The sequence below is a fragment of the Candidatus Eisenbacteria bacterium genome, from assembly GCA_018831195.1.
In the GTDB taxonomy this organism is placed as follows: Bacteria; Eisenbacteria; RBG-16-71-46; order CAIMUX01; family JAHJDP01; genus JAHJDP01.
On record JAHJDP010000088.1, the window covers coordinates 1 to 46,200 of the forward strand.

At 54.2% G+C, this 46,200-nt stretch carries 36 protein-coding genes; 15 read left to right on the forward strand and 21 right to left on the reverse strand.

Annotation, left to right across the window (positions count from 1 at the left end; all coding sequences use genetic code 11):
- Both KJ970_15670 and KJ970_15675 read left to right on the forward strand, forming a co-directional pair.
- Positions 1 to 454, forward strand: a 454-nt coding sequence (locus KJ970_15670; GenBank protein ID MBU2692361.1) for a hypothetical protein, incomplete at its 5' end; no start/stop codon positions are given.
- The gene (locus tag KJ970_15675) at positions 429 to 1,019 is read left to right on the forward strand and encodes a hypothetical protein (GenBank protein ID MBU2692362.1); all 591 of its coding nucleotides are present in this window, start codon (positions 429 to 431) and stop codon (positions 1,017 to 1,019) included. The genes KJ970_15670 and KJ970_15675, both read left to right, overlap by 26 nt.
- On the opposite strand, the gene KJ970_15680 is transcribed toward KJ970_15675, so the two are convergent.
- Complete coding sequence (locus KJ970_15680; protein MBU2692363.1) at positions 1,000 to 1,719, reverse strand: hypothetical protein; 720 nt, start codon at positions 1,717 to 1,719, stop codon at positions 1,000 to 1,002. The two genes, KJ970_15675 and KJ970_15680, sit on opposite strands and share 20 nt — an antisense overlap.
- Before the next feature lie 257 nt (positions 1,720 to 1,976).
- On the opposite strand from KJ970_15680, the gene KJ970_15685 reads away from it, so the two are divergent.
- On the forward strand, positions 1,977 to 2,171 hold the full coding sequence (locus KJ970_15685; protein MBU2692364.1) for a hypothetical protein: 195 nt from the start codon (positions 1,977 to 1,979) through the stop codon (positions 2,169 to 2,171).
- A gap of 39 nt (positions 2,172 to 2,210) precedes the next feature.
- Here the strand turns inward: KJ970_15685 and KJ970_15690 are convergent, their stop codons facing one another.
- From KJ970_15690 to KJ970_15715, 6 genes are all read right to left on the reverse strand, one after another.
- Positions 2,211 to 4,466, reverse strand: coding sequence for a hypothetical protein (locus KJ970_15690; protein ID MBU2692365.1), 2,256 nt, complete (start codon positions 4,464 to 4,466; stop codon positions 2,211 to 2,213).
- A 142-nt stretch (positions 4,467 to 4,608) separates the two neighbouring features.
- Positions 4,609 to 5,814, reverse strand: a complete 1,206-nt coding sequence (locus tag KJ970_15695) for a PDZ domain-containing protein (GenBank protein ID MBU2692366.1) — start codon at positions 5,812 to 5,814, stop codon at positions 4,609 to 4,611.
- A 77-nt stretch (positions 5,815 to 5,891) separates the two neighbouring features.
- Positions 5,892 to 6,446: a hypothetical protein gene (locus KJ970_15700; protein MBU2692367.1), complete on the reverse strand. Its 555-nt coding sequence runs from the start codon at positions 6,444 to 6,446 to the stop codon at positions 5,892 to 5,894.
- Positions 6,439 to 6,999 (reverse strand): RNA polymerase sigma factor, encoded by a 561-nt coding sequence (locus KJ970_15705; GenBank protein MBU2692368.1) that lies wholly within the window; start codon positions 6,997 to 6,999, stop codon positions 6,439 to 6,441. Before KJ970_15705 ends, KJ970_15700 begins: the two co-directional genes overlap by 8 nt.
- Before the next feature lie 158 nt (positions 7,000 to 7,157).
- Positions 7,158 to 8,210 carry a formylglycine-generating enzyme family protein gene (locus tag KJ970_15710; GenBank protein ID MBU2692369.1) on the reverse strand — a complete coding sequence of 351 codons (1,053 nt, stop codon included), beginning with the start codon at positions 8,208 to 8,210 and terminating at the stop codon, positions 7,158 to 7,160.
- 27 nt (positions 8,211 to 8,237) lie between these two features.
- Positions 8,238 to 8,825: a T9SS type A sorting domain-containing protein gene (locus KJ970_15715; protein ID MBU2692370.1), complete on the reverse strand. Its 588-nt coding sequence runs from the start codon at positions 8,823 to 8,825 to the stop codon at positions 8,238 to 8,240.
- A gap of 383 nt (positions 8,826 to 9,208) precedes the next feature.
- On the opposite strand from KJ970_15715, the gene KJ970_15720 reads away from it, so the two are divergent.
- The 3 genes from KJ970_15720 to KJ970_15730 all read left to right on the forward strand — a co-directional run bounded on the left by KJ970_15720 (position 9,209) and on the right by KJ970_15730 (position 13,775).
- Entirely contained in the window at positions 9,209 to 11,605 is a 2,397-nt protein-coding gene (locus tag KJ970_15720) for a GHKL domain-containing protein (GenBank protein ID MBU2692371.1), read from the forward strand.
- Between the two features lie 6 nt (positions 11,606 to 11,611).
- Positions 11,612 to 13,009: a sigma-54 dependent transcriptional regulator gene (locus KJ970_15725; protein ID MBU2692372.1), complete on the forward strand. Its 1,398-nt coding sequence runs from the start codon at positions 11,612 to 11,614 to the stop codon at positions 13,007 to 13,009.
- 316 nt (positions 13,010 to 13,325) lie between these two features.
- Complete coding sequence (locus KJ970_15730) at positions 13,326 to 13,775, forward strand: hypothetical protein (GenBank protein MBU2692373.1); 450 nt, start codon at positions 13,326 to 13,328, stop codon at positions 13,773 to 13,775.
- On the opposite strand, the gene KJ970_15735 is transcribed toward KJ970_15730, so the two are convergent.
- From KJ970_15735 to KJ970_15745, 3 genes are all read right to left on the reverse strand, one after another.
- A complete protein-coding gene (locus tag KJ970_15735) occupies positions 13,766 to 14,431 on the reverse strand; it encodes a CPBP family intramembrane metalloprotease (GenBank protein ID MBU2692374.1) in 666 nt (221 codons plus the stop codon). The genes KJ970_15730 and KJ970_15735 overlap by 10 nt on opposite strands.
- A 147-nt stretch (positions 14,432 to 14,578) precedes the next feature.
- Positions 14,579 to 15,745, reverse strand: a complete 1,167-nt coding sequence (locus tag KJ970_15740) for an HNH endonuclease (protein ID MBU2692375.1) — start codon at positions 15,743 to 15,745, stop codon at positions 14,579 to 14,581.
- 337 nt (positions 15,746 to 16,082) lie between these two features.
- A complete protein-coding gene (locus tag KJ970_15745) occupies positions 16,083 to 16,472 on the reverse strand; it encodes a hypothetical protein (protein ID MBU2692376.1) in 390 nt (129 codons plus the stop codon).
- Between the two features lie 706 nt (positions 16,473 to 17,178).
- On the opposite strand from KJ970_15745, the gene KJ970_15750 reads away from it, so the two are divergent.
- The 5 genes from KJ970_15750 (at position 17,179) to KJ970_15770 (ending at position 19,205) form a co-directional block, all read left to right on the forward strand.
- Entirely contained in the window at positions 17,179 to 17,445 is a 267-nt protein-coding gene (locus KJ970_15750; GenBank protein ID MBU2692377.1) for a type II toxin-antitoxin system HicA family toxin, read from the forward strand.
- Positions 17,438 to 17,938 (forward strand): type II toxin-antitoxin system HicB family antitoxin, encoded by a 501-nt coding sequence (locus tag KJ970_15755; protein MBU2692378.1) that lies wholly within the window; start codon positions 17,438 to 17,440, stop codon positions 17,936 to 17,938. Before KJ970_15750 ends, KJ970_15755 begins: the two co-directional genes overlap by 8 nt.
- 15 nt (positions 17,939 to 17,953) lie before the next feature.
- Positions 17,954 to 18,361, forward strand: coding sequence for a hypothetical protein (locus KJ970_15760; GenBank protein MBU2692379.1), 408 nt, complete (start codon positions 17,954 to 17,956; stop codon positions 18,359 to 18,361).
- Between the two features lie 288 nt (positions 18,362 to 18,649).
- Entirely contained in the window at positions 18,650 to 18,997 is a 348-nt protein-coding gene (locus tag KJ970_15765) for a hypothetical protein (protein ID MBU2692380.1), read from the forward strand.
- A complete protein-coding gene (locus KJ970_15770; protein MBU2692381.1) occupies positions 18,888 to 19,205 on the forward strand; it encodes an NYN domain-containing protein in 318 nt (105 codons plus the stop codon). Before KJ970_15765 ends, KJ970_15770 begins: the two co-directional genes overlap by 110 nt.
- A gap of 270 nt (positions 19,206 to 19,475) precedes the next feature.
- On the opposite strand, the gene KJ970_15775 is transcribed toward KJ970_15770, so the two are convergent.
- Positions 19,476 to 19,718, reverse strand: a complete 243-nt coding sequence (locus tag KJ970_15775) for a hypothetical protein (protein MBU2692382.1) — start codon at positions 19,716 to 19,718, stop codon at positions 19,476 to 19,478.
- An 87-nt stretch (positions 19,719 to 19,805) separates the two neighbouring features.
- Between KJ970_15775 and KJ970_15780 the strand changes: the two genes are divergently transcribed.
- A complete protein-coding gene (locus KJ970_15780) occupies positions 19,806 to 19,955 on the forward strand; it encodes a hypothetical protein (GenBank protein ID MBU2692383.1) in 150 nt (49 codons plus the stop codon).
- Here KJ970_15780 and KJ970_15785 read toward each other — a convergent pair.
- From KJ970_15785 to KJ970_15830, 10 genes are all read right to left on the reverse strand, one after another.
- The gene (locus KJ970_15785) at positions 19,945 to 20,922 is read right to left on the reverse strand and encodes a hypothetical protein (GenBank protein MBU2692384.1); all 978 of its coding nucleotides are present in this window, start codon (positions 20,920 to 20,922) and stop codon (positions 19,945 to 19,947) included. The two genes, KJ970_15780 and KJ970_15785, sit on opposite strands and share 11 nt — an antisense overlap.
- Positions 20,923 to 20,969: 47 nt before the next feature.
- A complete protein-coding gene (locus tag KJ970_15790; protein MBU2692385.1) occupies positions 20,970 to 21,488 on the reverse strand; it encodes a hypothetical protein in 519 nt (172 codons plus the stop codon).
- Positions 21,489 to 21,499: 11 nt separating this feature from the next.
- On the reverse strand, positions 21,500 to 24,448 hold the full coding sequence (locus tag KJ970_15795) for a DEAD/DEAH box helicase (GenBank protein MBU2692386.1): 2,949 nt from the start codon (positions 24,446 to 24,448) through the stop codon (positions 21,500 to 21,502).
- The gene (locus KJ970_15800; protein ID MBU2692387.1) at positions 24,432 to 25,853 is read right to left on the reverse strand and encodes a hypothetical protein; all 1,422 of its coding nucleotides are present in this window, start codon (positions 25,851 to 25,853) and stop codon (positions 24,432 to 24,434) included. Before KJ970_15800 ends, KJ970_15795 begins: the two co-directional genes overlap by 17 nt.
- Before the next feature lie 12 nt (positions 25,854 to 25,865).
- Positions 25,866 to 26,612: an OmpA family protein gene (locus tag KJ970_15805; protein ID MBU2692388.1), complete on the reverse strand. Its 747-nt coding sequence runs from the start codon at positions 26,610 to 26,612 to the stop codon at positions 25,866 to 25,868.
- A 122-nt stretch (positions 26,613 to 26,734) separates the two neighbouring features.
- Complete coding sequence (zorA, locus tag KJ970_15810) at positions 26,735 to 28,555, reverse strand: anti-phage defense ZorAB system ZorA (protein MBU2692389.1); 1,821 nt, start codon at positions 28,553 to 28,555, stop codon at positions 26,735 to 26,737.
- 38 nt (positions 28,556 to 28,593) lie between these two features.
- Positions 28,594 to 32,643 (reverse strand): SAM-dependent methyltransferase, encoded by a 4,050-nt coding sequence (locus KJ970_15815; GenBank protein ID MBU2692390.1) that lies wholly within the window; start codon positions 32,641 to 32,643, stop codon positions 28,594 to 28,596.
- A 58-nt stretch (positions 32,644 to 32,701) separates the two neighbouring features.
- A complete protein-coding gene (locus tag KJ970_15820) occupies positions 32,702 to 35,581 on the reverse strand; it encodes a DEAD/DEAH box helicase (GenBank protein MBU2692391.1) in 2,880 nt (959 codons plus the stop codon).
- 3 nt (positions 35,582 to 35,584) lie between these two features.
- The gene (locus KJ970_15825; protein MBU2692392.1) at positions 35,585 to 41,590 is read right to left on the reverse strand and encodes a DEAD/DEAH box helicase; all 6,006 of its coding nucleotides are present in this window, start codon (positions 41,588 to 41,590) and stop codon (positions 35,585 to 35,587) included.
- A 1-nt stretch (position 41,591) separates the two neighbouring features.
- Positions 41,592 to 42,275: a hypothetical protein gene (locus KJ970_15830; protein ID MBU2692393.1), complete on the reverse strand. Its 684-nt coding sequence runs from the start codon at positions 42,273 to 42,275 to the stop codon at positions 41,592 to 41,594.
- 182 nt (positions 42,276 to 42,457) lie between these two features.
- Between KJ970_15830 and KJ970_15835 the strand changes: the two genes are divergently transcribed.
- The 3 genes from KJ970_15835 to KJ970_15845 all read left to right on the forward strand — a co-directional run.
- Complete coding sequence (locus KJ970_15835) at positions 42,458 to 44,002, forward strand: sigma 54-interacting transcriptional regulator (protein MBU2692394.1); 1,545 nt, start codon at positions 42,458 to 42,460, stop codon at positions 44,000 to 44,002.
- Positions 44,003 to 44,084: 82 nt separating this feature from the next.
- Entirely contained in the window at positions 44,085 to 45,476 is a 1,392-nt protein-coding gene (locus KJ970_15840; GenBank protein ID MBU2692395.1) for an insulinase family protein, read from the forward strand.
- A gap of 2 nt (positions 45,477 to 45,478) precedes the next feature.
- Positions 45,479 to 46,200 (forward strand): insulinase family protein (locus tag KJ970_15845; GenBank protein ID MBU2692396.1); only part of this gene is annotated, 722 nt, incomplete at its 3' end.

The window sequence follows — 46,200 nt, forward strand, 5'->3', positions numbered from 1 at the left end:
ACTCGATTTGTTCACTCCCGATGATGGAACCTTTGAGTATTCCGTCGTGACGACGAATAAGACACTCAGCCTGCGGCGATTGTGGTACTTCATGGCGGGTCGAGGAGCTCAAGAGAAAACGCTGGCCGAACTCAAGGATGGCATGGCATTCGGGACGATCCCGACCAATCATTATGGCGCGAACAGCGCTTGGCAATGGCTGGTGGTCTTAGCTCATAACCTCTTCCGCGATTTTCAACTTTCATTGAAACAGACATCGGCTCGTCGGAGTTGGAAGAGAACCTTTCTTTACAAGATGGAGTCGATCAAGTCGGCGAGATTTGAGTGGCTCAATGTGGCGGGTAGACTTTTGAATCTGTCGTATGGACGTACTCTCAGACTTCAAGCAATCCCGGCAATCCAAGATCGGTGGGCACAAATGGATCCAAATGTATCAACATTTTTGCCGGATTAGGGTTAACATTCCTGTTTACGCTCCTGTTCCCATCCGCCTCCAGGTTTCGATTCAGAAAATCAAACGCTGGTGGGGAGGAGACAGTTTTGCCGATGCAACCGTGCTCCATCCGGTTCCCGGCCAAGATATTGAGGGGCTGCTCTACGAGGAGAGCGGCATCGCGTGCTGGTTGCAGCTTCCCGGTGAAACTCTGATCCATGAAGATTCCTTGCCGTCGAGGAGAAGGGAGGGCGGACCCATCACCTGTCTGATCGAAACGGGACGGGTGTCGGATTGTTATCTGGCCCTGAAGAATTCCGAAGGGCTGGATATTATCCCGGGCGATTTCTGCATGTATGGGGAAAATCCCCTAATGATTCCGAATCTGCTACCGGGGATCTACTATCTTCGCGTTATGCCCCTCCATCGCCGGCAAACATGGCGCGGGCAATGGTACAAAGGAGCGGATAGTATCGAGAAGGCTACACCTATTCGGGTTGGGAGATCGGATGAACCTGTCCGCATCGTGATTGACCTATCGAAAGGAACGCTGGTCTGCAAACCGCCTACCGGACCAGGGATTTGAGGGCGCCCCAGGTGTCGGGCTTCACCGGCGTCGGCATATCAATAAGGAAAAGACCCATCCCGAGGCTGGCGGTCGGCCCAAAAACAAGACTGGGATCCTGCCAGCCATTCGGCGGTCCATATTCCGGCGCGATATTGGTCCATGGGTTTCCATTCGGTCCATTTGAATCGACTGCAATATAGATCTGTGCGGCTTCGTACATCCAGGGACCCCAAAATCCAATGGTGAACTCATCATGAACGAAGAAGGGCAGTGGGAGATTGTGTTGGCTGATTTCCGGCCACATGGCCGGCGCCTCAATCACAACTTCATATCCAACGGTCAGAACATTCCCGGGTTCCCGGGAGACACCCCCATCCCAGATATAGACATCTATCGGCTGGCCATAGAATCCGCCTGTTTGAGTCAGCCAAAGAACCACGCATTCGATCTGGCCGGAGCCCATATCAAAACCTTCACCGAAAGCGCCATAATAGGGTGGTTGATAGCCGCCATAAGCCCAAATATAGCCATTCTCGAAGCTATCATCGTGATTGTAAATCAAGGTTCCATTACAATCCCGTCCCTGATATGTGGCGAGTGTCGCTGTGGCGGGTCCTAGGATATCAACGGAATCGAAGGGATCGATGGGATCGGCATGCGCGGGAAGATAAAGAGCGATTGAACAAAGCAGTAAAATGAAAATGCCTGAGGTTCTCACTCGCTATTCCCTTTTCCAAACAGGGTCCTTGCTTGGAATTCTTGAGATTTTGAGCCAACTGTCAGGTCAGACCTCTCGCTACGCAGTAGTATACATCCGGCACGGCACTATGACTAAGGATTTATCACCCTTGAATATATGCTAATGTTGGGTATTAGGACTCTGTGTTGAAGAGTGTGAATTAGGACGATCTACGGCAAACAACTCTGCTGAAATCGTGGCGCATGCTTCAACAATGATTACACTGAAAGCTATAATTGACAGGTGTTTTGATACAGATCTTTGACATTAATGGCCGATTGATCCGAACATTGGTAGAGGGATCGATTCCGGCGGGTGAGCACAGTGTGCGTTGGGACGGCCGTGGTGACGGCGGCCAGATGGTGGGTGCAGGTGTTTACTTCTGCACCTCCAAAGCGAAGGCCGGCGGCAATCACGGAAGTTGCTTATGACCAGATAACCGGGTATTGTTAACTTCCGTTTTCAGCCTTCTACTTCAGAAGAAGCACTTTCTTTGAATCCTGAATGTTATGAACTGATACAGGGGCAAGACCTCTCGCCGCCAAATAGTAAACACCAGACGCAACGGAATTGCCCCGAATATCACGGCCATCCCAAACAAACGGGTGAGTCCCGGATGCGCAATCATCAAAGTGCTGGACCAAACGCCCGGAAAGATCATAAATACCGACCTCGACAAGATCCAATCCGTTGGCATCCAGAAGGAAGCGCATCGCTCCACCTGAAGAACCTATTCTGGCGGGTTGGGCGGAGGAAAATATGATACGAATTGATGGACTTGAAATTCGACCGGTATCTATGCCCGGAGCAGGAACATCGCTTGGATCCGGATCCCAGACTTCAAAGAGAACACCACCCTCTTCCGCATCATTGCCTCCAACAAATATTTTGCGCTGCCAGGGATCGGCGGCGCAGCCATTAACCGGCGCCGGCAGCAGGATTTGATCTTCTATGGTGTGATTAGGTCCGATCGCGACCAGCCAGGACCCGGCGGTAACATAGGCGCGCTGGAGCTTTTCATTCACGGTAATGGCTGAAGGATAACCGGGGAGATTGATCGCGGCGACAATATCATGCGTCGCTCCGTCGACGACCCAAACAACATCGCAATTCAATGCGACAACATAAATCAGGTTGCGCATCTCATTGACGGCGATTTGGTTTATTTCACAAAAGCCATGAAGAGTCACACAATCGATGACATGGTGCGTCGTACCGTCCAGAACCCATAGCCAAGCCCACCATGTTGTCACATAAATTCTATTCGTTGTTTCGTTAATGGCAACATCATTGGCCACATACCCCTCGTCAAAGGGCACCGTATCGATAACACGGCCAGAATCGGCATCATAGACCGACATGTCGCAACTGACATTGTTTGTCACATAGACCCGATTGATGTCTTCCCGTATCGCCACACCAAATGGTTCATCTCCGACCGCGATGGCGTCTAAAGGAAGACCCGTAGCCCAATCCATAAGAATCAATTCGTCCTGCTGTTTCACGGCGGCGACCGTTATCCCGTCGGTAAGCCGGGTCGCGATATCGCTGGGAGCATAACCGGGTTCAAGAACCCTGATAAGCGAACCGCTTGCTGGATCGACATGCAGGATTTCATTTCCAAAATGATCGGCGACAAGAACTGTATGATCATTGGAAAGATTATCGTTCAACGGCAATCCTAACGTTACGGAACCGGGATGAACCTGGAAGCGAATTGTCGCCTTCTCCCGGGGTTCGCTTGTATTGAAGACGGTCATGTCATCGCTGTCGATATTGGTCACGAAGACGCGACCCAAAACAGGATCGACGGCTATACCTCCATAGGGGCACAGTCCCACCGAAACCGTTCCCTCCACGGATCCCATTGATGGCAGGATGGAAACATCGTAGCTTTCACTATTCGCTACATAAATCGTGTGGGTCAGCAGATCCACGGCAAGATGCCGCGGTTTCTCTCCGACCGGCTGAGTTGCAATGACGGTATTCGTCGCGCCATTGATAACGGAGATGGCGTTATCATCTCGATCAGCAGTATATATCAGGTTGAGATCCGGATCCGCGGCGATTCCTTCGGGATAAGATCCCACCGGTATCGTCGCAATCACAGCATCGGTCATGGCGTTGATAACACTGACCGTATGATCGCTGAGATTAGCGACATAAACACGATGCGTTGACTCAATGACACAGATATCCCAAGGATAATTTCCGACACTTATCGTTGTCAGCAGGGATCCATCTTCAGCATCCAAAACCCAAACGCGCGCATTCGCCTTATCAACTACATAAAGTTTACTCTGGGCCGCAACGGGGCTGTAAACGCAAAGATCCATCGGTGAGCCGTCGAGAGGGATATGATGAATTTCCTCAAGCAGCTCTGTGTCGACAATCGATACGGAGCCGCCATAATTCGCTATATAGACTTTATCTCCGGCCGGGGCGGCCTCGATTCCGTGCGGAAACAGACCCGTGATGGGCACTCCGGCAATCACCGAATCACTCAGGGCGTCGATCACCATCAGCGCATTCGCGCCATGAATGCAGGCGACATAGATCCGATGATCAGAGGGAGAGGCGGCGACGCCCCAGGGTTCATATCCGCTGTCCGGATCGTTCAACGGTATTTGATTCAGCAGAATCATTTCGGCGCGCAGATTATTCGCCGGCAGAAATCCTGTCGACAAAAACAGGATCGCCAGTAAGTAGGTCAGGTTACGGTGCATGACAGTTGACTCCCAGGATACCATCGCATTTCACTGACAACAGTATAGCATCCAGGGCGGGGATTGTCCAGAATAATGGATTGGAGATCTATCGCATATTGTTCATAAAGATAAAATCGTTTTTTTTGATGCCGCCGTCTCTCTATTTTCCACCCTTCTCTTCATCCGTAAGACGGATTGTCGTATCCCCGACTGTTATGAGGATCTCTTCATCTTCTTCGACCACCGTGACCTCCACATGACTCATTCCCCGGACTTCAATTCCCGTATTCCCCAAAGTCCCCGCATAGCGAAGATGGGTACCATAGAAACTCGGCGGCACAACGACGACGGAGCCCGAATCGTCTCCATTGACTTCAATGCCTGATGAACCGAAGACTCTGGCTCGCGAGGGCATCACCGCGGCAAAACTAGCTGAATAGGTGCCTCCTTCTCTTTGAAATGACCACTTCACGACCTCCCCGGCCTTCAATTGAGAGAAGGCTCGCGCGCCCTCAATCGTATCGAGCCTGAGATCATTGATGTGGGTCAGGACATCCCCCCGTTTCAATCCCGCTTTATCCGCCGGGCTGTCAGGGTCCACCGAATAAATCTCAGGTGGTGATTTAAACCGCCAATCATAGCGTTCCGTTTCTTCATTCCACTTGGAACCCTCTATTTCACAATTGAGACCGATGCCAAGCCAGCCCGAAGGAAAAGCAGCAATAGGAAGCCCTGGAAGATCCGGGATCCTGGGAATATCCGGCAGAGGAGGCATGTCGGGCATGTCAGGCATGTCAGGCATGTCGGGCAATGGCGGAATATCAGGGAGATCCAGCCGCTGAAAATCATGAATCGCACTTCCTGGATAAATCATACTCCAGCTATCATGAAGAGCCTGTATCTCTCCCGGCACATGCGCCGCCGGGACAATCTTTACCAGAAGCTCTTGTCCATCCCGGCGGATGGTTACATTGAGAGGTTCTCCGATGGGAGGATTGGAGAACAACAACCCTCCTTTTTTTGTCGTAATTAAACAATCATCAATGGCGACGAGCACATCGTTTTTCTTTAGAATTCCAAATGAGGGACCCTCGCCGGCCAGCACCTGGATCTTGGGCTCAGATGTAAAGCGGTATATGGCTGCGCCATCAGGATGAAGAGTCATCGTACCATTGAACTCCAGGCTCGTGATGCCAAGGGATCCAATGGCGTGTCTACCGTCGATGATTTCCGGCGCATCTGTGCCGGCATGGGCGGCGTCGAGAGCAAGCGCGGCATGGGCATGGGGGGCCGAGGGCAGGAGCATGACGACCGCCATCACAACTCCCCACCCGCCTTTTCCCCGAGTCGATGAATTCCACTGCATGGTGTGACTCCTTTAACAATTCTCAGAACCATCTCTTGCAGCAAAGCTGCTGACAATTCGCGCAACCACCCTTGCCGTTAAAACCACGCCACTCGATACAGCTCTTTGCCATTTGTATTCCCGGGCCGCCATGATCCCGTGCCATCCATGGCGCGAAGGATATTGCCGGTGACGGGATCATCGGGGAAAAGATTGACCATTTCTTCCGCCGCTGCATAGAGGGTCGTCAACGCAACCTCACGGCCCTGGTTCCTGGTCTCGGAATCTTGATCGCCGGCTTGGTGAATCAATTGCGCCAAGGCGCTGAGATAGGCTGTCCCCGATTTCTGCACTTCCATCGCGAGACGCAGATTATCATGCTCGTGCATCGCCAACATGACCCGTTCGGTTTGTTTCGAGCCGGTCCACTGTCCCATCGCATAGCTACCGATGATGAGAGCCATGACCGCAATCGCCGCTATCGCCATCCACACCGGTGTCAGAGTAACACCGCCCCGGAAACCGCTCCTCAGAAGGCCCCGCGATTTGAGATCCCGCACAACCCGCGCTTCCAGGAGGTCGCTGGGCCGGCGTTCGCGTGGCAAAGATTCAAACGCTATTTTCTCTTCTGGGGTCAGATCGTCGTTAGGCATCTTTTTTCTCCTCGAAGGCCGACAACCGTTGTCGCAAAGTCCGGCGGGCGCTGAATAATTGACTTTTGGATGTCCCGACGGAGATCCCAAGATGAGCAGCGATCTCCGCATGCTTCATCCCTTCGATTTCATATAAAACCAGGATCTGCCGGCATCCGGCTGGTAGTTCCGCAATCGCCCCTTCCAGATCGATCCTCTCGGCAATCATGTCCACCCTGGCCGGGGGATCGGGAGGATCCTCCCACAGCGCCTCGGGGCTCCGGGATCGGCGACGGAAAAGGTCCCGGGTGACATTCAATCCAATCGCCCGCAGCCAGGTTGAGAATGCTGACTCCCAGCGGAATCGCTCCAAGCGCTCACACGCCCTCATCCAGGTCTCCTGAACAACATCCTCGGCATCCGACTCAACGCCCCCCACCAGCCGAAGGACCAACTGGTAGAGCCGGGGTGTATGCCGGTGGTAGAGAAGACGGAAGGCGCTCTCCTCTCGCCGCTCCAGGATGGCTGCCGCCAAACTCCTGTCGCTCTCGTTCTCCGGGGCGTTGTGGGTCATCTCATTCCTTAGTCGCTGGAATGGGGCAAAGGGTTGGGAAATTTGCGCTGAACACCGAGATTATTATCCTACGGCTGGAGGCCGCGTCCAATCCCAACCCCCATTACAGTCTCATGTGCGGATTCGCAGATTGGGGGCTGGGATAGGAGCGTATGAATTTAGTTCGCACTTGTCATGGCAATGCGGAATCCCAGGCGAAAGTTGTTTGTCTGAGGCGCCCAGTGATTCCGATCCGCGCAACGCATTTCCAAGTGTCCGTCATTGTACCACGAGCCCCCTCGGACGACATGTTCCGTCCCCTCGGCAGGTCCGGCTGGATCCACTTCCGGTTCTGTTCCAAGATCGCAGAGGTACCAATCATTACACCATTCCCGTACATTTCCCCCCATATCGGAAAGACCCATTCCGGCTGGGGCATCCGGATAAGCTCCAACCGCCGTGGTCCAGCCTATACACATGGGATCGGGATCGTGGTTGGCATCATCGCATTCTGGAACATCATTGCCCCACGGATACATTCTCTCGTCATTATATTGACAGGCATATTCCATTTCAGCATCTGTCGGCAACCGAAAACCGGCCGCGCTGTAGGGATCTCCTCCATTACATGACCAATCACCGGTATGTTCATAAGCGCGGGGTAGTCCGGCTTTCAAACTTAGCCAATCGCAGAATCTCACAGCGCCGTACCAGGTCACCATTTTGACCGGATGCTCGGGATTAATGCCATGCCCGGCATCCCGAAGAAAGAATTCGCCGGCGGCAAACCCAATTTCACTATCTCCGCCTCCAACATTTAGTAGCGAGACTGTACTGCCATCGAGATTATCCATGACGGAAGACGTTGTTGCAGTTACGTATCCATTGTCATAAGCCCACTGCACCGCTTCCAGATACTCCTGATTCGTGACCTCATGCTGCCCGAGGAAAAAATTCCGGGTCAATGTCACTTCGCGCTGATCAACGCCGCAGGCGGAGACGCCATCGCCCATGGTAAATATGCCGCCGGACACTGCGACCATGCCATCAGGGAGATCCATCGTAAAAGTCAGATTGATAACCTCGGATAATGGAAAACTCTGATCACCACCATCGGTATGAACCACCAAATTGCGGTTGACATCATATTCGGCTGATGATGAGCCGGCCATCATCATTGCTATCAAGCCAAACAGTACAATACCCGCCATTAGATTTGCTTTGTATTTCATTATGCTCTCCTTTGTCGATTCAATGGGTTATTGGCTGATAAGTACCAATCGCCTTGATTCAGTATTTGTAGATGTTTCCAGGCGATAAAAATAAACGCCTGATGAGACCCGCTCACCGCTCTGATCACATCCATCCCATTGCGTCTGATGCACACCTGCTGGTTCTTGACCATGCACCAAGGTTTTGATCTTGCGGCCCGTGACCGAGTAAATACTGAGATCCGTCAAACCATCCTGCGGAATTGAATAGGCGATAGTCGTTGCATTGATAAAGGGATTGGGGCGATTCGCCAGGAGTATGACGCCGGGAAAATCGGGTACGGGGATGTCATGTTCAGGAAGACCCGATGGCATCAGCCACCTCACCCAAATTTCTTGAACAGAACCCAGAGAGCGCTCATTCAGCCAGCCGTCCCATCCGTTGATGGTCATGGCATCACCTGAAAATGTAATATTTTCAATCTCGTCTATGAGGAACTGGTGTGCCGGATGTCCACCGGGCTCAATCACAAGAACCGGCGCATCGGCATTTGCTGCCACTGAAAAAAACAAACCGGCAAGAATGAGAAAACTTGGAAGCATCCATGGCCGGTATGTATGACGTCTCGTTGTCATGTTTCCCTCCCCTTTCGTTATGGCCGGCATCCCGGCCTGTTCCCGAAGGGAGCAGGGCAAGACATGTGCCAGCTCAGAATGACTCAAGCTGGCTCCAAGAAAATGCAGCAATGCTTAGTCAATCGATAGGTTACCTGTTCAGACCCCGGCTATCGGATGGGTCGCCCCGCAGAAAAGCGCAACGTCGATGTTACAAAGGAAACCGAGGTAGAGCGTAATGGCTTGGAACAGATAAGGATAAGACTGCCACATGGCTGCGGCGTCTCCGACCTGACCCCTGTCCAATTCCAGCTTGGTGCTTGTAAGGACCTGTCTCTCGTTGCTAGAATTAGATCCGTGACAGAACATCGAATTCTACTTCAGCGAACGATACAGAGAGAAAAGTGCATCCACGCTCAATTCAAATTCATTGTGGCTATTTCCTGATAATTTGTGCTTTTCTCGGCGCCTACCCGGTATCTGCTGTTGTAGGATCCTTCCGGCTGGAACCTGTTTGGGAATCTAAAATCCCCGCGTCATTTCCTTATTCGATTTGGACCATCGCCGATGTGCAGGGAGATGGGTCGGAGGAAATCACCCTCGCACTTGATAATCACACCCTTCAGACCAGGGCCTTCACAGGCGGCGCCTGGCGGGTTCTGAGCCAAGTGAATCTACGGGCTCCCTGGACATTCACCCCGTATACAACATTCTGTCCCTGTGGCGACCTTGATGGAGATGGGGTGATCGACCTGGCTGTGAGTCAATCCCATGACGATACGACACGGGTCGTCATCATCGGACCCAGGAATCCAATCCAACTACGCCATCACTTTATTCCAGACGCCAATGGGGATGGCATTCATGATTCAAGGATCTATCCCATTCGCGCCATCGATATTCCAGAACTCGGAACGATCGCGCTGATAACAGCCTATGCTTCAGGCAAGGACCTTCAATATCGTGGAGTCATTGCCTACTCATTGCAGACCGGAGAGGAGCTCTGGCATTTCGATACTGGTTCCAATCCTTACGCCAACAGCTTCCGCTTCTATGATTTAGATGGAAAACCGGGCGATGAAATTATTTTCACCATGCCCTCTCCTAATAATGGATCCAAGGCGGGGCCGACAGACGACCAGCACGCATGGCTTGTGGTGTTGAGCGATACGGGCGAACTGCTGTGGTTGCGAAGACTGGGAGGGTATTTTTGCAATCCGGTATGGGCCGAAATTCTTGAGCTGCCGGGAGAGCCCCCCTCTGTTATAACCTGTGCACGGAACAACCGCACGGATGAGGAAAAGCGCTCGCGGGAATTGCCCGATTCAATCCGAGTCTGGAATGGACGCTCAGGAGAGCTTATTCAGACAATTGTCGAATCACGTTCCGTCACCAACCTTGTACGATTGGACCATTGGCGAATCGCCATCGGGCATGTCGACGGCCTTGTTTCGGTGCTGGGAATAGAACCCGGAGGAGTTTTATTCAGAACACAACGCAAACAATTGGCGCCAAGGACCACGATTCTGGGCGTGATAGATTTCGATGGCAATGGAGTTTCTGAAATCGTCTGCTACCACAATAATCCAAAACTTCAAGTTTCTATTCTCAATGACCGGCTTGGTATTCTCGCTCGTCACGACTTCGGTGTCTCTGACAGACTGTCGCTGTTCTCCTCATTGCGGAGAGCCGGCAATCCTCCTCTTTTCATGACGGCGTCATTGAGCTCCCGCTCAACGTTCGTCGTGCAACCCCTTCCCTGGTGGGAAAAAAGAAATGCGGCCATCGGCGCGTTTAGTCTTGTCGCGATGCTTTTGAGTCTGTTGATTGTGATCCGAGTACGGCGATCGATGAACAATAAACTGCGGATCGAAACTGAACGGCCTCTATCGTCGTCGGGTGATATGAAGCACCTCAGGAAGGCCTTGTTAATGGCATCTGAAGTCACATCCCACGGCAGGCTGGCGGCAACTCATGTTGTGGAGAGAATACTCTGGCTCCTGGAGGCGATCGGTTCACAACCGCAAGCAACACCGGAATCCATCACCCGCCTTGAATCGGCAGTGAAAAATTTCCAGGATGTGACGACACCTCAGATCAAAAATATTCTTGCCCTTTGCTCAGCCCTCCAGGTTGAACCATCCTGCATTCAAGAGATCGCGGCGGATATAGCCGAATTAAGAATACAACTGGACAAGTTGAGACGTTCGAATTGGTCCCCATCCTCGGTATATCAATCACTCCCTCAAATCCGGCAAAATGCCAATCGGCTTGTATCCGGCATGCAAGAGATCCGATCCGTGGCCAAAAAATATGTAACAGTTCCTCTGAAACCGGAAATCGAGAGGGCCTGTGCGGCCATCATCGATCCAATGGAAAATATTCAGGCCACGATTGAGGTCCGGATGGAGCCCGGAATAGGCGACACTTTTGTGCGGGCCAGCAAGGATGATCTCGCTTTTATTTTGGAGAATCTTCTATCGAATGCCCTCCGTGCTATTGAACAGACGCCATTAAAACAAATCAGCATCGCAACATCGCTGAACGGAAGATATGCCTGCATCGAGATTTCCGATACCGGCATTGGAATTCCCCCGGAAGACGCCGAGCGCATTTTCAATTTCGGAGTCAGCAATAGGGAATCCGGGGGAACCGGGCTCCATGCATCCCGTCGATTGCTGGATGAATTGGGCGGAGAGCTGCATTTGAAGGAGAGTCGGCCCGGCCTTGGGACAACAATGGAATTGCGTCTCCTCATTGAATCGGTTGAGAACCCGCGAGGCGGCAGATCACAGGAGTAGAATGAAATGGCAAACCCACAAGAAGCTGATAAGCGGCCGAAGATTCTGCTGATCGATGATGAGGAGGAATTCTGCAAGGATCTGATTACCATGCTCGCTCCCCATTTCAATGTGAACTTCGTTCAGGATGAGAATCGCGGAATGACCTCCATGAGAGATTTGCTTCCCGACGCGATTTTGCTCGATGTTGATTTAGGAAAGGGGCGCAGCGGACTTGATGTGCTTCTCGAGATCCGCAAGATGCCGGCCCCACCGCCTGTTCTTATGCTGACCGGGGATAAGCGGATTGATACGGCCGTGCAGGCCATCCGCCGGGGGGCCTATGACTATATTATAAAGCCGCCGAATTTGGAGGAAATGACCCGCACCCTCCTCCGCGCCCTGGCTGAATCCGCGATGAAACGTAAAATTGAATCGCTGCAATCTGAACTCGCTGAGTTGCGAGGCGATCTCATTGTTGAAGACAAGCGAATGCTCGATGTATTGAGGCAGGTGGAAAAGGTCGGTCCCACCGATGCAACCGTTCTCATCACCGGTGAATCCGGCACAGGCAAGGAAATCATCGCTCGGCGGATTCATCAGCTCAGTCCGCGATCCCATGGTCCTTTTGTCGGCGTCAACTGCGCGGCCATCCCCTCCAACCTCATGGAGAGCGCTCTGTTCGGACATGAGAAGGGCGCTTTCACGGATGCAGGAAGTCTGCATAGAGGGCATTTTGAACTCGCCAACAGAGGAACGCTCTTCCTGGATGAGTTGGGGGACAGCCCGGCGGAACTTCAGGTGAAACTCCTCCGCGTTCTCCAAGAGCGGGTCTTCTCGCGCCTGGGCAGCGAAACGAGGATCGGCGTCGATGTACGCATCTTGGCGGCCACAAGCAAAGATGTGGAAAAGCAGGTGGCCGCAGGCCGACTGCGCGAGGAACTCTACTACCGACTCAATGTTTTTAGAATCCATATCCCACCGCTGCGGGACCGGCGTGCGGATATCCTCCCCATCGCTCTCCATTACATAGCAAAATATGGACGCCAATATGGAAGGCCGGCGCGGGGTCTGACCCCGGCCGCACGCGAGGTGCTCACGCAACAGCCCTGGCCCGGCAATGTCCGGGAGCTGCAGAATTCACTCCAGCGAGCGGTTATCCAATGTGAAGATCATGAGATCGATCTCCATGATATTTTTGGGTCCCCCTATGGTATGGAAGATCTATCCATTCCCTATGATCACGCCAAAGAACGAGTCCTCCAGCAATTCAAAATACAATATCTCACCGCCCGTCTTCGCGAGACCGATGGAAAGGTGACTCTAGCCGCCGAAAAGAGCGGCCTGAAACGACAGAGCTTCCAGCGCATGGTCCAGGAATGCGGTCTGGATCCTAATGATTTTCACCCAGATCCGCGGAACTGAAGGACTCGCCTGAGGATTTTCGGACTCCAACCTGTCTGTGTTTCCTCGCCACGCAGAAGTGGCGTCATTAATCCCTTGTCACCTTGCGCGTTAGGCGCTCATTTCGATTGTCTCCGCAACGATAATGTTGCCACCACAATGCCACGATCTTCCTGTCTTCCGATGTCACACTCTATTTGACATAGAGATACAAAGAGTTACCCCAAAACGTCTTCTTTTACAATGTAGACGGGTCCGGCATGGAGTTTGCAATAACAAATGCGCGGATGACCTTGGCCGGTAAATTTCAGAAATTATAATGAGGGAAGGCAGTCCAATGAAACAACCTTCGAAGAATAGGACCATCCTGATCCTGGAAACGGATCCCGATTTTGCCAAGGACATGGCCGCCATTCTCAGGAGGGATTTTCTCATCCATGTCATTACGAATCCCAGGGAGCTGATCGAGGAGGACGGATCAAGACAGATTGATTTGATGGTCGCGGCATTGGACTTTCCTGGTCTGGTACAGGCGATTTGTTTCAAACAGGCGGAGGAATCATCACCGTTGGATAAGTTGCTCCATCAATTGATCAATCAAAATACACCCGTGCTCATTCTGGGATCTGAAGGATTGAAAGATCCGCGACCCTCGCGTTTTGAGGGCACCAATCGCTATCCGGATCCTGTCCGCCTCATGACAAAAATCCGCAGTCTCTTTAATCCGCCGGCAACGACATTGCCGGAAGGGGCGAATGCAGAATCGGCCCCCCCACCTCATTCATAGGCTGCCTGGGATATCTGGAATTTCTTCGTCATATACCCGGCAATAAGGTTATAGATGAAATGGACGGCCATCGCGGTGTACAGATTGCCGGAGAGCCGCACAAGAATATGCAGGCATAGAGCAAACCCAATGATGATGAGGGCGCTTCGGACACCCTGCGTCATGTGCGAGACGGCAAAAATCAGCGAGCAAAGCACTATCGACAAACTCCAAGGAACCAGCCGGCGCGAAAGCAAGCTGACCAGAACGCCCCTATAGGCCACTTCCTCGCAGATGGCGGCCAAGAGACACAAAAGACCCCAGAGAAGTATTTCAAAGGGAGTGGCCGGTAGAAAATAAAGGAGATTCCTCTTTCGGAACTCCGGCTGAATATCCCAGCAGGGTCGAATCGACAGCCACCAAACGGCAAGGATAAGGACGCCGGCAGCGATACTCACAGCATCGAAAGAGGGCTCCGGCCAGAGGGCGATATGATTTTTGGCAGCCGCTTTGACAGCCAACAAGCCCAAGGCGAGTTGCAGGGTCATCGCCTGCAGAAAGAAAATTTTGCGGAGAGGCAGCCGGCCGTTCTTCTTGAGCTGCCGATCGCTCGATAGGGCGAGATAAGGGATGAGGATAAGAACAAAGAATAAAAATAAGATGGTGGCAAGATTCATTGGGTTCCTGCTTTATGGCTCGGCTCTCTCTGCAGCTGGATGTCATCAGCACTGAGACATTTACCGACATTATGACCATCGCGGAATCCGGATGAAATTGAAATTGCAGGATTCAGGATTGAAACACAGGTTAAAACAGCGAGAGCATCACCCCAGTGTCGGATCGAAGCCGGTGCTTGTGATTTCCCACTGGCCTGCATAGAACTTCACGGGATCGTCGGGATTTCGCTGCCTGGCAATCCGGATGCGTCCCTCGTGCAACGCGGTGTGATGCTGCCTGCAGAGTGTGATGAGGTTCGCCTGCGAATGCTCTCCACCCGCCCACCAGGGATCATGGTGGTGCAGATCCAGCCAAAGGCGATTCCGGCACCCAGGAACACGGCACTGCCTTCCATCCCTCCACAGAACCGCACGGCGGGTTGCCGCGGGGATTGTGCGTCCTTGATCGGAGACTTCGATGGTCCCGTCGTCAAGATGCCGCGCCATGATAATGGAGGCATCGCACATCAATTGATCAACCTTTTCCGGGGAGACCCAACCTTTTCCACACTCCGTTTGAACCTCCCCGGCCGGAGGCAACACTTTTGTTTCCGCGGAAACATTTTTCGACGATCCTTCTCCGACATCCCCGCATCCCTTGCCCACATGGACCACGACCTGGAAATGATCGGCCGTGCGGGTCTCGTCAAACTCCGTGTTCAACATTTCCGCGGCCATATAGAGCAGCGCCTCTGAAGGCGGAACAGAGCCCCCCGCCACGCGGCGGATCTTTTCAATCGCCTGATGAATCATCTCCATCTCTTCGGCCGGAAGCTCAATGATGAGCCGGGTCATCTCCCGGTCCATCGGCTTCATATGAAAGAAGCGGTGCGTCCCCCTGTCGCCCTTTCGACTCCGGGCCACTTCCCACTCCAACTCCCGGGCCGTGAGCTCCAGCGCCTTATTGATCCATTCCTGTTCATTTTCCACGGTCGCCACCCTTGTAACGGCGCGGACCTTTGCGTAACTCAACTGTCCGTTTCTCAACACCTCTTCGAGACGCGACAATTCCCCCAGGGCCCGCGACACCCTCATCCGCTCTCTGGCGGCGACATCATCCACACCGAGAACCAGAGCCACATAGTCATTCATCGTGCAGCAACCAAAGCGCTCATGGCCGCGCACACGATCCATCTCGCGAAAAAGCCGCATCAATTCGGCATCGCCCCGCCGCGTGGCCTGAATCAAGCGCTGGATCGAGATGTGCAGATCCTGCACCTGTTTTGAGGAAGGGTCCTCACCCTCCACTGTCATCATGACGACATTGTTTTCCATGCAGGAATAATTGTGCAAGGAGTGTGCCGTCTGGCCGGCCTGGCGGTTCAGAAAACATCTATAGGCAAGATCTGCCAGGGTGTGATAGACTTTTCCAACGTTCTGTTAGTCGAGGCAAAGAGGCCGAAGCGCAACTCATGACCAGGCAGAATTCCCATCAGACAATGTCGACATATCTCGCCATCATGATTCTTCTGATAGGTCCCATAGCTTCAGCTCAACGGATCTACCCATGGGGAGATGAAGCGACGGGAGAGAACATCGCTCTCTCCCGGCATTTCTCTGCGTTGACATGAGGCCTGGCCGGGGACCGTTTTGCTGGAATCAGCAGAAGCGATCATTCCCCAATATATTTACTAATTTCTGAAATCTTCTCGATTGTTCTTTCTAGCTGATAGAGTGGCTCAAACGTGGACTCCTCGCTATAAAGGTGGGTTATTGTCTTCGAGGCGCCGTTGGAAAATTCAACGGACGTGATGCATGAGGGACAATCGTCAATGAGAGCATCATATCTGTCGTCCATTTCCAGATAGCCGGCTTTATGAAGAGCATGCGCCATCAGGGCGAGCTGCCCATATGAGACCAACCATCTGTGCTTGCCTCTCTTTTCCACAAAATCGATTCCATGATAGTGAACTTCTCCCGAATCCTTGATCTCGGCTTCATAAACCGGAGAGCTTCCAAGACTCGGCGTCCGCTGAATTCTTAGTTTTTTGAGCCTGTGCATTTTGTCTAAATTCCCTCCCCAAAATAGTTAGACGCACATGATGCCTCTAGCGGGGCAAGGACGGAACATTCGCCCTCATCACAACTATCGCTCTCTCCATGCTCCCCAGCGGCCAAACAATCGCCAGCCCTCACCCCGCTTGACTCACCGGCTATATTCTTTAAAGCCAGCAGCGTGCCACTTCGGGAGCAGAGGCCAACTTGTTGGTCGCAGGAGGGTTTGAGCTGAGCGCATTATTCTAAGAGGAGGGGATTTCAACCTCGATTGATATGAGTGAAACCCAGATTGAAACTCTGATCGCATCAATGGCAGGATCACCCCAGCATGATGCCCCGGTATGATGACGGAGGCATCGGCGATGTTTCCGCGGAAACATTTTTCGAAGACCCTTCACCGGCATCCGCTCTCCGGCGGCGACATCATCCACACCGAGCCCCAGAGCTACATGATAGATCCGTATTGTTGGATCAGGTTTTGCACACGGGAAAACAGACGAATTCTGTCCGGCCGGCTGAGACCTGATGTCAAATGAGAGGCTATTGAGATGCGCAGCGGCCTTGATATCACAGAATTCGAGATTCCGCAGCTTGCGAGGACCTTATCGCAAGGATGATAATTTATTGCAAGACTATGGCTTGCGAGGTTTCCACATGTGGCCATTGTTGCAATGGTACCATATATGGTACCATAAGGTTAAGATATTCGCATGAATCGCCGATTGAAACTATTGGAGAAAGCTCTGAACGATCCGGGCTCTCTGCGATTCCAGGAAGCCCGTCGGCTGGCGGAGAATTTTGGATTTGAACTTAGGCGAGTCCGAGGAAGCCACCATATCTTTACAAGAGACGGCTTTGATGGAGTACTAAACTTACAAATTGATAAGGGTCTGGCCAAGGACTATCAGGTCAGACAATTGCTCGCTGCCTTGCGCGATTTGAATTTGATTCAAGAGGAACCCGATACAAATGAATGAATATAGCATGCGGATATTTTGGAGCGAACCCGATGCAATGTTTGTTGCGGTGTGTCCGGAGTTTGAAACCCTCTCGGCTCTCGGCGCAACTCAGGAGGAAGCATCGAGGGAACTGAGAGTCGCCATTGACTTGGCCATTGAAATTTACCAGGAAGACGGCAAGCGTCTTCCAAAACCGATGAAAGCCGAAGCCTACAGCGGTCAATTCAGGGCCAGATTACCCAAATCACTGCATTCATGGCTGGCCGAATGCGCCAAGCTGGAGGGCGTTTCATTGAATACCATGCTGATAATGGCCGTCATGTCGGCAAAGACACAGAGCGCCGGCTATCACCATAGCGAGGAGCAGCCGGAACCCAGGCCCGGCCTTTTGACAACAGACAGGTCGGGAGTCGATTCGGAAACGCTCGTCACATCTGAGTCCAGATTCCAATACGGCCCGGCCAAAAACGTTAAGACCAATCACCTCTCGCTGGTGGCACGCGTGAACTAGGGACACGAGGAAATCATGGCGAAATTGCTGTGGGCTGTGCCCTGTCAAAAAATCATAACTGATCAGCAGACAAATGCCGTCAGCCATATCGAGGTCGTTGAGGCATTTCTTGCTCCCGAATTCCCCATAACGATTATTCCCATGCAGATCTCGACTCTGTGGCTGCAAGAAGAGATCAATGAGATTCTGGCAATGCGCCTGAGAATGCGCAATCCGCAAGGGAAACTGATTCTGGAATTCGAGTCTCCGAAGCAAATGAAACTCACCAAGAAGCGCCATCGCGTCAATGTCAGTTTCAGCAATATCACGCTTGATATTCCCGGTGAATACACTCTGATAATCGAGCAGAAGAAGAGCGGCAAGTGGCGCAAGGAAAGCACTCTGCCGGTGGATTTTAATCTCATGAAGTCGCAGAAAAAGTAATCTGCCTTGGGGTCGGACGTTCGATAATGGGGCGGGTCATCTCCCGGGCCGCGAGACTGTCATCATGACGACATTGTTTTTCATGCCAGGAATATTGTGCAAGGAGTGTGCCGTCTGGTTTTGACGACAGGTCGGTTTCGCCCAAAGGTTGGCGCACTTTCTGCTTGAAAAGAACCTGCAGACCGGGATGTTGACAATTCAACGCATATGGACTAAGCTCTAAGAGTCTAAAAACAGCCCGATCTATTCGTTATCTATCCAAGAGTCTTGGTTCCTCCAAGACCACGAATGATCGGGCTAACTTATTTGGGAATATTTATGCGAGATGGGAAATACGCCATACTGTTGGACGGCGGTTTCGTAATCAAGAAATTCCAATCCCAGAGTGGAAAATTCCCAATTGCTGAAGATGTCGTAAAGTTTTGTTCCGGTATTCGGGAAAATCCGCGCCTGCGTGACCTTCAGCTGCTTAGAATCTATTTCTATCATGCCTTACCCTCAACTGAAACCCTTGTAAATCCAATAGATGGGAGATCTATCAATTTTAGTACAACAACCCTCTACCGTGAATCACGGCGCTTGCTTGATACGCTTGAACTGGAAGATTCAGCCGGATTGGCTGAAACCGGATGTTAAGCAGAAGGGAGTTGATTTACGCATAGGGCTTGATATTGCAAGACTCTCCCTGCTGCACCTTGTCGATGTCATTGTTGTCGTAACCGGTGATAGCGATATGGTGCCCGCGTTCAAGTTTGCCAGACGAGAAGGCCTTAGAATCTACTTAGACCACATGAAACATGGGGTGCGCCGCGAGCTAAAGGCACACGCGGACTTAGTACTCTAAAAGTTCGCACCGTCACTAGTTCGACATTGCTTTTCATGAAGGGCTGAGGATAGGACCTGCGCCGCGGTTATTGGACTTCGAATAATCTGATGTGAAATACTTTTGTTTCTTGAAAGCGGATGCTGCTAAGGGAGGAATTATAAAATAAGGTTATGTTAATACTCTCAAAGGCGCGTTCTCAGACAGAGAGAACGGCGCCTCATCAAGTCATGGAGGCGGTTGCATATCAGCTTCCTCCTTTCCGGAGATGTTTCCCCAGTAACCCATGGCTTAGATCAGATCCCTATAGATACTGTCCCAGTCGCTGCCGGATAGAGCCTCGCGGATCGTCGACGTGCGCATATACGACAAGCACTTGGCTTTCTGATCCGGCGTCGCGTCGGAGAACATGCGCAAAGCGGCACCGACGGCGACCCAGCGCTCCCTGCCGTTGAGTCCGCAGGAATGAGCCGCCTGCTCAAACTCCTCGACAAGATCTTCCGGAAGCCTGGCGGTGATAAGCGCCTTTCCCATAATTCGTACCTCCTATTAGTAAGCAGCCAATTTTCCCAACCACATGACAACATTACCACAACCTTGAATTCTTGTCAAGCTAACGTGTTGTCACACAACATAATAAAGGTTATCTTAATAATATCCCGGCAGGCCGGCTATCTATTTCTGCAGCTCGATTTTTACTTGGAATGGCGGATGGTGGATGGCGTGCGACGGCCTAAGCGGCCGACCAAGAAACATTATGTTACTTTTTAAATAACCTGAGGTTTCTATCAGATCGATCTCGTTTAGCTCCGGATCGCCGCCCCCGCGGCCGCACGATTCCCGCTTTACGGGCTTTGGTATTCACGGTCGGCAGCGACACGTTGTATTTCTTCGCAATTTCACGGTAGGTCAGGTCGCCTTTCTTCAGATCTTCAATGATGCCTCTCTCCCGCTCAAGGCGAGCATCAGCACTCTTCGACCGGGAAACCTTCTTCGTGTAAGTCTTCCGCCTGACGGCGGTCCTTGCCGGTGACACAATCGATTTATCGGGTATCGTCTCCAACAGCTTCTCGATGGGGAGCGATTTCAAAATTCCTTCAACCAGGGATGGCGCAATTGGCTTTCCGGCGAGATCCTCGGCTTCTTCAGTCACGAGTTTAATCAATTCTTGATTCGGCTTTGAGATCAATCCGGTTAAAGCCTCGATTATCTTTTCAGTAACTTTGGCATCACTACAAATCACTTTGGCATTGCTCAGATAGGAGCGATCCGCGACATGCGCCTTTGCCAGCAGGGATATGAGTTTAGGCGCCAGGGCAGCCGGGGCTTCTTCCATGAAGTCAAGAGCGATTTCCTTGATGCCCGGGGATCTATCATCATCATCATCATCATCGTCGAGCAGGTGAATTCGCCACTTGATTCCGGTGGTCGCAATCGACATCGGGACCTCGGCGGCTATAACCCGGCCGATGAATCCGGCAATATCCTGAATCGCATTGCCGCGCTGCGGCACGACCTCAATCGGGATAAGATCGCCCCGCTCGCCACGCAGGGCGTAGGCGGCTTTCCGCCCTTCAAGCCTATAGCCTGGAACCAGCTCATCCACTTTAAACGGATTCCAGCCGAGATGGTTCAAGAGCGGCAATACGAGGCCTTGTTTGATAGCCTCTACATCGTAGGTTTGAAAGATCGGATTTGATTGGATCTCTGCTATGAATGCGGTCACGGCCTGCTGCATAGTGTCCTCCATGCTTGAATATCCCGAAAGGCTTCTTGTATTCGCTTCTAGTAAGCTCTCCCCTTCCCCCCACGCCCACCTTTTCCCGAACCAGGGGATCCCCCCTGAAAGCAGGCTGGCAAGTATATGCCGCATGACGAGTGGTTGACAATCTCAACGACTCGCTCACGAATTTCCCGCACAGCGATCATCTGGTCCATCCGCAATCGCCCACGGGCTCGATTTGTCTTAGCCGCATTGATCATATCCGGCAACAAGTCAGTTAAGACATCATAATATGTTTTCAGTCTCACTTTTTCGGAAAACATCGGTGGTTCAATGAGCAAGTCGAAGGAGTGGACTCCCTTGAGAGAGTAAATTTTAATGTACGTATTCCACTGATGGGCGATATTAACGAGCTTTTTATCCAGTTCTTCCCTGGCCTGCTCTTGATCAGTCTGTTGTCCGAAAACTCGATTCACAAGATTATAATCTTCAAGCCAGACCTTTAGAATTTTGCTGGATCTATTTTTGATTATTGGAATAAGGTATTCCTGTACGTTTGTATCCTCTCTATTTTGACCCATCTTGATACCACTTATTCATTATCGACTGTTTCACTGTAAAGTTCCTCAAGATCACCGCTCGATGAGGCGGCCGGAACGAGACCAAGCACATGCCGGCTTATCTCCCGCTTACGTTCCAGCAACGCATTCAGCTTGACGTCAAAACTGAAATCATCATACTCCGGATGCCTTGCGATGGGTATATGGGTGCTTACTTTTTTTTCTTGACCGATCCGATAGATACGATCTGTGCATTGGTCTTCGACCGCGGGATTCCACCATCGCGATAAGTGAATCACATGATTGGCAGAAGTCAGGGTGAGTCCTACACCGCCCGCTCGGGGCGAAAGAATCATTACATCAAACCCCCTGCCCTCCTGAAATTTGGTAACCATCCCTTTCCTTCGGTCCCCACTAACCTGGCCGTTTATAATCATGGGACGATGATCCATCTTGTAGCGACGCTGAATTAACCCCTGAAGGATTGGCTGAATAACCTTGAATTCTAGAAAGACAAGCACCCTCTCCTTCCTAGCATGGATCGCGTCTAGTATTTCAAAGGTTTTAATGAATCTAGCGGAGGAGGCGATGTACTCTTCGTCCGATAATTCTCCAATTGCCGGCTTGGGGTGAAGCGAGATGATTCTAAATTGATGAAGCGCCTGGAGCATCGCGCCCTTCTGTTTTCCGGCCAACTTGGCTGCTTTAACGACCTTTTTATATGTTTCCGCCTGAATCTGTGGCATTTCTTGCTCGTAATACCGTTCGGTCTTTTCCGGAAGTCCATCGAGCTCATCTGCTTTCATGCGGCGCAGCATAATTTTCGGAGATGTCTCCATCTCATTGAAATCATCTGTAATCTGTCTCTGCAAATCCTTCAGCAAATCTGTATCTATTGCCGGAGAGGAATCGTACTTGGCAACAAAGCTTTTCAAGTCCCGCAGAACGCCAGGCTGGCACGTATCGACAATCGACCAAATATCGGCAAGGCGGTTTTCAACGGGGGTGCCTGTCATTGTCAGCACAAAATCGGCATTGGACGCCACAGCCTTGCACTCTTCCGTTACAAGAGCATTCGGATTCTTTATCTTCTGCACCTCATCAAGGATCATTGCCGCCCATCGAATCCTACCGAAGCTATGAGAATAATCCCTGAGCGTCTCATACGTCGTCAAAACCCAAGAGGCATTTTCGAATTCGCGAACCCGAAGAACGGGGGCGCCCGTTTCGGCATCCGTACGCCCGCTCGCGTCGGGATGCCGCAAGGCCCGCAATCGTTCACCATAAGCCCGCAGTGGCAATCCAAGCCCACCGCCCAGCAGATGAAAATCGTGTTCGTCGGCCCAGTTCTGAAGCAGCCCCGTCGGGGCGACAATGAGAAATGGTTTTGGCTTCATCTGCTCCTGCGTTTGTTCCCGCATCCACAATAAGAAAGCAAGGCACTGAAGCGTTTTTCCAAGCCCCATGTCATCAGCCAAGAGGGCCCCCGGACTCCCCTCCAGCCAGTGTTTTTGCATCCATCGCACCCCGGTTTCTTGATGCGGCTTGAGTGTGCTCCGGATTCCTTTGGGAATTGAGGCGGCACCATTTCGCGGGTTCCAATCAGCGTAGGAGAAGCAAAACTCGTTGAGGTTGTCTTTATCCTGCAGCAGCAAAACGACCTTCTCTTTGGTCGGCTTGTCTTCCAGTCTAGTTTTTTCTAACGTGGAACCCTGCAGCGGTTTTTCAATTGTCTCAATTGATTCAAGCGTCTCAGTCGTGGCCGGAATCATAATCTCCTTATGCTCAACTGTCGGCTGGCTGATGGCCATCGCATCCTGAATTCTCTTCTTGAGCTCCGGGATTTCTTCGGCCGTCAACAGCACCTCGACACCATTGATAAGCAATCCGAACTCTTCGGGCGGCATCCATGGCTCTGTCGCCTTCTTTAAAAAAGGCAAAACTTTGGGAACCCAAATACCGGCGGCGGCAACCCTCTCACCATAGTCACTGGGCTCAAAGAACAGTCCGGCGAGGCATTCCTCAGATAATTCATCACCAAGTTGCTCGCGAAGAGCGGCATGGGGATTTGCGGCGAAGGCCCGACGCTCATTCTCTGGAGCCTCTTGCTTTTGCCTTACAACCTCCAAGGCCTTTCGAACAGGCTCATCGACAACAATATACATGCCGTTACCAAGTGCATATTGTTTCTTAGCATCACGAAACTTCCTAAAAGTTCTGGCAAGTTCCCGTTCAGAGGCAGGTGGTAACGATCGGGACGGTTCTTTGGGGGATTCGTCTTCTGTGGGATCTGCATAGTCCTCCACCGGTTTGAGCCCGGCGAGAAGATCTTCACGAACGAGAATTGGATCGAAAGTGAATCTCCCGAGTTCATCAGATCGAAATTCCAAAGTGAAGGATGTTCCCAACGCCACCTGCATTCCCTTTAAGTAGTCGTCGACAATTGCATCATCAGGAAGCAGCTGTTTTACCCGAGACCACTTAAGGAATCTTTCATCGTTATTCTCTGTTGGTTCAGCATTGAATTTATCAATGGATTCGACCAGAGAATAGATTGGATCAGGGATGATCCACTCGCGGCTGCCGGCGCGCAAAAACACCCCCTCTCGAATACTCCCGAGCAAAGGCCGGCTGTCTGAGGTCATGTAATCATAAGCGAGTTCAAAATCTTTGTCTGTCAAGAGCCCACGGCCTTCTAGAGAGAGTGTTAAGGGCGCCCACTCAGGAAGCATGAGTGAGTTGGTCTGCTGCCTATTCAACTGAGCTATGGCAGTGTACGGAATATGAATCAGACCGTCTGAGATCTCATCGGCCAGCTCATCTTCCAAGAGTGACATTAGGATGGGGATCGTTTTGCGATCCTTAGCCATCATTTTTTCAGCCATCAATGGCCATTCTTGAGATGAAATGCTCTCCGCCGTCCCGGTCAACCTGTACCGAACTCCGTCCTCTGCCTTCAACCACTCAATACCGATAGCCATCTCTCTCTCCTTCGGGCATATATTCCGGGTAGCTTATGAGAGCACCGGTTTCATTATAAATTTTATCTGATATTGTTTTCTGCCATTTCCCTGATTCGGATCCATGGTGAGTCACTTCGAAATCCCCACCGAGCCTTAGTCGTTGTGCATGATAATACCCTTGATACAACTCAGGTTTATTAGAGTCGGTGTTTTTATAAATGCGGCATTTGCCAGAATGACTCCACTCCGTGATCGTGATCGAGCCAATTTTCATGAAAAGCACCGATTGATTGCCTTGGCTTCCACCCAACGTTGCAGATTGTTCATAGCTGCCCGTCTTGTCATATCTGGCCCGCGCAGAGGCATGGCTGCCCAAGGCGACCCAGGCATCTTTGACAAATCCATTTTTATAATAGGCATCCCAAAACACGTGACGATAACGCCACATATGCTGCTGGGCCGTTTCGTCCAAAAGGTTAAAGAATTGCTTCAGTGAGGCGCCAACAAGCCAGCGATAGAGGACGTTCTGGGCTTGCTTGCCGATACCCTGCCAGGCGCCCTTGGAGATTCGGGGATCTCCAACGGTATCCAAAAGAAAAGATTGAATTGCCTTCTTTAAATTTTCAGGTGGCGTGTCTTCGATAAATGGCTCCAGGAGGGCCTCGGCCAACTCCCCCTTCGCTCCCTCGATACGAATTCTATCGCCCTCTCTGGCATATTTGAAGACACGCGTCAGACGGTTTTCTTCTACAGAGCCATTCTCCAATCCATTTCTTAATCTCCCGAATATTTCCGAAAATGTAACCTTCGCAAATAACCCCCTTGCCAATTCGTTGACGAGACCGGCCTCCTCATAAATATCAAGTATTGGTCTATCGCTTTCATAGATGAGCTTGGCCATTCTTTCAGGCCCATTTTTGTCCAAGAGATGGAAATTGTCTTCGCGGAGCCGTGCTTTTCTAAGGCCGACCAATTGACACTTCAAGAGATCCTTAACTCCAATTCTTATCGACTCGAAAGTCTGCCAGTCGGTTGGGTAATCGCGGAGAAATACATGCCAGAGAGAAATGATCGGGCCGGACCGAGGTTTATTTCGAAGCGTTTGTAGAAGTGCCGAGACAATCTTTGGATTTTTCCCCAGTACCGTTTGTTTTTTCAGTTCATAAAAAAGGACCCAAGGAGCCTGACGAAGATATTGGGGCGCCAGACTATTCAAATTCCCATTGGATGCAAATTCACGAACGATCGCTTTGTATGTGACTTCGGGATCAAAGTTCTCCGGTTCAGCTGGAGCAACGTCTTCATAGAGCTTTGACAGCTTTGGCAGTACTTTAGTCATCAATTGGGGCTGGAAGGCTTTGCCCAACTGTCTGATTTTTTTGAAATTCCACTCAAGAAGATTTTGCTTTAACCCGTCGACCATTGGATAAACCACCTACTGAATTTTTGATTTTTCGGCGAGACGGCGTTCCACCTCTTCTACAACCTCAGGAGAGGTTCGCGGAGGTGTCATGATAAACCTGAGATCAATTCGCCTATTTCCCGCCCGGCCTTCCGGAGTGAGATTTGTACTCTGATCTCCTCCAACGGGTCTGCGATCTGCATACCCACTTACACTAAAGATAGGCTGTCCCCTGGCATTGCGCAGAGAGTCAAGCTCCGCTCTCTGCGCCATCATTTCCTTGTAAGCACTCATCGCCCGCTGCGTCGACAGATCCCAGTTATCCTTGTATGGGCAGGCGGGGCCCAGAGGAATTGGATCGGTATGTCCCTCGATAAAAATGGCCTCGACCTTCCCCTTAAATTTGTTTTCATTATCGGGCGGGGGAAATTCCGGCGGTGGTGCCCCCGTATAGCGCGGTAACACGGTCGCCAATACATGCGACAATTTTGACATCGCATTTTGGCCGGATGGGCTTACCTCGGCACTGCCCGAAGCGAATAGGATCTTTTCAGGGATTCGCAAAATACCATGCTCCGGGTCTACCACAACATGGATGCCCTCACGTTTCATCTGCTCCGCAACATCTTCAAGAAGTTCCCGCCTTACTTGAAAGGCATTGGTCATGTCCGTTACAACACGCTTTTGCTCTCGAGTGACCCGGTTCAATTCATAGGCAAAGACCATAACAATGAGGATAAAAACAAAAAGGAGGCCGGCCATCAGATCGCTCACAGACATACTTTGCCCGCCCCAGGGCTTTCCTTCTGCTGATCTCTGTAACGGCAACCTTCTCACTTGCTCTAACTCCCCCCTGGAATCTTCGTTATAGTCACATACTAATATTCAACCAAAATCCTCTTCTAATCCTTTGCAGCCTGTAATTCCTCAACCGCTGCATTCAATTCCTGAATGGCGCCTGACAGCATCTGGGTGGCGCTACTCAAGCTTGTATCAAGATCTCTTACGAAATCTCTAATCTGATTCGTATAAGCCTCTACTCCGACATTTATTTCCTCAAAAGCCTTGGATAAAGCCCCATCCAGGCCCTCAAAACGATCGGACAAATCAACCCATGCCTTTCTTTGCTGATCGCTACCTTCTTGAAGAGAGGATGTTGCTTTGTCTAGATTAGCTGTCAAACCTAAAATTCCATGGAATGCAACCTGTTGAGCTTCCAAGGAAGCAATCATCCCTTTGGCTACTTCCTCCACTGGCCTCGCAGCATTTTCAAGAGAGCGATTCGCCGTGTCAATGTGGTCAATTGTCGTATGAAGATCCTGAAATGCTTGTCTGGACATTGTTGCGAGATTCTCCGCATCTTTGACCGATGCCGAAAAGCTATTGATTGAGGAGCCAAACTTGCCGATCTGCTTCTCTAACTCCCCCGCGCCTGATATGAGACTCTCACCAACTTGGGTTGCTGCTCCCTGTATCTTTGAGCTGGCGCCCGAGGCGGCCTGCTGCAAATTATCCCCTGCTTTGACTGCAGCCATGGTCACTGTCGAGGCAAGATTTGAGATCTGGCCTTCAATACGTTGCATGATTTGATTCATCGCCTCGTCGTTCGAACGGCGGGTTTCACTCATTTGGCTCGTAACTTCTCTGATAAGGGCCCTCATTTCATCCGCCGCCGATTTCGATGCCGCCACGAAACCTTCCCCCGCCTCATTTCCGGCGCCGGTCAGTCTGTCCGCAGTCTCCTTCATGCTATGTCCCAGCTCCCTGAGGGTGTCACCAATCGCGGTCATCTCCGTCCCGGCGGCTCCGGACAACGTGTTCTTGAATTCCGCGACCATGTCACGCAGCAGTTTTTCCTGCCCCTCTTGCCGATCAGCCTTTATGCCTTCGAGAGCGGTGATAGAGCGCTCCAAGAGTGGGCCAAACCGCCCCGCCAGACGCTCATCCAGGGCAGAAGAAATGGATATGGCAAGATCGGTATTGAATCTCTCAAGCTGTACCGTTTGCCGTTTCGATTCGCTGAGATTTTCCTGGGTCAGGCCTTCTATTGTTACTCGTTCCAGATGGGCATCGAGAATGTCACACCATTCTTCTATCCCGACTTGTATTTTGTATAGCCATGATTTCATTTTCCAAGAAACGATCAGCGAGAAAAACAAACCAACTAAGGAAGTTGAAAATGCCAATGACGCGCCACCCAATAGGTTCGACAAGGCCCCCCTCATTAGCTCAACTTCGGCAGAGACAAGTCCCGCCCTCGCCAAAAATATGCCGATAGTTAAACCAACAAATGTTCCCAGAATTCCCGTTCCAGTAAGGTAATTGGGGAATTCATTATAGAAACGAAGATCTACATTATTCTCGACAATGGTTGTAAAGTTAAAAAAGTAGTTCGAGTCAACGGTCGATTTAATTTTCTGGGTTTCATCTTTATGAGGATAAACCAGAGCCTTCTTAAATTCCGTCCAGGACGGCTCGATGGCCGGTGTCGCCGTAGCAAAGGCATTAAAATCCTCAAAGCCTTTGACGAAGGCTTCAGAACACTCGATTGACTTTATCTTCTCTTTCGCTTTTTCGACGAGAACCTTGAGCGGCTTTGTCTTCCGCCGGAAACCCAAGTAGTAGGCGGAGAGGGCCCAAATGATGATAATCAGACACCAGCCGACGGCTAATGCGGCCGTCCAGCCAAACTCTGCGTACTTTTCAACAATCCACTCCAGCATTTCACCTCCACATCAATTCACATTGACAAACAACCAAATCACTTCGGCGGATGAGCCAGGCTGGGATCGCCGGGGGGCGGATCCAAGCGGGTCTTGTATGGCTTGCCGGTCTTCATGGCCGCGGCCATCTCGTCGTAGATTTCGAGGATGACGCGCTTGGTGCGGTATTCACCGTGCTTTTTCTCGTCTTTACGTTTCACGATGGGGAAAGTGTCCATGATGTAATCGACGTCGTCGCGGTTGATGCCGTAGAGATGAAAGTAGGCGGCGTCGAGCTCGCAGCGGATGAGGAAGCGGCGGGCGGGATCATAGCGGAAGGGCGGATGGTCCAAATTGAATTCTTTTGCATAATGACCGAGTTCATTTGCTACATATATCATTTCTAAGGATCTGGATCCCACCCACTCGCCAAGATCAATGAATGTATCCCTATTCTTTGAATCATAATCAGAGGGGTCGAGAGTTGGAAATTGGTTGAGATAATTATAGGTCAAATGTATACCGCCAATCTTCTGTCTTGCTGCATAGTCGAGCGCAAATGTTGACAAGTTTGCGAGAAGATCAGCGACTTTTCCCCCATGTCGTAGCTGAATTAGCAGAAGGGGACAAGTGTGCCCCACCCCCACCCTTGGCACAACCCCCGCAATCACCGTCCGCTCATCCGTGCTCCGGCAAATATCCCGCCAGCCCAGCAACCACCCCCGATCCCATTTCCCCGCCAGGCGCTGTTCCACCTCCGTTTCCGCCACCCAATAGCGCGGCATCGGCGCGTAGTTGGGGTCTTGCAAGCGCGCCAGCGGGACGTCGGGAAGCTGGGTGCTCTTGGAGTCCTCCGGCAGATCGGCGTAGTCGCCGAAACGGTGGTTGAAATGATGAATCATCTTCGCTTCGTACAACGGCAAGTACCGCTCCTTCCCCCGCGCAAAGATGTTCCCCTTCAGCTTGAAGCCGGCGCCCTCGAGTTCGTCCCGGGTGCGGAAGAGGCCGGAGTCGTTGGACATATGAAACATCGTCGCAAAACGAATCCCCCACGGGTTCTCCTCCGGCCGCCCATCCCGCGCCTCGCGGATCAATACCGGCACCCGCTGATAGATCCCCTTGGTGATCTCGGCGTCGCGCCGCGTCCGGAAGATCGGGCAGGTGCGCGTGTTGGGATTCAGCAGCTCCAGGTCTTCGGCCGACAAGGTGAAACGCCGGTTCTCCTCGCGCAGATCGGAGACCTGGTGCGCGAAGAAGACAAACTCGGCCCCCTCACCGGCCGGCCGCCCCGACCCGGCCAGGGTGAGGAGGCAGAATTTATAGCTGCGATGAACTCCCTGAAATATCCCATTCCGGTTTTCAAAATCGTAGAGGCTCACCAGCGAGCGCTTGTCCATCAGATCCTGAAAGAAAAACTTCGTCGTGTCGTCCGTCGCAATCCCCGACGGAACAATACAGCCCGAGCGCCCGGCCGGACCGGCCAGATCCCGGATGAGTTCAGCGAAGACGGCGTAGGTGTTGACGTCGCCGCGGCCGCCGAGCGGGTAACGCGCCGAATCGCGAACGATGTGGCTGGCCCCCTCGGCTTCCCGCTTGGCTTCCTGGAAGGCCTGCGACAGTTCGGGATTCGTCTTTATCAATTTATTGATCAACCGGCCGCGGGCGGCGGCGTTGGGGGCGGTGGCGACCTCCGGGTCCCGCGTGGCGAAGAATTCCTTTTCTTGTAATTTGATCCGCTCCCATGGTGGATTCCCCAGCACCGCGTCGAATCCGCCCGACCAGCCGCACTTATCATTCGAGGGCCGCTCCGATCCTTCCGGCACCTGAAAGACCTCGGGGAAGGCGAGATGCCAGTGGAAGAATTGGTAACGCTCCCGCAGCCGCTCGATCTCATTCACGACAGAACGCGCCACCCGCTCGGGGTCGGCCTCGATCCGCCGGAAGAGGTCCGAGGTAATGCCGTGCGCCGAAGAGGATCCGGCCGCGTCGCCGTCCAATGCTCCGCCGGGGGCCGATCCGTCTTTCTTCCAGACGAAGGCGGCGCACCAGGCGTCGGCGGCGAGGCGTTTCTCACGATACGCGGCCGACGCCACCGTCTCCTGATAGAGCCGCCTCTTCTTCTCGTGCGCGCCGGGCGAGTCATCGGCCGCGTCGCGCAGCAGTGAGAAGGTGTCCGACAGCGCCCGCATCCCCTTGGGCGGAGCCTCGCGGAAGAGCGATTGCTGGCCATGGCGCTCCACCTTGTTTTGTTTCTTCAAGGCGGCGCAGATCTTCTTGTCGTCCCCCTGGATCGGCTTGAAAGCGTCGTCGGGAATGCCATCGGCCATGAGGGCCGGGGTCGCGCCGAGCAAAGAGTTGCCGCACTGGATATGATGATCCAAGAATGTTAAAGTCTTGCCCGGCTCCAGCGCCTCCATCCAGAGATTGATCTTGCACAATTCCACCGTCATCGGATTGATGTCGACGCCGTAGATGCAGCGGCCGATCACATCGCGGATCGCGCTGCGGCGGGCCTCGGCGGAGGGCTCCTCCTCATCGGTTCTGACGGCGGCGAGGCGTTTGGCGAGGCGCTGCGCGGCGGCGACGAGGAAATGCCCCGATCCGCAGGCCGGGTCGCAGATCTTGAGATCGAGCAGGGCCTGCTCGGCCGCGGCGGCGTCTTTCTTCGCGACGGCGTCGTCGGCGACGGGGTCGAGGGCCGAGTCGAGCAGGCAGCGGATCAGCTCGGTCGGCGTGTAATACGATCCGGTCGTCTTGCGGTCGCTGCCGGCGGCGATATCGAGGCGGAAGATATGGCCGCCGTTCACCGTGGGGTGCTGTTCGAGCAGCGACTCGTAGACCGATCCGAGCTCTTCCGCGCCGAGGTTGCGGTAATCGATCGGCCGGCGCCCATGCCCATCCTCCATATAAGAGAGGTGGCGGATGGCGTCCAGCAGGTCGCGGTTGCCGATATCCGCCGTTTCCAAATCGCGGATCGCGTCCGGGGAGAAGAGAAATCCGCCCAATGCGGGAAGGCCCAATTCACCGCAGGCGTCATGCAGGCGGGTGAGGACCTCTTTCAGGCCCTGGTAGAGATCGGCGTGGTTCGATCCGCGGATCCGGTCGGCGAGGCGGCGCAGGCGCTTGGTTGAATAATGTTCGCGGTAGATCTCCTGGATCGCGGCGGCCGTTCCGGGCATGAGGAGCAGCTCGCGGTCCTCGGCGACGAAGAGAAAGAGCAGGCGGTAGACCATGCGCAGGATCTGGTGGTAGTAATCCTCGACCGCGCCGTTTCCGGCGGCGATCCGCTCCCGCAATGTTTCATTTTTCGGATGGCGCAGGAAGCCGGTTCCCAGCGCCTCGATCGCCTGCTCCACGCCGTCGCGCAGGTGGTCGAGGACACGGCTCCCCTCCTCGACGGCGGTCTGGTACCAGCGCTCCAGCCAGCACTGCTCCGGGCGCTCCCCCTCGGGGACCTCGATTCGCGATTGATGCGCCAGCATCCAGAACAGCACAAAGTCGGAGTAGACCTCCCCCTCCATCATCGCCTGCAGGTCGAACTCGATGTAGGCGGCGCGGCTGAGGCTGACATTGTCGCGCAGGATGCGCAGGCTGAGGCCGTTTGAGGCGAATCCCCAAAGATAGTCGTCCGATCGGTTGAGGAATTCCTGAATGAGGCTGTGGGGGCTGACGCGGGCGGCGCCGCGCACGCCGGTCGAGCGCCGGTCGAGCGGCCGGCGGAACGAGACGAGGTGGATCGGCGTCTGGTCCCAGAGATGGCTGATGGCGTAATGGCGCCCCTCCATCTCGATGGCGCGCTGCGGGCGCAGGCGGCCGTAGCCGAGCTCCTGGAAGAGGATCAGCAGCCAGCGCTCGCGGGTGAGGCTCGTGCCGGAATCCGATTCGGGCAGATTCTCCATCGCCGCGCTGAAACCGCTCCAGGCGCCGAGCAGACGGTTCCAGGCGCGGTTGGCCGCTTCGTTGATCCGCTCGCGCTTGGCCAGGTGGTAGGCGTCGGGGGTGAGGCCCTTGAGGGAGCCGTCGCCCTGGATCATCCGCTGCAAGAGGTCGGGGGGGAGAAAGGCCCCCTCGATTTTCACCGTGCTGAAGGTGTCCGTTCGTCTCGACATCGAATGTGGTTCTTTCTCCGTGCTGTTCCGTGACGCCTCTTATACAATGCCCCGCCCGCTACTCCGCGGGAAGGAAAAGATAGAGGCCCAAAACATCCGCCGGAAGCTCCGGGCGCACCTGATACGTCACTTTCTCCTTCGCCCTGTGCGCGCGGACGCGGCGGTGGGCCTCGAGGAGTTGATCGCCCCGGCTGTCCGCCTGCTTATCCAGCGCGGGGCGGATTTTGTTAAAGTCCTTGATCGCCTTGTCCAGCAAGGCGACCTGCTCTGCCTTCCCGATATTGGCGGACGGCTTGGCCGCCATCAGCCGCGCCACGGCGTCATCCGCCAGCCAGCGCGGTCCGCTTTTCGTCTGGATAAAGGCCAGCGGATGCGCTTCCTCGGCCAGCAGTTCCTTGACGCCTCCGTTCCGGCGGATCAGATGGTAGCGGAAGCGAACCAGAAGGATTGTCGTCGGATCCTCGACGTCGCGGGTGCGGATGACGCCGCAGCGGCGCGCCTTCCCCCCGCCTTGCGATTCCAGCGCCGAACTGACGACATAATCGGCCATCCCCTCGACAATGGGATGGGTGCGGCTGAGATAGATTTCGCCGGGCTGTTTGGGCAGTTTGAAACGGGCTTCGAATGTGGAGAGGCCCTCGCACGCCTCCCGCATGGGGACCGGCGCCTCCTCGAGATGGAAACGCAGGTGGCTGTTCATCGGCTCGACGTGGCCGCCGTACATCATGATCGCGTCGCGGAGGAAGCGCTCGACATCGATGCCCGACCCGACGGCCGCGCGCGCCGCCTCCAGCTCGCGGGCGACGTCGTCGACCTTGATCCCCTCCTGGGCGAACATCGTGCGGGATCGCTTCTCGCGGGCGGTGACATCGTCCCACTCCTTATGCAGCTGGTTTTTGTTATCGCGCAGGAATTCGAAACTCATCTGATCGATCTTCGAGTGGTCCCGCATCAGCAGGCCCTCGAAGATCGCCTCCACGACGGCGTTGGTGTCGACCGGAACGGGCACGGAGATGCCGAGGGAGCTGCGGATCGTTTGATGCTTGCGCAGCAGCACATCGAGGACCATCCCGTCGATGCCGTTGTCGATGCCGTAATAGGTGAGGGCGCGCACCGTCGGGCTGGCCTGGCCGTATCGATCGACCCGCCCCTCCCGCTGCTCATGGCGCGTCGGATTCCAGCTCAGGTCGTAGTGCATGACGGCGTTGAAATGCTCCTGCAGGTTGATCCCCTCGCTGAGGCAGTCGGTGCAGACGAGGACGCGGGGCGCCCCTTGCGCCAATTGTTGAACACGGATCTCCCGTTCGGCGTGCGGGATGTCGCCCGTGACGGCGGCGACATTTACATTGTTGCCGAGAAGGGCGCGCATCTGCTCCGCCACATATTCGGCGGTGGGGATAAAGCGGCAGAAGATGATCGGGTTGTAACCCTCGCGGATGAGCGTCCGGACGCACTTGACAGCGCCCTGAAGTTTTAGGTCCTGCTCGCCTTGAAGGGCATGCGCCTCCTCCGCCATCTCCCGGAGGCGCCGGCGCAGCGATGATCCGGCCTGTTTTGAGTTTGCGGCGCCATAGGGGCGTTTTGCTGCATCCGCGACGGCGGGGAGGTCCGCCTCTTCGGCATCCGTCTCATCTGATCCCGGATCGCTGCCGGGGATGACATCGAGGGCGTCCACGGCATCCGAATCTTCGAGATCCAGGATCTGGCGGCGGCCGATCTCATCCGCCTCTTCCGGCGTCTGCGTGTCAGCCGAGGAGCTGCGCGCCTGCAGCGTGGCCGCGGCCGAGGCGGGGCTGCTGGCCAGCGAACGCAGGAGGGCCAGAGCCGACCACCACCGCACCCGCTGGCGGTGGCGACCCCCGGTTTCATCGCTCACCGTCTCACGGGCATAGTCGATCACGCGGTTGAACAATTTGCGGTAAGCGGGACTCAATTTGTAATGATCTTCCGCATCCTGCCGCTGGGGAAAGACGGTTTCATCCGACATGTAGGTGCGAATATCGGCCCGGCGGCGTTGTACAAAATGGCCCGCCACCCGGCGGCGGAGGGAAGCCTGCGCGGGGCCGGCCAGATCCTCGGGAAGCCCGGAGAACTCGGGATCGAGAAACCCCAAGAGCGAGCGGAAGGCCGCTTCTTTGCCGCTGTGGGGCGTGGCGGTGACCAAAATGAGATGGCGCTGCGGATCGGCGGCGAGGGATTTGACCACGGAGTAGCGCTGATGCCGCGACCGGCTTCGGATTTCATCGTAGGAACAGGAATGCGCCTCATCAACGATGACGAGATCGGGGCAGGTTCGTATGAAATCATCGCGGCGGCGGTCGGATTTGATATAGTCGATCGACACAATGACGCGGGGGTAGCGCTCGAAGAGCGATTCCCCAAGGCGGCATTGCCGCTCGAGCCGTCGTACCGTTCCCGCCATCACCAGCTCGGTGCTGAGATGGAATTTTTCCGCCAGCTCCCTTTGCCACTGCTCGGCGAGATGCGGCGGGCAGAGAACGGCCAGGCGCGAGCCCTCGCCGCGGTCGATGAGTTCGCGCGCGATAAGAGAGGCCTCCACCGTTTTGCCGATGCCGACATCATCGCCGATGAGGAGGCGCACCGGATCCTGCTTCAGGGCCATGAGCAGGGGCACCAGCTGATAGGGCCGCGGCTCCACAGCGATTCGGCCGAAGCAGCGAAAGGGACCGGCGCTCCAGCGGATGCCGAGCCGCAGCGCGTCGCGCAGCAGCCTGCCCGAGCGGTAATCGCCGGCGTCATGGGGATCCGGCAGATCGAAGCTCGCCGGCTCGACCGGCTCGAGCGAGGTGAGGATTCCGGCGATTTCGTCGTCGACGCCGCCGAGGGGGCGCAGCAGCAGCAGCTCCTCATTCGACCCCGGCAGCACAACCCACTCGCGCCCCCTGGCTTTGACCAGGGCGCCTATCGTGAATTCCATAGTCTAAACCGTCTCCGCATTTTCATTCTGTTTGTCTTGCTGTTTTTTCGGCAGAAAGACCAGCACGGTCTTTCTCGTCCGCCGCCCGAGATATTTTCCGTCGGGTGCGTAGTCCGGCGGATAAAAAATGTCCAGCCCCCTGCCAAGAATAATCCGCCAGTCCTCCGTTTCGATATACCGGTCGTGCAACAAGGGATCGAATGTATAACTAAATTGAACGCCCTCATCATTCCAGCGAATCTTCAGGCGCTCCAGGCGCTCCCGCGATTCGGCTTCTCCGTTGACGCCGTAGCGCTCATTCAAGGCGTACATTGTTTGGAGTTCTATCGCGCATCCGGCGGGAAGACCGGCGTCCTCGGCGAATTCGATGAGATTTTGGAATTGGTATTCGGCGCGAATGTAGGGATCGACAATGCGGATCCATGCAACGCCCTTGAGATATGTCTGGAAAAGATCCCCATAGCCGACATCCCGCCGGCCGTCCTCTATCTCGACATACTCATGCGAAGGGAGCTCCGGCGCCTGCAAGCCTTCCAGCGTTACCGGAACGGCCCGCGCTATGAGGCTTCGGATGGACCGGACGGCCGTATCGGCGGCGGCGGATTGCGTGTTATAGACAATCTCCTGCTTTTCAAGCCTAGCCGTCAAAGAGGGAAGCTGATCAAGGGTCGCGAGAGTAAGAACATCTTCGCCGCCGTGGCCGAGAACGATCCGCCACTGGTCTTGTCCGGCACGGGCGCCGGCTTCGGGAAGGTGATAGACGCGGACACCCGCTTCCAGGAGGTCCATGAGCGCTTTAATCTCGAGGAAGTTTTCCCCGGTGATATGTCTCAGGTCCGGAACGGTCTCGATGATCAATTCCACAGACGGCCCGCCGCGCCTGCCGGCGTAATCACACAGGAAACGGACCCAGGGTTCACCCCGCGGCGTCTCCGAATTGTCGATCGATGCGCACATTCCCAGGATGGCGCCGCCGCCCGCCTGGGCGCGATGCTGGAGCCACGACGAGACCCGGCCGCCGCAATACCGGCGGCTTCCATCGCCGTATTTTCGCAACCGCGCCTGCATCTGAGGGCTGTTCAGATCCACGAGATGATCCAAATAGGGAATAATCATCTGCTTGTCGAGCAGTTTGTGCTCCATCTGATTTGTATAACTGCGCAGGCAGCGGTAGCAGGAATGCTCGCAGCGGCAGCCGTCCATGAGATCCCGCGCGACTTTCATGATCGCGGTCATATGTTCGGCGGCGGAACGGACATAGCCGGCGCCCCCCGGCACCCGGTCATAAAGCACAAGATCATAACATTTTTGATCGCCGTCCATCCGCCGGCTGAGGAAGCCCCCAATCTCACCGGGTTCGGCGCCGACGACCGACACCGCCGCCTCAATGCACGCCGCTTTGAGACTCGCATGAAACTTTTTTACCAAGAGCTCGGCCTCGGTGTCCGCCGGCTCCCCGGTCCCCGGTTCCCGCGCCGAACCGGATCCCGACAAGGAACCGTCGATACCCTCAAAGCGCAGGACCAGCACATCCGTTTCGAACTTATAGGCAAGATGATAGCGCCTGCCGCTTCCTCCACATATCTTCCGCCGGTCATTGATCCGCTTATGTTTGTCGAAGGATTCCTTGTTTGTCGGGCTGTGCCAATAACCGCATTCGATACATAGGTGGAAGCCCCGGCCGGCCTCTTCCAGCAGGCCGGAATTGACAATCATCAGTTCGCCGCGGCGCCGGTAGTCGTACGAAAATCCCATCTGCCGGGTGGTATCCCCATCGCCATGATCGAGCAGATAGGTATGGGTCAGATAGAAAGCCCGGTGCCGGTACTCTTCGTCGGCCCGGATGGCTTCCGCCCGTTCGGCTGTAAATGAATAGCACTCCAAAATCGGTTTGTCGTATTCCAATTCTCTGCCGCAATGGGGGCAAACAGAATCGCTTTCCTCAAATGAGACAAAATCGCACATTGAACAGGCTTTATAGGTTTGATCCAGATTCGGTGTTGAAGATCTGAAAAAATCCAAACCGATCACTTGGTATTTGCGTCCGTCCATATAAACAGTGTTGCCCGGCGCATACTCTTGAAGAGCGATTTCCATGCCCCTGAGAATGGGTTGTTTGGCTTCATCTTTCGCAATGAGGCGCGCCGCGTCGGCCGGAAAGGCATAGGACGGCAGAAAACCCTGAGCCGAGAGGTAAGAGAGGCAATACTGGGAATCGCACTGGGAGATGAGATCATGCAGGATCATCTCTTTCTGCGTGAGTTTTTTGGCCTCACTCGCTTTCCTGCCGAGCATTTTGAGCTTTTCATTGTTGATAAGGATGGCTTCATTCAATAAGCGCTGTCTTTCCACGAGCCAGGGTTGAAAGGCACTCCACAGTTGTTCCCTGAAAGAGCCCAGAATGCGCCCGACCTCTTCCGCGCCGAGCCAGGCCAAGCGTTCCGGCGCTCCCTCTTTATCTTTCCTGAAGGCCGTCATCACGGCACCGAGAATCTGCTCTTTCCGCCGATCGATTTCCTCATGCAAATGGTCCAGGCCGAGCTCCTTTTGCCCTTCAATCTGAAGCTCCGATAACCGGCCCGGCATCTCAAAATCGAGCTTTTCGAGTATCAGGGAACGGATCTGACGGCGGATGATCCTCTCGTTGTCAATGGTGAAGGAGGGCGGCTGGATCTCGCCGGATATCATCTCGACGGGACGGTCATAAAAATAGGTGTCATGGGCGCGGGCCAGGACAAAGGCATTGATGAGGGCGATGCGGTCGCGCCGCCCCGCGCGGCCGCTCCGCTGCGCGTAGTTGGCCGGTCCCGGGGGGATATTCCGCAGGAAGACGCCGGGGAGGTCACCGATATCAACGCCCATCTCCATGGTGGGCGTGCACACGAGCACATCGGTTTCACCGGATTTGAATCTCCGTTCAACCTGGGCGCGCCGGGTGCTCGAGAGATTCGCGGAATGTTCCTCCGCGATCATGCGGTAAGGCTCTCTGTACTTATAGGTCTGGATGTAATAATTCTCTTCCGGCTGCGGCTCGTAGGGCTGCAAGCTTCCCGCACACCGCCAGCGGGGGCAGACATTCCTAATGTTATGGGTGGTCACCGAACGGCAGCGGTCGCATTGGTAGGTCTTATCCGGGATCGTCAGCATGAGGCGCCGGTGATTGACCATCTGAACTTCTTGAGAGGCCTTGTCGTTGCCGATGCGCACCGGCACGATAAATTCGCGCCGGACCAGAAATTCGATGATCGCGGCCAGGATCTCCCGGGCTTGGGGCGGTTCAAAAATCCTCCCTATCAGATCCAGGAGAAAGGTCGTCCCTGTGGTGGCGGGATAATAGCCATAAACACGGTATGGCTTTCTGTCGGTGCTCCGCCGCTCAGGGAGAAATCCCACGGGCAGGGTGGACCGCCCGAAGGGATGGCGGTGGTCCTGCATCGGCTTGGCCAGCATGGGATGCGACAGGGCCCGTTTCCAGCGCATGCCGTCCAGCACGGCCGCCAGCAATTGATAAAGGTCCGCCGGGTTGAGGCCGGCCGCCTTTTGAAGCTCCAGCGCTTCCTGCGCCAGGGTCTCAAGATCCTGCTCTTTATCAAAATATCTGACACCAAGAAGACCCAGCCCTTCCAGGCTCATTCTTCTGGAACCGGTTCCGGCAATTTCTGCGAGCAGGTTTTGCTGAATGTCCTCGTATTCCGCCGAAATCTCATCGGGATTTTCAGGCCGGCGCACCTCTATCGCTTTTCGGCCGCTTTCATCCAGAATTTCCTTGGGACTGTAAATCTGGTGCTCCATCCGGTTTTCGAACAGCATCCTCTGGAGGCGTTCGATCCCCACCGGCTTGAGGCTCGATTTTCGCTCGCGTTCGAGAACCTGATAGATCAGTTGGCGGCCGATAAACTGGGAATGCTTGTGGTTCAGATACGCTGATTGAAAGGCCGTGTCCTGTCTGTTGTCGCAAAAGATCAACATTCTTCGCTGATCCGGCGTCAGATTCTGAAAGACCCCTTCAACGAGAATATTGATACTCACCATTGTCGCCGACCGGAGTGGGGTCACAATCTCCCGGCCTCCGGGAGACAATCCCTCACAAGCGGGGCACTTGTAAATTTCACCCAAATACGTCTTGGGTTGCTCGAGCCGGTGTTTCCGCTCCAAATCGGCGCCGGCTGAAGAATTCCGGCAGGAGGCGGCATCGCCGAAATGCAGCCGTCCACAGGTTATACAATACTTCGCGGCCGCTTCCTGCGTGTGGACCTCGGCGGAATCCGCATCGGTATCTTCGTCTCCGGTCTCCCGCATATCATTGAGGTTGTATGTTAAATGTACCGGCGTTCGCGCTCCTCGGGCTTCATCGGTCAATTGAATATCCGAAGGCAGGAACTCGTGCTTCTTGTGCTTGGTCGTTTTTTTGAGAACAAATCCCTGGAGGCCCTCATCCGACCGCAGATCACTGGAATAGGCTCTGAAATAATCCTGGCCGCAATTGCGGCAAACCTCGAGAGGAAGCGCACGGGATCCGCATTGCCGGCATTCATCGACAACCTCGGAATCAAGGAACCCACATTCCGGATTTGTGCAGCGGTAAAGACCCTGAAGGCCTCTCCAAAAGATATGCACCTTGGGCCGTATCATCGGACTGCCGGAACGCTGGGCCTTGGCGCCCAGCAAAAGATAGGCTTCGACTTCCCGGCTCGGAAAATCATCGGCCGCCGGCGTATAAAGTTGCCGGCCGAATTGTTGGCTGAGATGTTCGGTCACGCTCTCGAGGGAGTTGGGTTCGCTCAGTTTTTCCTCGATGGCGCGAAAGACCACATTGCGGGACAATAGAGCCCCAAGGAATTCCGCCGTCCTGTCGAAATTCGGATTCAGCTGAACATGGGCCAGCGCGATCTTCTTCGCCCACTCGATGCGGTCATCCGGCGCAATATATTTCCGGCAAAAAGCTTCGACGGTTTCGAAATCCGACAGTGCATGCAGCCCATGCAGATCGTCGAGCGAAATTTCAGACGATCCCGGCATGTAGGGTTCGGTTTGCGGGGGAAGATCTTCATATTGTTCAACGGTGACATGCTCAGGCAAAAACGTCTCGCCGAACAGTTCCTTCGCAAAGTCAGCGACCGGCTGCGTCGTCTCTCCCTTCACCGTTGCGCTCGTGCCGATGCAGATCAATTCCCCGTCAAGGCGTCCGACATGCTCCTTGAGCCTCCGCATAAGGCAAGCGACCTCGATGCCCCGCGCGCCGCTGTACGTATGGATTTCATCCAGAACTACAAATTTGAGATTCTCATCAAAAAGAATCCGATCCATTTTTCGCAGAAGCAGGTACTCCAGCATCGAATAATTCGTCATCAGAATATTGGGAAGAGAATGGGGATTCCGAATCTCACGCCGGTACCATAGGGCTTCTTTGCACAAGCCATCCGGCCGCAATTCCTTCTGGCTGTTCAGGGCGCTCGCTTCATCTTCCGGAGTGTCTCCGGTATATCGCGCGAAGGTCACCCCTGTTCCGGACAAATAATGCGTGAACCGTTCATGTTGATCATTTGCGAGCGCATTCATCGGGTACAGGATGAGCGCCTTGATCCCGGGTCCTGGATGCTGGAGGCAGTAATTCAATATTGGAATAAAGAAAGCCTCCGTTTTTCCTGAGCCGGTTCCGCTCGAGATAATCGTATTGTGACTCTTTAGGATTTGCTCTATCGCCTTCTGTTGATGGCGAAACAATTTCCAGGACCCAAAGGCCACCCGGCTGGATGCGCCCTGGGCTTCATCAGCCCGCAAAAGAGCAGGATGCAATCCGAGCGCCTCCCTCTGCTCAGCCAGGTTTTTCGATTCAACCAGATAGGGCCTTTGCAGAGAAAGATAGGGTCCCCGCCATAACAATTCCTCCTGGTCGAGCAACGAATGAATTTGCTTTCTAAGTTCTGCGTCAGCCACCGGAAAGGTCGTTTTGATATAGGACTTATACTCGGATTTCATCCGCTCAACGACGGTTATCGGCTGGGTCATCTCATCTTCCTCGGTCTTGGTTGCCGCTGTCCCGGTGTGCCTCTGTCCCGGTGTGCTGCTCTACCGCACTCGGCCCAAACAGCACACCGTTGCAATCGGGCGCCCTCCCACAAATCCACATAGAGGAGTTATCAAAATATCTCATCATGCCGCCGCATACCGGACAATAGACGGGCGGTTCATCGGCCATGGGGGCATCCGTCTCATCCATGACATGGGGATCGATCGGAAGCGGATAAATTCCACGCAACTTCAGATCGCGGATGATTTCCCCGGCGAGTTCCGGAGATTGAATCCGAAGCATTGATTCGTGACTCTCACTTTGCGAAAAGATATTCAGGCTTCCGTGCCAGAGAATGGTTCCATCAACCAGTGCGATTTTCTCGTGCATCTTTGGACGTTCACCATAGGAAATTCCCAAATTCTGAAAGACACCTTTTACTCTGACGTGTTCATCCCTCATATGACCCATTTGCTCAGCCGCCGGTTTGGTATAGATAGAAACCTCAACCTTACGTCTGATGAGGTCGCTGAGAATCGTGTAGTAGCTTCCGGCTCTCTTCGTCGTAAGGAACGGGGAAAATATGATGACGAATTTCAGGGCGTCAAGAAGATCCTGGCGGAATCGGGTGTGGAATTCACACTCTCTGACATGCTCAATGACGGTTTTGTCGGCCTGACCCATGCGCTATCCACTCCATCGAGTTTACAGGTGCTCATGTCGATGGCTCACTATCGATGTGCTAGATGATAATGCTTTCTGAAGTCATGAAATACAAGACCGAACCTTCTATGAGGTCTGGAGTTACGCAAGGATATAAGGATATACTGAACGCCGCACGCCCAGTGACCTGAGAGGGAGTTCAAATGAGAAGAACATTGCTGACCTTTACAGGCTTTCACGATCCTTTTACGAAGGGACTCTTGGGAGATGAAGAACAACCGGGACCGATCCTCTCATTAGTCTCGGCGCGTGCTTTTGATCGCGTCATTCTCTTCGAAACCCCGCATACCATCGCCAACTCGGCGACCACTAAATCCGCGATCGAGCAACGGAATCCAGAAATCCAGACGGAGATCCGCACCACCCATCTGGACGATCCGACGGATTACATCGCCATTCTTGACACATTACGCTCTCATTTTCATGAAATCAGCCGGGAGAATGCCGGCGATGCTTATTTCATCGCCGTGGCGTCGGGAACGCCGCAAATGCATGCATCTTGGATATTGCTCGCAGCCAGCGGCGAGATACCGGCGGAGGTTCTTAATGTGAGACCTCCAAGATTTGTGACGGATGACCGCCCCTTGGTCGAGCCGGTGAATCTGTACGCGGCCGCAGCGCCTCTTCTGTTTCGGACGGCCGGGCCGATTAAAGATGATACATGCCTGAGTCCTGCCAGGCCGGCGGATTCAAAGGCGCCCTCACCGAACCAGGCGATCGAGGACCCATCCGCCGTACTGCGGCACATGGGCTTTGTCGGTGACCATCCTTCGATGCACCGGGCGATCGACATAGCCTCCGGATTGGCTCCGTCGGAGGCGCCCATCCTGATTCTTGGAGAGACAGGGACCGGCAAGGAACTGTTTGCGAGATTCATCCACCGCTTGAGCGGTCGAGTGAAAGACCGTTTCGTCCCGCTGAATTGCGGTGCGATCCCGAAGGAGTTGGTTGAGAGCATCCTCTTCGGTCACGTCAAAGGGGCCTTCACGGGCGCTGTCCGCGATCAGATAGGCAAATTCGATCAGGCGGATGGAGGCACGCTCTTTCTCGATGAGATCGCTGAGTTGCCATCCTCAGCCCAGGCCAAATTACTGCGGGTCCTGCAAGATGGTGTCGTGGAACCGGTCGGGGCGATGAAATCCCATTGTGTCAATGTCCGCGTGATCGCCGCGACCCATCGCAATCTGGGGAAGGCGATCCATGAGCATAACTTCCGCGACGATCTCTATTACCGGATCGCCGTGGGTGTCATAAATCTAACCCCCCTGCGGGAGCGGAGCACCGACATACCAAAAATCGCGTTGACCATTCTCGACGAAATTAATAAGACCCTGCGTCGGCCGCGGCGCTTCTCTTTGGGGGCATTGCAACGTTTTCAGAACCACACCTGGCCCGGGAATGTCAGAGATCTTCGCAATACGATTGAGCGGTCCGTCCGGCTGGCTCCCCATGAAATGCTGGAGGCTGACGATCTCCTGATTCTTGATCCATCCGTCAAGAAGGATCCCTTCTCCGCTCTGCCGGAACCGGGGCCGGATTTCTCGCTTGAGGAATTCCTATCACAGACTCGGAAGCATCTCATACTAAGGGCATTGGAGATCGCTGGTAGAAATCAAAGCCAGGCGGCCAGACTCTTGGACCTGACCCCTCAAGCCGTTCACAAATTTCTGAAGGACAACCCCTCATGAAAGCTGTCATGACCCAGATCCCTGTCCTCTTCCTGATCCGGACGGCCATCTCCCGGCCTTCACCAAACCGTTGGAGGTTTAAATGAAACCGATTCCCAACCAAAATCCGCGGGCGCGGATCTGCGGCCGGCCGGCGCCGTTCCCGCTGCCCGCCGTCCTGATCGCGGCCTTCATTACGGTCCTCGCGACGGCCGCTCCGCTGGCGCAATCGCCTTTCTCCGTTCCGATGGTCGTCGACACCCTCTCCAACGGCCTCACGACGATCCTGGTCCCCTACGATACGCCGGGTGTCGTCGCCTACTGGACCGTTGTCCGCGCCGGATCCCGCAACGAGATCGAGCCCGGCCGAACAGGATACGCCCATCTGCTTGAGCACCTGATGTTCCGGGGCACAGAAAAATATCCGGCGGAAAAATACAACGAGGCGATCAGCTTGATGGGCGCCGACGCCAACGCCTTTACCGACGAGGATTGGACCGTCTACATCTGCACCATCCCCGCCGCCGAACTGCCCTGGATGATCGAAATTCAAGCCGACCGATTTCAAGACCTCGCCTACGATGAAGCCGGTTATGTTAAAGAGACCGGGGCCGTGCTTGGAGAGTTCAATATCGGGAAATCAGATCCTGGAACGCGGCTCGAAGAAAAGCTTCTTGAAACCGCCTTCATCCAGCACACCTACGGGCATACGGTCATGGGCTATGAAAACGACGTCAGGGATATGCCGGAAGGAATCGAATATAGCCGGCATTTCCATGATCTCTACTATTGCCCGAACAATTGCGCCGTCGTTATCACGGGCGATTTCTCGGTCGAAGCGGCAAAGAAGCTGATCCAGAAGCAGTATGGGGATTGGGAAAGGTGCGATGCGCCCCCTGCGCCGGACCCCGAACCCGTCCAGGAAGAGCCGCGGCGAAGTGATGTTAAATGGCCGGGTTCTACAAATCCGCGTCTCGCCGTCGCCTTTAAAATCCCTGAATTTCATCTGGATGACACCGACGCTCCGGCGCTTGAAATCATCCAGGCGATTGCATTCGGTCCGACCAGCCCCTTCTACCAGCGCTGGATCGAGGAAAGGCTGCGGGCGCAAAAGATCGAGGCCGAGGCCGCCCGTCTCGTCGATCCCCATCTCTTCATCATTACAATGACCCTCATCGACCCGGCCGATCTCGAAGAGGCGCGGGATGATATTTTAAACACGCTTAAAGACCTCGCCGCGAATCCGCCCTCAATCGAAGAATTGGCTGCGGTCAAGCGCCGTCTGCGTTATGAGACCGCCATGCGTCTCGAGACGGCGGGCAGCGTCGCCTACACCCTCGCTCAGTTCTACAATCTTACCGGCGACCCGGGGAGCATTTACAAATACTTCACACTTCTGGAGCAGGTGATGCCTGAAGATATTCAACGAGTCGCGGCAAGATACCTGATCGAAAATCAATCGACGACGGTAACGCTCGTTTCGGAGGAGGGGTAAAAATGCGGCGGCAATCCAATAGAGCCCAACAAATGCAGGAGATCATGCTCCTTCTGATCCTCATCGGCCTCCTCCTCGCCCCGGCGGCGCCCTGCTCCGCGCAGGGATTCTCCTTCCGCCCGGTGCTGATCCCTTCTTCTGAAATGCCCACCATCGCGATCCGCGTTCTCTTTGAAACCGGATCCGGAGATGACCCGAACGGCAGAGAAGGCCTTTGTTCAGTGGCGGCCCTTACAATGGCCGGCGGCGGCACCTCTGATCTATCGCATTGGGATGTGGTCAACGCCCTCTACCCCTACGCCGCGCAGATCCATGTTCAAGTAGACAAAGACTACACCGTATTCACCGCGACCTTCCACCGGGAGGTCTTGGAATCCGTCTATCCGGTCTTTCGAGACCTGTTGACGAGGCCCCGTTGGGATCCGGACGATTTCCAGCGCGAATGGAACGACGCGGTGAACTTTATCAATAGGGAACTCGTCGGGGAAAATGATGAAGAGCTCGGCAAGGCGGCGCTCGAGAAATTCATCTATGGGGCTGGACCCTACGGCCATCCCATCCGCGGCACGACAACCGGCCTAGACTCCATCACCCTTGCGGACGCGCAGAAGTTCGCCCTGGAGCACTTTGTCAGGGCCAGAATGCGCGTCGGAATCGCAGGCGCTTATCCTAATACCTTCCCGGGCCGCGTCATGACCGATTTGAATCTCCTGCCGGAGGGAAC

Bases quoted from the DNA above. Each gene is read 5' to 3' on its own strand.
- zorA (MBU2692389.1), bottom strand. From the start codon at position 28,555: ATGCTGGAGTGGATTGTTGAAAAGTACGCAGAGTTTGGCTGGACGGCC.
- KJ970_15700 (MBU2692367.1), bottom strand. From the start codon at position 6,446: ATGCCTAACGACGATCTGACCCCAGAAGAGAAAATAGCGTTTGAATCT.
- KJ970_15830 (MBU2692393.1), bottom strand. From the start codon at position 42,275: ATGGGTCAGGCCGACAAAACCGTCATTGAGCATGTCAGAGAGTGTGAA.
- KJ970_15785 (MBU2692384.1), bottom strand. From the start codon at position 20,922: ATGCAGCAGGCCGTGACCGCATTCATAGCAGAGATCCAATCAAATCCG.
- KJ970_15795 (MBU2692386.1), bottom strand. From the start codon at position 24,448: ATGGCTATCGGTATTGAGTGGTTGAAGGCAGAGGACGGAGTTCGGTAC.
- KJ970_15740 (MBU2692375.1), bottom strand. From the start codon at position 15,745: ATGGAAAACAATGTCGTCATGATGACAGTGGAGGGTGAGGACCCTTCC.
- KJ970_15805 (MBU2692388.1), bottom strand. From the start codon at position 26,612: ATGTCTGTGAGCGATCTGATGGCCGGCCTCCTTTTTGTTTTTATCCTC.
- KJ970_15760 (MBU2692379.1), top strand. From the start codon at position 17,954: ATGGCGAAATTGCTGTGGGCTGTGCCCTGTCAAAAAATCATAACTGAT.
- KJ970_15690 (MBU2692365.1), bottom strand. From the start codon at position 4,466: ATGCACCGTAACCTGACCTACTTACTGGCGATCCTGTTTTTGTCGACA.
- KJ970_15750 (MBU2692377.1), top strand. From the start codon at position 17,179: ATGAATCGCCGATTGAAACTATTGGAGAAAGCTCTGAACGATCCGGGC.
- KJ970_15710 (MBU2692369.1), bottom strand. From the start codon at position 8,210: ATGAAATACAAAGCAAATCTAATGGCGGGTATTGTACTGTTTGGCTTG.
- KJ970_15755 (MBU2692378.1), top strand. From the start codon at position 17,438: ATGAATGAATATAGCATGCGGATATTTTGGAGCGAACCCGATGCAATG.
- KJ970_15790 (MBU2692385.1), bottom strand. From the start codon at position 21,488: ATGGGTCAAAATAGAGAGGATACAAACGTACAGGAATACCTTATTCCA.
- KJ970_15745 (MBU2692376.1), bottom strand. From the start codon at position 16,472: ATGCACAGGCTCAAAAAACTAAGAATTCAGCGGACGCCGAGTCTTGGA.
- KJ970_15840 (MBU2692395.1), top strand. From the start codon at position 44,085: ATGAAACCGATTCCCAACCAAAATCCGCGGGCGCGGATCTGCGGCCGG.
- KJ970_15715 (MBU2692370.1), bottom strand. From the start codon at position 8,825: ATGACAACGAGACGTCATACATACCGGCCATGGATGCTTCCAAGTTTT.
- KJ970_15725 (MBU2692372.1), top strand. From the start codon at position 11,612: ATGGCAAACCCACAAGAAGCTGATAAGCGGCCGAAGATTCTGCTGATC.
- KJ970_15730 (MBU2692373.1), top strand. From the start codon at position 13,326: ATGAAACAACCTTCGAAGAATAGGACCATCCTGATCCTGGAAACGGAT.
- KJ970_15770 (MBU2692381.1), top strand. From the start codon at position 18,888: ATGGGAGATCTATCAATTTTAGTACAACAACCCTCTACCGTGAATCAC.
- KJ970_15675 (MBU2692362.1), top strand. From the start codon at position 429: ATGTATCAACATTTTTGCCGGATTAGGGTTAACATTCCTGTTTACGCT.
- KJ970_15825 (MBU2692392.1), bottom strand. From the start codon at position 41,590: ATGACCCAGCCGATAACCGTCGTTGAGCGGATGAAATCCGAGTATAAG.
- KJ970_15835 (MBU2692394.1), top strand. From the start codon at position 42,458: ATGAGAAGAACATTGCTGACCTTTACAGGCTTTCACGATCCTTTTACG.
- KJ970_15735 (MBU2692374.1), bottom strand. From the start codon at position 14,431: ATGAATCTTGCCACCATCTTATTTTTATTCTTTGTTCTTATCCTCATC.
- KJ970_15800 (MBU2692387.1), bottom strand. From the start codon at position 25,853: ATGGTCGACGGGTTAAAGCAAAATCTTCTTGAGTGGAATTTCAAAAAA.
- KJ970_15765 (MBU2692380.1), top strand. From the start codon at position 18,650: ATGATCGGGCTAACTTATTTGGGAATATTTATGCGAGATGGGAAATAC.
- KJ970_15820 (MBU2692391.1), bottom strand. From the start codon at position 35,581: ATGGAATTCACGATAGGCGCCCTGGTCAAAGCCAGGGGGCGCGAGTGG.
- KJ970_15705 (MBU2692368.1), bottom strand. From the start codon at position 6,999: ATGACCCACAACGCCCCGGAGAACGAGAGCGACAGGAGTTTGGCGGCA.
- KJ970_15695 (MBU2692366.1), bottom strand. From the start codon at position 5,814: ATGCAGTGGAATTCATCGACTCGGGGAAAAGGCGGGTGGGGAGTTGTG.
- KJ970_15775 (MBU2692382.1), bottom strand. From the start codon at position 19,718: ATGGGAAAGGCGCTTATCACCGCCAGGCTTCCGGAAGATCTTGTCGAG.
- KJ970_15815 (MBU2692390.1), bottom strand. From the start codon at position 32,643: ATGTCGAGACGAACGGACACCTTCAGCACGGTGAAAATCGAGGGGGCC.